Origin of the sequence: Anaeromassilibacillus sp. An172 (assembly GCF_002160515.1) — a bacterium.
GTDB classification, from domain to species: Bacteria; Bacillota; Clostridia; order Oscillospirales; family Acutalibacteraceae; genus Limousia; species Limousia pullorum.
The window spans coordinates 1-44,447 of record NZ_NFKS01000025.1 but is presented as its reverse complement, the minus strand read 5'-3'; the positions used below and the strand labels follow the sequence as shown (position 1 = coordinate 44,447).

The following is a 44,447-nucleotide window of genomic DNA, read 5'->3' as shown; positions in this document are numbered from 1 at the left end:
TCGGCTTTTTATCAAAAAAAGCGATCCGAGGGCAAGCATCATCTTACTGCTGTTGGTGCTGTTGCCAGAAAGCTTTGTAACACCATTTTTGCTGTTTTGAAATACAATATTCGCAGTCTAATATTCTGGCGATCATCGCCTTATTCCAAACCGCATTTTCTCGGTACTTTAAACCAGATTGCTGCATTTGTTTGGCAAGCGTCTGCAGCGATGCGCCGTTTCGATAATTTTCAAAAATTGACTGCACAGCAGAAGATTCCAGTATGTCCGGTATAATATTTCCTTCATTCATCTGATATCCAAAAGGCAAGTATCTTTTTTTCTTCATGATTAACCTCCGCTTATCCTTTCTTCTTCCAACTCCAATCCATTGACAAGCTGAAATCTCAATGTTTCATGTGTCACCGTAATACGGCTCACTATATTTCGGAACACTGATGCGCTAAAAGCCGGCATCGGGGAGTCTAATATCGTTAAAATCAGGCGGGTGTTATCAATAAAATCCGCATACTCGTTTAAATTACGATATTGTTTAAGTTCGGCTTTTAAATTGGATATCTTTTGGCCTAATTCATTGGATTGAGCTATAAAAAAAGCAGAATCAATGCACTCTTTTGCCCGCAAGCGGTGTAGAGTGTGATTCTGCTCTAATAATCCAGCAATCTGTCTATTTAATTCCATGGCATCAGGATGGGCCATAAAATCCTTATCTTTTAGTTCTTCAAGCTGGCGGAGATAGCTTCCAAGGATTTCTTGACGATTTTCAGCCAGCTTTTTATATAAAGTAAGGAAACACCGTTGTATTTCAGTTTCATTTAGGCTCTCCATGCTGCACAGATGTTTCCCTTTAAAATGCTTGCGACAGGTCCACAAAACACGTTGGTTTTTCGCAATTCGTCTACAGAAATTTGTCCCGCACTCATCACAGACGATTAAACTTGTAAAAGGATACTGTCCATTATTTTGATGTCCATGTCGCTCTGATTTTCGCTTTAATAATTCTTGTGCTTTTCGGAATACCTCTCTGCTGATAATTGGATCATGGGTATCTTCGGCGTAATACTGCTTTTTCTGTCCACGATTTATCTTTTTTTGAAAAGGCAGAGTATCTGTTGTGTATCGTTTTTGAAACAGTTCATCTCCTATGTATCGTTCGTTTGTAAGGATATAGAGAATACCTGTATAACTCCAAACGGGTTCTCCATTTAACTTTGGAATATGTTCTTTTTGCAGTTCTGCAGCGATTTCCTGTATTCCCATTCCGGAGAGGAAGTCGCCGAATATTCTTTGAACAATTTTAGCTTCTTCCTGTTGTACAATGAGTGTCCCTTTCTCATCCAGATAGTATCCGTATAAACAGCGCCCATCAGGGAGTAGGAAGTAAAAAGCACCAGAGTGTGGCCATGAGTGGCTTTCACTAAGCGGCAGATCTGCTCTGCCAGACACTTGGCTTCTTTTTCGCTGCCCATTTGCGCCTTTGGCATATCATCGGGAATGTAGAGGAGACAGTTTTCTTTATAATTGAAGGGAGAAACCGCAATATAATCATCCAGCCGCTTGTTTGCGGACAAACCCATGAGCTGGCGGGTTCTGTCAAAACTGCCCCCGGCCATAAGGGTACCGGAGGTCAGAATCGCTGGCGTTTCCTTCAACCACAGTGCGTGGCGCAGCTGTTCCGGCATTTCCCGGCTGGCGGCGCACAGGCTGGGACTTCCGTCCCTGTCATACTGAATATAAAGAATGTATTTACGGTCGCCGGTAAAAAACAGGTTGAGAGTTTGCTCTGTTGTTCCCAGCCGGTAAAGTATCCACCGTGGGAGGTGAGGTGCAAGCTGTTTTTGGAGCTGCCGAAGAAAGGAGAGACAATCCCGAAGGGCAGCTTCCCGATCCGGTGTTAATACGAATGCGGTACGCTGCGCTTCTTCCAGCAGTTCGCCCCGGCACATAGCACCCATAAGGGCAGTAAACTTTTCTTTCAGCCGCTGGGCTGCGAGAACATATTTTTCTTTTGCCAGCAGAGTGCAGAGCTCACTGAAATCCTCTGCTGAAAGGCTTCGCCCATACATTTGCCGAGCTGCGTCCGGTAGCTTGTGAGCTTCATCGATTACCAAAGCCCGATAGTCGTTTAAAAGGGGACGAAGTTCCTGCAAACGGTGTGCGGCGTCTGCCAATAAGTAATTGTGATTGCAGATCTGGACGAAAATCTCCGCACTTCTGGCTTCCTTCAGATATTGATGATACCGGCAGGCGCTTCGCAAAGGGCAAGTTTTCTCGCAAACTTTGGGGACGCACACCTGCCGCCGGTCAAATCCACTGAGGCCAGTTACGGAGTCCAAATCATAATAAGTGCGAAGGGAAAGCAATGCTTTGAGCTGTTCCGCATTCTTATTCTTATCTTTGACCGCTTCCAACCTTTGAGATAGTCGGGCGTCACAGACAAAACGCTCTTTTCCTTTTCGCACGATGGCTCGGATGGGTTTGGAAATAACACGATTTTCCAGAAAAATCCGGGATAAAAAGGGAATGTATTCTCCGATGACAGCGTCCTGTAAGGCAACGCTGGAGGTAGAAATCACCACCGGCTGAGAACCTGCAGGTCCATGCGGGGCAAACTTTTTCAGTAAAATGCAGGCGGTCAGGTAAGCATAGGTTTTACCGATCCCAACGCCTGCGTCACACAGAGCGATATTGTTTTTGAGCAGGGTATCCAGCATGGTGTGACAGAGGGTGATTTGTTCTTCCCGAACCGCCAAACCATTTTGAGGCAAAAGAATTCTGAAAATCTTTTCAATCTCTCCGTGGGCCTGCTCTTTCAAAGTAGGCTTATTCATTTCGGCACATTCTCCTTTGAGCAGTTTGCTCGTATGTGTTGGCGGCAAACTAATGCGGCGCAGCTTTTAAACTGCGCCGCACGGATTCGCCGTCAACGGCAATCTGAAAAAATTAAAAGGTTTGATTTTGATGTGCCGTATTCGCTGCTCGCCCCCCGGCAACCTTGGGAACCATACGGGCAGGCTTGCAGTTTACAAACCGTTCACTGGTTCCCCAAAGGTCTTGCTGATTACAACCCAAGGTCGACCAACCCATCTGACGTGTGGGCAAACGATAATGCGTATCATAATACCTCGCCCAAGGTCGTGGCGAAAAGGGAAACTACTCCCTCTTTCCGGTCAAAATGCATCGTTCAAAACCAACAACACAAACCACCGTCCCACGAATAAATGGGAGGCGGCTTATGTGCAGCTCGTCATGGCGCTTTTTCGTGCGTCGCTCACTCAGACGGGAATGTACCCGCATGGCTGGTATTCTCTTTTCAAGCTACAAGGTGAACGTTTCTTTTTCCCCGTTCGCCCAATAGCCCATGAAAAGAGGCAGAATATAACGCAGGTCATAAATATTTTTTTATTTTTTTCGTAGGCGGTAAATTCGCATATTTACAGCGTACTCATCCATTCCAAAAGCAGACGCTATTTCTTTGCTGCTGTATCCATCCATTTTCATAAAGAGAATTTCGAGGGTAAGCTTGTCCACAGTATGTAACAAAGAAAAAAGTTCCATGTCCTCGATACTATCCAGCAAGGATTCGGTATCCTCAACGGGTAGTTCCAGATCCTGTGCTGAAACCCAATCTGCATAGGGAGACCAATCCACCTGTCGCTGTAGGTATTGGCGTTCCTTATTAAACTGAGCCCAGTCGTATGTATGCAGGCGCTGGATGGTTTCCTCATCCACGCCGAGTTCTCTTAGTTTCTTTTCTTCTGCTTCTTTCCAGCGGAGCCATTCTTTTTCCGCTTTGGCTTTGTTGTAAGCCATAGTTATTTCCTCCGATCAATCTGAAATTTTTTGAAAATTCAGATTGTCGGGGGCGGCGACCGACCGCTATGGGTTATCAGCCAGAACTTACTCGATGGAAAATAAAAAAAGCGTAATTGTCCGTAGACAAAAGCGCTTACTGTACATAAATTATATATACCCGATATCTCTAAATGAAACACGGTAAAACTCCCCTAATTGGAGGAGTTTTATTTTGCTTTCCTTTCTTAACCTCCTTCAGGATAAGTCATTTCATATGTTAGCGATTACCATTGGTTTGTTTAATGGTCTTTACCCGGAAAACAAAGTAAAGGATATGGAATACCCAAACACAAGCCAGAACGATCCTTCCCACCGGAACAGCATGCATCATAATAAAGCCGATCGACATTAGAACCGTCACCGTAATCATGATCCGGATCTTGGTCTTCCACGTCATGCCCTGTCCTTTTACATAGCTTTCCAGATTGTTTTTATACAGCTTTGTTCCCGTAAACCAACGGTGCAGTTTTTCGGAGCTTTTGGCAAAGCAAAACGCCGCCAAAAGCAAAAACGGAAAGGCCGGAAGAAGCGGCAATACAGCCCCCACGGCTCCGAGAGCCAAGCCGATACAGCCTAAAATCACATATAAAAGCTTCTTTATTTTCACCTTGATTCATCCAGTCGTTTTTTCTCTTTTTTCGATTCTATTACATGGGAAATAGCCATCACCGGATGGGAAAACAACATTCTCGGCCCCGAAAAACGCATAACTTCCCGGATTTTCTCCCGCATAACCGGTTTGTAGCAATGCACTTTGCAGTTGGAGCAGAAGGTTTTGGTCTCCATAAACGGGCACTTATCGCTCCTCATCCTGGCATAGGCTTCAAGCTCTGCGCATTCGGGACAAAGGCCGGTTTTAGTATGATGTTTTTTCCGGCAGTACAGGGCAATCATCTCCGACACCATCCGCTTTTCCCGTTCGCGTTTATCGGCTGTGCTTTTCATCAGCTCATCCTCCCGTGTTCCACCGAATAAACGGTATCGGCAATTCGCATGGTGGACTGCCGGTGAGAGACCAGCACCACGGTTTTGCCCGCCCTCTCTTCCCGCAGGGATTTTAAGATCACCGCTTCGTTTAAGCTGTCCAGATTGCTGGTAGGCTCATCCAACAACATAAAGGGCGCGTCGTGCAAAAATGCTCTTGCCAGTCCCAGCCGCTGACGCTCGCCGCCGGAAAGGGTATCGCCCAATTCGCCTACCGGCGTGTCGTAGCCTTTTGGAAGCGTCATAATAAAATCGTGGACGGAAGCCTTTTTACAGGCAGTTTCGATCTCTTCGTCGGTGGCTGTCAGCTTGGCAATCCGCAGGTTGTTTTTGATGCTGTCGTGGAACAGCTGGGTTTCCTGGGTGACAAAGCTTTCCAGTTCCCGCAGGTTTTGGGTATTGATCGCTTCCACCGATCGGCCGGAAAGGGTCACGCTGCCTTTCTGCACCTTCCAGAACCGCATCAGAAGCTTTAACAGAGTGGATTTTCCGCTTCCGCTCCGGCCCACAATCCCTACTACGGCGTTTTCCGGAATCGTCACCGAAACATCCGAAAGAATCGTTTCATTCCCGTAAGAAAAGGAAACCTGCTCCGCTTTTGCGCCGGAGAATGTGATTTTCGGTTTCCCGTTGATTTCCTCTACTACCGGCGTTTCGTCCAGAATGCCCAATACCCGGTTGCCTGCCGCAAATGTGTTTTGCAGGGTACTGCCCAGCGCCGCCAGAGCGATCACAGGGCCAAAGGAGGAAAACAGCGCCAGCGTAGGGATCAAAACGCCGTCAAACTCCGCTGCGCCGCTTTGATACAGCAAGGCCGAGACAAACAGCATGATAAGATCAAACGCCAACACCACCGTATTGGTAACTGCTGTATTTCGCCCGGCGGTGCGTTTCATTTTTTCTTCGTCCCGGGAGAGTTCAGCCGTCTTTTCATTCATCCTAGCAAGGCGTTTTTTCCCCTGCCCATACTGGAGAATTTCGGAAAGCCCCCGCAGGCTGTCCAGCACAAAGCCCGAAAGCTCACCGGATCTGGTGCGGAAACGCAGCCCGTCGTCCCCGCTGTATCTGGATATCCCCATTGGAATGACAATTCCCACGATCAGATAGGCCGCCAGCGCAATCACGCCAAGGATCCAGTGAAACGAGCCGATGAACAGGCACATGACAATGGTAAACAACAGCGCGATGGCAGCCGGTGAGATGGTATGAGCATAAAACACCTCCAGCAGTTCAATATCGGAGGTGATCACCGAGATCAGATCCCCCTTGTCCCGGCCTTCCAGCTTTGCCGGACAGAGCTTTCTCAGCGCGCGGAACAACCGGTCGCGCAGCAGTGCCAGCAATTTAAATGCGATAAAGTGGTTGCACGCCTGCTCCGCATACCGCAGAAATCCACGGAGTACCGCAAAAACAAGAACGGAAACAAAAACTGCCGTCAGGGTAAGCGGAATATCAAAACGCAGGGCCGCCAGCACGCCGTATCCGCCGAAGATGGTGATAAAGGCGGCGCACAAATGTCCGATGAGTCCCATCAAAACAGCCAGCACCATGTAACCGCTCAGGGGTTTTACCAGTCCGATCAGCCGTGCCATAACAGCAAATCCGCTTCGCTTTTTCATACGCCTGCACACTCCTTTCCAAATTGCTCTAATGTCTGCTGGGCGGTCCACAGCCGTTCATACAGACCGTGGTGGGAAAGCAGTTCTTCATGAGAACCGCTTTCTGCAACGGCTCCGTGATCCAGCACATAAATATGGTCGGCGCCCACTACATTGGCAAGCCGGTGGGAAACGAGGATTACCGTTTTGCTTTTTGCCAGCTCATGGATCTGACGCATAATATCATTTTCGCTCTCCACATCAATGTTGGAGGTGGCTTCATCGAAAATATAGACAGGGCTGTCATGCAAAAGTGCCCTTGCAAGGGCCAGCCGCTGGCACTGCCCGCCCGAAAGATTGGACGCTTTTTCCAAAAGCCGGGTATCCAGCCCCTGTTCCGCTTTCAAAAACGCAGCGAGATTTACTCTGGAAAGCACGGCCCACAGTTCTTCATCAGAAACGGCGGGTTTTCCCATAAGCAAATTATCCCGCACCGTACCCTTGAACAGATAACTCTGGTGACTGATATAGGTAATATTCCGCAGAAGGCTTTCTTCCTGAATGGAGGAAAGGGGCACGCCGCCCACCGAAACAGTTCCGGTATATCCTCTGTTTCTTCCCATCAGGATCGATGCCAGTGTGGATTTGCCGCAGCCGCTTTCTCCCACTAATGCCGTAAAGCTGCCCTGAGGGAAAGCGAGGTCAACATTATGTAGGATCTCCCGGTCCGGCTCATAGGAGAAGGAGAGACCGGAACAGCGGATTGTATGCTTCGACGGGAAACTTTCAGTAATCTCAAGCTTTGTTTCTTCCAAATCCAGCAGACGGAAAATCTTGTCGCTGGCCGCCATGCCGTTCATGGCAATATGGAAAAAGGAGCCCAGCTGCCGCATGGGGATAAAGAAATCCGCCGCCAACAGGATAATCAGCAGACATCCCTCAAGGGAAACGCCTCCGCTTTGGTACTGGGTCACCGCCATAATGACGCCCAGCGCTGCGCCGCCGTAAGCGATCAGGTCCATAATGGTGATGGAGTTTAACTGCATGGTCAGCACCTTCATGGTGATTTTGCGGAATTTCTCCGCCTGCTCGTTCATTTCCTGCTGTTTAAACTCATCCGCCTGATAGATTTTAAGGGTGGTGAGCCCCTGTAAGTTCTCAAGAAAAGTGTCGCCCAGTTCCGTGTACTGCCCCCAGTATTTAGAGAGCAGTTTTTTCGCCCAGGTCTGTACCGCCGCAATAGCTACGGGGATCAGCGGCACACAAATGAGCAATACCACCGCCGCCGGGATATTTACAAAGCACAGCACGATAAACAGTGTGAGCGGCGCCAGCATCGCATAAAAAAACTGAGGCAGATATGCGCCGAAATAGGTTTCCAACTGATCCACGCCTTCGACTGCCACCTGCACCACTTCCGAAGTTTTCACCTGCTCGTTGTAGGAGTTTCCCAGCCGCAGAAGCTTTTGATAGATCTTCTCGCGCAAGGTCTTTTTGACTGCTTTGGAGGAGAAATACCCCATTTTGGCGGCCCCGATGGAGCAGAAAAACCGTACTGCCAGAGCCAGAATTACAACGCCTCCCGTCACTGTTAAAAGCTGCGCCGAGGCCGAACCCCTGAAAAGCTCTGCAAGCATCCGGGAAATACTGAGCATCAGGGCGATATTCGCCGCAAGGGAACACCACTGTAAAATTACATTTCCCGCTATGTATTTTTTGCTCTCGGCAACGGTACCGATGAGCCGTTTATTGATCATCATATTTTCGTCCGCCTTTTGTTATTTTTTTCATCACTTTCTTAACGCCTATACACAGAGCGGCAACCACTATCACAAGCAGTACTGATGTAAAACCGTAAAAAAGGGATTGCATGGCATTATTCACAGCCGCTCGCCTTCTTTCTGTTCGTCCACTTTCTCAGCGCTTCATAACTTTTCTGACTCACGGCATGTTCCATTTGGCAGGCATCCTCCGCCGCAGTTTTCCCATCCACGCCCAGATCTTCTAAAAGAAACTGGAATGTCTGGTGGCGCTCATAAGTTTCTCTGGCAACGGCTTGCCCCTTATCCGTGAGATGTACTTCCCGCGTACTGTCTAAGAAAAGATAGCCTTCTTTTTCCAACTCTTTCAGTGAAACGGAAACTGTAGGACGCGACACATGAAGCTCTGCTGCAATATCCGCACCACGTACGGAGCTGTTTTGCTTTTTCAGCAAATATACGGCTTTCAGATAATCCTCCACCGTTTTTCTTTGTTTCATACGGCTTATGCCTCCTTTCCATGTATTCAGGGTTACCCCTTATACCGGGATCACAAAAGGTTTTCCATCTACTGACTGAATGGTCAGATCGACGCCGTATACCTCTTTGACAAGTTCCTTTGAAATGATTTCCTCCGGTAAACCGTGAGCAATAATTCGTCCGTCCTTCATCGCTACGATTTCGTCGCTGTAATACAGCGACTGGTTGATATCGTGGAGAACCATAACGATGGTAATACCGTACTCCCGGTTCAGCTTCTGAATGAGTTTTAAAATCTGCAGCTGATAACGGACATCCAGATAGGTGGTCGGTTCATCGAGAAACAGTACCTTTGTGTCCTGTGCCAGCGCCATGGCAATCCACACACGCTGATTTTGCCCGCCGGAAAGCTCTGTTACCGGTTTATCCTTGTGCTTGCTTGTATGGGTGATTTCCAGCGCCCACTGTATTTTTTCTTCATCTTTTTGCGGATCCGATGAAAGCCCCATTGTGTGATAGGGCGTTCGCCCATAGCTTACAAGCTTTTCGACCGTAAGATCCGGCGGCGCCGTATTGTATTGATGGACAATCGCCGCTTCTCTGGCAAAATCTTTTAAACGCAAATTTGCGATATTTTCTTCTCTCAGAAACACTTCACCCTGATCGGGCTTTAAGTTTTTTGTCATCAAGTTAAACAATGTGGATTTTCCGCATCCGTTTGCACCGATCAGTGTGGTAATTCTCCCCTCGTGAAGAGAAAAGTCCAATCCGTTCAGCACCTGCTGCTTTCCGTAGGAAAAAGAGAGATTTTTTACGGTAAAAATATTACTGGCCATAGTTTTGTCTCGACCTCCTCAGCAGAATAATAAAGAACGGGCCTCCTACCACGGACATAATGACCGAAGCGCTGATTTCATAAGGCGCTGCAATGGTACGCCCAACCGTATCCGCTAAAAGCAGAGTAAAAGCGCCCAGTAGGATTGTATAAGGAACCAATATCTTGTGATTGCTTCCTACCAAAAGCCTTGCAATATGGGGTACGATCAATCCTAAAAAGCTGATGGGACCGATCACCGCCGTAGAAATGCCCGCCAACAGTACTGCAATAACCGAAATCACGATACGGCTTTTATTGACATTGACGCCGAGGCTTCTTGCTGTCTTGTCCTCCAGAGCCAGCAAATTGCACTGACCGAGTACGAAGAATGAAGCGATCAATCCTACTACGCCGTACAATAATAAAGTTTGCAGATCATCCCAGGTCTTCATGGTGATATTTGCATTTACGATGCTGGCAACCCCCGAATAATTGCTTCCTGTTCCGGAGTTAAACGCGCTCATCAGTCCGGTAAACATGGCGTTGACTGCTACGCCCACCAAAATGATGCGCAGGGGGGAAAGCCCACCCTTCCAGGAGAGAGAATAAACCAGTAAAAATGCGATCATACCGCCCAAAAACGCAAACAGGGGCGTAAAGAAGTATAACGCCGGGAAAAATGCGGTAATCAGCACCGCTACAAGGCTGGCTCCTGAGCTGATACCGATAATTCCCGGATCAGCCAGCGGATTTTTCATCACAGCCTGTAAAAGCACGCCGGAAACTGCCATGGCAGCTCCGCCGAACATTGCGATAAAAATACGGGGAAAACGCAGATCGAATATGGGCGCCACATTTTCGTTGTATGCAACAAACAGTCCTTTGAAAAGTTCCAGAGGTGTCACCTTTAAGCTGCCGGTATTGACGGAAAAGAGAAAAAGTCCGACAAGCAGCACCGCTGTAATACCAAAGGAGAAAATCTTTTTTCTTCTGCTTATCATAAAGCAGGCCTCCTTTTCGTGATAAAGCAAACAGCCGGGCGCCGAATTTCGGCAACCCGGCCATTGCTTTTTTACATGCAATATGCAGTCTTTTTTATTTCACTGTCTTACGCTTTCTGCTGATAAACAGAACGCCGATCATGCCGCCAGAAGCCAGCGCGAGGAGTGCAAAAGGAAGTACATTTGTACTGTCTCCCGTCTGCGGAATTGTTGTATCTCCGTTTTGGTTCTGACCGGCATTGCTGCCTCCTGTCACTTCGCCTACCATAGCGAACAGCCCCAGACTGGTGGTGCGGACTACATAGTAGCCGTTTTGCACTTCACCTTTTACCAGAGTCTTGCTTCCGTCCGCATTCACACGGTACAGTGTCAGTCCGTCCTCACCGCACGGGATGTACAGAAGCACAGAGCCAAGCGGCGCCGTTTCCACGCCCTCTACCAGTGTTATGATCTTGTAAAGGCTCCAGCTGCCTTCTACGCCGTTCATCGCTTTCAGAGCAATATCGTAGTCAGCTCCCTGTGTCAGTTTGGATACTGAAAGAACTGCTTTATCGCTAAGGATTCCGGAATTGGTCTCCAGCTTGATCCCAGTAGCTTCGTCCGTCAGGTTCACATCTACGATTTCCTCTCCGGTAATATCGCTGTCGCCTGCCGCCGAAGTATCATCCACCTTCAGGGATGTATCATCGGTTTTCGTTGCCGTACTCCAGGTAAAGCGCAATCTTGCTGTCAGTGTTTCTCCTACCGCCGCATCCATCGGTGTATCGGGCACATAGAAGTTTACAGGCACATAGGTGATAGCGTCGCTGATATCCGGCTGAGCCGAATCAGGAAGGTTGAAGCTTACCAGCTTGATGTAGGTATAATCCTTGTTCGCCGGGAGGGTGGTCAAATCGCCGGTAGCGTCAATGCTCACCTGAGTTCCGTCCGCCAGCTCAAACTTGATGATGGCGCTGTGGTACGGATCAATATCAACAGGATTGGTTCCGATCTGTACTCTTGTAATCTTTCCGTTCTTCACAGTGATCAAAGCTTTGTCGTTGTTCTTAAAAGCTACATTGCCCATAGATGCTTCGTTGGAATCTGATTTCCAAAGGTCAATGTCTACATAGTAGTTGCCGTCCTCCAAGAAGAAGCCGGCGCCTGCTTCTCCGCCGGTTTCATATTCTCTGTCGCTTAATGCCCACAGGGAGAAGTGGGAAACGGTGAAGCTTACCTGATCTCCGCTGGTGGAAACTGCCACGCGCTCTGTACGCTGGCCGTTTGCAATGCAGTAAGCATAGCTGACTGCGTCTTCGGAAATCACCGTTACAGTCGCTTTGCCTTCACCGAATTCCACTGTATCGCCGTTTTTATCCTCAAGGGTCAGTTCATAAGCAGAGGAGAAAGTTCCGAGTCCGACAGGAACCGATGCTTCGGAAATGCTTAATGTTACTCCGCCGTTTACTTTGGAAATCTGAGCAATCATGGCGCTGTCCAGAGTGATGGAGCCGGTGTTGGTTTCCACAACCACGGTTTTACCCAGCAGAGCCTTTGCGGTCTCCTGCGGGATGATGACCTTAGAGGAGGTAATACCGGATGCAGCGGATGCCGCGTCAATCGTAACGGTATTTCCGCTTACTTCAACATTGTCGGATCCTCCGCTGGTGAGGAAATCGCCGGAAACAGTAATTGTTTCAGCACTGCCGTTCACGGTTGTTTCCGCTTTCACTGCTTCGCTGCCTTCAGGGGCAACGGTTACAGTGATTGTCTTGGTTAAACTGGTCTCACCATCCTTACTTGCAGTAACAGTAATGTTGGTTGTACCAGCAGATAATGCCTTAATTGTAATCTTGCCCTCTGCACACGAAGCAGCAACAATATCAGAATTTTCGCTTTCTGCCGTGATTACCCAACCGTCTGTGCCAAGCACTTTGGCGTTAACATTATGTGTTTCACCAGTCAGCAATGCCACTTTATCGATGTCCAGTGAGAGGGTGTCCTCAACTTCAATAGCCTTCAGAGTATGGTATTGTAGCAGCATAATTACGTTTTGATCACTAGCCATTGCGTCAACACTTACTCTGCCATAAATCTTGTTGTATCCATCAGTTGACCCGAAATAGGGCAATTCAAATGTTATTGTTCCGGGATACATTCCATCAGCATCGTATATGGGATCGTTCGTTCCGTCTTGATTGTAATAGTTGCTGTGTACAACATAGTTATCTTGAATGTAACTTTGATTGAAGCTCCTTGCCTCATCCGGAGTAGGTGCGTTATATACCCAGAATTTCAGCAAATGGCCATTGATTGGGCCAAGTTCCATCGGTTTGAAATTAACAGACAGTGTCTGTTTACCATCCTCAATGGTTAGTGTGGCAGTTCTTTCCACCGCACCGTTTGCCATAGAAAAGCTTCCGTCATCTCTACTATGCATCATCTGTATTTCGATGGAATAGGTTCCATTGGCCAGATTGCTCAGATCCACAGTATCCACGCTCTCTTGCAGCGCCAAGGCGGCTGCACTAAGCTGTTGTTCCCTGTAATCAATTTCGTTTTGATTTGCATTCAAGTTCGCTGCAGTATCATCTGTGCCGATCAAAGCGATTGCTGCCTCGTAGGCCTCGGTGAATGCGTTCCAGAGAACCGTGTCATAAGTGTCGTCCGCATTTCCAGCAGCATAGAGATTCCGGGTTCCCTCGATTGTAGCATTCAAGGTTGCTAGATACTGGTATCCAAATGTTATGTTATCAATAATTTGATCCATTTCAGCGGTGTTCTTCAGTGTATAATACTCCTCAAATCCTGTTTGATTAGACTTATCAACATCCAGTACCATGCCGGTAGGATAAGTCATTACAGAACTGTTGGGCAAAACCGGCACATTGTCATACCCCAAGAATGCGCCATCATCCATTTTGATCTTTATCACCTTAGTAACATCACTTAGTTTGTAGTTCTTTGTATCTACAACTTCTATTGCAGAAGTACCAGAAACAACCGAGCCGGCATAAAGATGAATTGCTGCATGAGGGGCGGGATTTTCTTCGTCATACCAAGACGGATCTACCATTTGAGAATCGACATAAATACCAATTCCACTGTCAGAAAGTATATGTGCGCCTTCATTTAATTCCACAGTGTACTTTAGCTTTTGATTCATTCCCAGATTTAAGGCTGTACCGCTTCCTGCGGAAATTGTACTGTTAGTTAGACTGAGTATTGTTCCAGCTTCTACAATATCATTTGCACCCCTGTAATACGAAACAGTACAACTCTCCGCAGAACCGTCATAGGTGTTGGCTATCACGCTTTCATTCATGATAAGCTCACCTCTAAAGGTGAGCGTCCTCTGTCCTTCTGTATTCGACTCTATTCTCGAATGAGTCAGGGTCAGCGAGGCGCAGCTTGCAGTCACATCACCATATACAACAGAATCATTGAGTTCAGCCGATGTGCAGGAATTGCCCAAGTACAAACAGGACTTAACAGCCTTCGGCTGGTCATAATTGATATCTTTTACCACAGCGGAATCCATTTCAAAAGTGATTTCACCTGGTAATTTTTCATACACGTCACTGTCAAATCGGGACCCGATTTCCAGTCCTGAAATCATAGCGGCAGAACCCGATTTCGAAAGTATCATACCACTGCGATCTTCCGAAGAATCGGTAAGTACAAAGTGAACCTCGCCTTCCACCAAAAGGCCGCCAGTCATTGACCCTACAATATCAGAATACGCCGTCAATACTTTACCATTTAAATCCAACGTGCAGCTTTTTTGTATGACTGCCGCGTAACCATAGGCTTTTGTCGGTTGAATGGTTGTATCTTTTAGAAGTGTGAGCTTGATGTCGCTGCAATCGCTAAGCCCATTTAAGGCAGTGGTCGCATCTTCAAATTTCTCGTATAAAACTTTTGTTATTTCTTCTTTGCCGCTTTCTTGATAGGATAGCTCAACAACTACATTCTCTTGATCTGGCGGTGTAGGTGTTTCGCCTTCACCACTTGTCTTCGTAGTAAACTCCACCGCTGCAAAGCTACAATCGGAATAATCATTGGAAGCAGCCATAGCGTAATAATCGCCGATCGCCGCATACACAACATACTCAGTCCCGGCCTCCAGATCGCTCACCGTCTTCGTCGCTTCCGTCTGTGCGGTAAAAGTTGGCGGTCCAGCCAAAAACTCCGGAATACACGCTGCCATCATAGTAGTGCTGTCAGTGATATCTCCAAAGGAAGTAATAAGCGCCTGTGCATTCTCAAAGCCCTGGTCACTTTTCTTCAGCACCTTATAAAAACCAATTTGGTTCGTGCCGTAATCTTTATTGTTTTTAATATTGATCGTCGCACCAGTCTCGGTCGTTTCCGTCACCGTCACTTCAATTAGGTTTGACTGCTTGGTGGAAAACTCCACCGCTGCAAAGCTGCAACCGGAATAATCATTGGAAGCCGCCATAGCATGATAGTCGCCGATTGCTGCATACACAACATACTCGGTCCCCGCTTCCAAATCACTTACCGTTTTTGTTGCTTCCGTCTGTGCGGTAAAGGTTGGCGGTCCAGCCAAAAACTCCGGAATACACGCTGCCATCATAGTAGTGCTGTCATTGATATCTCCAAATGAAGTAATAAGCGCCTGTGCATTCTCAAAACCCTGTTCACTCTTCTTCAGCACCTTATAAAAACCAATCTGGTTCGTTCCGTAATCCTTATTGTTTTTAATATGGATCGTTGCACCGACCTCGGTCGTTTCCTTTACCGTTATTTCAATCAGGCTTGAAGTCTTAGTGGAAAAGTCCGCCGCAAACACATTGGTCACGCCCATACTCATGACCATCATCACGGCTAATAGCACAGCCAAACTCCGCTTGAACCACGACTGTTTTGTTGTTGTCATTACAAACATTCCTCCTTTTATAATTCTGAATTATTCCTCGCCGTAGAGCAGCGGTTGCAGTACTTCCAGCGCATCGGGATAATTAAACTTTGCGCTCATACCGAACAATTCATAGGGCAAATCATAAACACGCCCTTCCTGAACGGCTTCGAAATGTTTCCAGATATCGTTGGTTTCAAATTCATCCTTAAACATTTCCACCACATCGTCAGGCAAGGCATGAGCAGCCCTGAGAATGATATCCGGTTCTTTCGTTTTCATATCCTCGGTATTGGCTGTGAGAAACTCCTGACCGTCACCGTCACCGTACACATTGATACCGCCTGCCAGCTTCACAAGGTTGCCCACATAACTGCTTTCCGTCGCCACAATATAAGAGCCGGGAAGCCCCATAAGCACCAGTACGGTAGGGGATTCTTTCCCCTCGTTTTGGCTGCGGTATTCTTCCATGAACTGCTCGTATTCATCAACCAGAGCCTGCGCCTGTTCTTCGCGTCCGAACTTTTCGCCCAGACCTTCAATCGAGGCGTACATACCTTCCACACTACGCAGATTCAGGAACAGGGAATTGACGCCAATAGAAGCATATTTAGGCTGTAAATCGCTTTGCAGGCTGTTGGGGGAAAGAACATAGTCCGGATTCAGCGATTTAAGGATTTCCAGATCCGGGCTCATGGCGGTTCCGACAGTGGTCACATTCTGATACCGTTCGGGAATCGTGCTGAGGGTTGACGAGCAAACACCCACCAGGTCAAGTTCCAGCCGGTCGCAGATATCCACCGCGGCGGGCGAGGTTGCAACGATACGCACCTCATCCGAAACATCATCTGTGTTCTGTTCCGGATGTTGGTTCACACACCCGCTGGCCGACAGCATCAGTGCCCCAGCAAGGCAAAGAGAAAAGATTTTTTTAAGTTTCATGATCTGTGCCTCCCTTTATTTTTTCTTAAAGGGATTTTTGCCCTTTCTCACAAAGCAGAAATACCATACGCTGCCTCCTGCTGCGGCGATCACAACAATTCCGCCGATTACCCACCAAAGAACCGCACTTCCGAAACCATTGCTTTCAGACTCTGATTCTACGGAAGTCACGCTTACTTCATTGCCGGATTCATCGAACTCAACAAGCCCGCTGGGTTCAGAAGATTCTTCCGATTCTGAAGACTCAGGATCTTCAGAAGACTCCGCGCTGCTGTCCGGGGTTTCTGAGGAGTTCTGCGCTGAGTTTTCAGATTCCGTGCTTTGAGATGATGAAGAGGGAGTCTGTGTAGGTTCAGGAGTTGGCTCAGGTGTCGGTTCTGGCGTCGGCTCCGGAGTAGGTTCCGGCGTGAGTTCCGGTTCCTCAACGGTAATACTGGTTATAAAGTCACCGGAACCGGATTTCAGATTTCCTACGGTAATATAGAAGATAACCTCACGCCCCATAGGGACAACATACATATTGCAGCGGATAATTGAATTTTCACTGTTGACCTTCATACGATAATCCGCTGTATTGTTGCTGTAATCTTCCTGCATCAAGGTTGCTGACACGGAACTGCCATCCACCTGAAACTTTGGAGACTGGATGTTATCCATCAAATTCAAACGAATCGTAACCCAAGTATTTCCGTTAGCATCCACCTCTACCAATGCGCTTTTGTTAAGGGCGCTGTCTGTCATGGACTGACCCAGTACGGCAGAACCTTCGCCGCCGGAGTCTTCAATCACACCGGTAGTAGGATGGCGGTAATGAGAGGTAGCAGTTGCGGTGTAAATGCCGTTAGAGGCGGCTAACACAGATACAGAAGTAATGCCCGCCATTAGGGCGAGCATTACAACCATACCGCAAAGTGCCCTTAAAGCTTTTGTTGCGGTGTTTTTCATGTTTTATTCTCCTTCTGTAAATTTACGCTTTCTGCTGATACACAGAACGCCGATCATGCCGCCAGAAGCCAGTGCGAGGAGCGCAAAGGGAAGTACATTTGTACTGTCTCCTGTCTGCGGGATATCGCTACCGACGTTTGCACTGTTTTCAGCATCGGTGATTGTGCTGCCCTGTTCCACCAGCGCATAGGTACTGAAGCTCTTTGTCATGACTTTGTAGAAACCGTTTTCGACCGTGCCCTTGACCAGGGTTTTTGTTCCATCTTCATTGATTCGATACAAAACCACTTTGTCGGCATCGTATCCTTCGGGAATGGGGTAATACACGGTGACAATACCGTTGGGCTGTACGTCAGCGCCATCCAGCTCAAAGTGAATTTCAAACAGGCGGAATTTCTTGCCTACATCGCTCAAAATAGAAGCAGCTCTGTCATAATCAGCGCCGGAGGTGATTGGGGTAACTACAAGTTTCACGCCTTCGGGGAAAACACCCTCATCAGCCTGGATCTTTATACCGGTTGTAGAATCGGTGACGTTGACTGCCGGGGATTGTTCTACAGGTTCTTCCGGCTTGATTTCTCCGTCATCGAGCTTGAGCAAAGACCAGTCAAGTTTCATCAGGACATCCTGGCTCCCAGTTCCATCGGAAATCGCTTCCATAATCGGGACGAACACATGAAGAGGTACATATTCGCCGGCGGCCTTATCCACCAGCTTCAGCCGGATCATTTCCGGATACAGATGGTCGGCATCGTTGTAAATGTCGATCACATCGGTTCCGTCTGCATTCTTCTGGGTAGACAGCACTTCGGCCGGAACCAGTGTGCCCTGCGGAATACCAAAATTGTTGTATGTATAGCCCGCATCATAGTAGGAAAGATTCATCAGATAACCAAATTTGTTCTCGATGGTCAAGCCTTTGAACTGCATGGTCAGATAATATTCCCCGTCAATGACCTCCAGCCAAACATTGTGGTTAATGGCGTTGTTCGACATAGAGAAGTTTTCCCGGTCAGTTTTTATCATCTGGGCGTAGAGGGTGTACTTTCCATCCGGCAAATTGTTAATGTCCCAATCTCCGGTGTCTTTCAAAGTCAACCCTTCAATAGCTTCTCGAAGTTTTTCAACTTCTGCATCTACCTCTTCCTGGCCGGAACGGTCATTGACCGCAACCATTTCCGCACTGTTTACGGCGTTTTGCAGTGTAAGGACAGAGGAATCGGTATAAAGCTCAGCCTGCTCCAGTTTGGCGTTTGCTTCTTCGAGCATTTGATTGAGTTCTGTTTTATCAGCTGTTTCCCGGTCGATCACTTCTTCCGGATCAGCATCCGGAGTCTCATCTGATACTTTAACCGCATCATCATAGTAAATGGTAAAGATGGCGTCTCGGGTCGCATCACCGCCGGCCATGATGGCGTCCATAGCGGATACACGGAATTTCGTCATAAATTGAGCGTCGTCAGTCGGCAGAATCATATATCCCTCACTTGGGTAATAATCCGTAGTTCCTTCGTTGAATGAATCGGTATAATAGCTGCCGTCCGAGTTCTTGTAGTAGGAGGTATAGGTGAGTTCTTCCAATTCACCCTCCTGGTTGTAGTACCACATCTGGATCATATAGCCCTTATCGGAGCCAATATTAACGGGATCGAAATTCAGTTCTAAACGCTTCACCCCATCTTTAACGACCAGGGTAGCCTCACCGCCCAGGCAGCTTGCAGACATGGATGTTTCATCCGGCTTGGATTCGTTAAATGTGGTGATCGGCACAGTATAGGTTCCGTCTTTCAAATCAGAGCCATCGGTATCCGCCAGCTTTTCATCATAGACAGCAAGGTTTCCAGACATATAATCTGCATCCACTATCAGGGAATAGATATCCCCCAATACTATGCCGTTTTTGTTGAACCATCCATATCGGAAACCGTTTTGCCCGCCTTCCTGAAAATATTCATTATAGAAAGTCCGCATATTATTTTTGTTCATGCCTTCTTGAATCGGAATTTCAAGGATAGGCGAACTGCCGAAATCAGAAACGGTTTCTTCCCCGTCCGTAACCTGGAAGTTAAAGAAAGTCATCAGGTTATAGCTCTGCACATGGCTTTCCATGTTCGCCCAGGGATTTTTGTCTACATTTGAACTTCCAGTGTCTGTAACAAGATTGATATGAAGCTGTGCGTTCTCCGAAACATATTTGGAACTGGTATGAAGCTTGATTCCGGTAGTATCATCAGTCAGTGTAACAGGCGTTACAGCCGTATAAGGGATAAGTGTTGCTTCGGCGTACCGGTAAACTAAGCCTCTGTAATCATCAATGGCCAATGTTTTTGCCCGGATGGTTTTTCCAGCAACCAATTCATCCAAACTGCTGTATTCCAGCGTCAGGGTTTCGTTTTGCAAAGTGATGGGCTGGTAATTCTCATCCAGAATTTCTGTGCTTTGTCCACCGTCAACCCAGGAAACAATTCCGTTGGGCGTGATGTCATAGGTGACGTACAGTTTCCCATCTTTGAACGCCGTTTTTGCGGACGTAGTACGGAAAGCAGCCGCCATCGTCGTGTTCATCGTGTCGTAATTGAATGAAACCGTCTGCTCTACTTCATCTAAAGCATCCGGCAGCTTCTGTGCTCCGGAAAAATCAATGGAAATCGTGCCCCAGGAAGAATAGTATCCTGTGTCAAATTCGTCAGACTCATAAGCGTGTTCATCCCGCTCATAGAGAAGATTGACAAACAATTCTTCACTCAGGCTGTCTACCGTAACGGAAAAAGCTATTTTTCCATTTTCAAGCTTCTGATAAGTTGTGTCATAAAAAAGCTCATTATTGTCCGCAGAAACCTTTTCTTTTTTGGCATCAGTAAAGCCGCTGCCCGCCAGATCATAGCCGTCAACTAAATTTTTCTGTGCATAACCGATCTCGGATAATTGTTCTGTTTCAGACGCTCCCGGCTTCATCGCTTCAAAAAGGATGGCGCGATAATCCTGCCAGCCGTACTGCATATATTGCTTGTTGCTATACATATCTCCTTCGAAGAGCCATGTGTCCCCTGGCGATAAGTAGAAAGTAAGGGTGTATTCTCCGTCATCAGCAAGAATTTTTATATTTTCAGAAAGACGGGTGTAGATATAACCGTCCATTCCTGAAAAATGCGCCATATAGGTTCCGTCTTCCAAAACGATTTCTTTTTTAGAAAATTCAGCGGTAATAAAAACATTGGAAGCAGGCATTTTAAACTTATTGTCATTCACTTCTACTGCTTTGCTTGATTCATCCATAACTGTAATGGATTTCAACTCAAAACCCGGCTCGGGGGTAACCGTTATTGTAACAATGGCTCCCTCTGCAGCTTTGTCTACATCAGTAGAAACGACGCCGTTTTGCATTTCACTGACGGTTATATCAAATTGAGTTGTCTGACCTTCTTTCAAAACCAATCCATCCACAAGAGACTGCAGCATACTAATGGTATTAGCCAGAAATCTATCAGGAATTTGAGTTGGATCCACAATTTGTTTTCTGGCGTCCATCAATTTGTTCCAACTTTCTTCTGTGTAAAGTGATGAATCCATAGAATCAATCTTTTGCAAAAGAGATTGTAGTTTCTCCAAATCAGTTTGTTCCACAGGAACAAGTTGATCAATCGCACCCTGCAGTTTTTCCAGAGCCATTTGTTGAAATCGTTCTGGAATCTGTGTCGGATCTATGATCGTGTCTCGGGCTTCCTTAAATGTCTTCCAGCTTTCCGGCGTATAATTTGACTCTTCAAGAGTGTCTGCGTAAGCAATCAAATCTTGTAGCTGTTCTAAAGTCGTTTTTTCCGCCGCAAAGACGTTGGCAATTCCTGCGCTCATGACCATCATCACAGCCAATAGCACAGCCAAACTTCGTTTAAGCCATGACTGTTTCGTTGTTGTCATTGTGTCTACCTCCATTCATTTATAAAAACAATGTTTCGGTTAGCATAATCTAACCGCTTGGTGAAAAATAATGCCGTTCCTACGGCATCATAAAAGATATCGCGCACCACTCCTCCTTTTGCGATGTTCTGGTCAAGAGAACAAGTTAACACGCTTGTTTCCCTGATATAAACGGGCAGAGGCAAAAGGTTATTCGCCTGAGTTAGGTTATGCTAACCAACCTCCTAAAAAATTGCTCCTTTCGGAGTTTTTAGGAGGGGATCGTTGTTGTCATATTGCTTTTGGCTCTGCTCTGCTGTTACTTTTCTGTCCGGCCTCAAAGACCAAAACAGGGCTGCGAATGATAAAACACACTGCTTTTATAATCCGCGTTTTCCTTAAAGCAAATTCAGTATAGCCAGTTACTATTTTGTTGTCAATGGATTTTCTGTTGCAAAACTGCTCCAAACAGCCCATAGGAGGGCTAAAAAAGCTCCTAAACCCCGATTATGACTGATAAATCAGTGTTGTTGCAAAACTGCTCCAAAAAATTTTTCGTTTCTTCTGAATCAGCCGCTTTTAATGGATGAACATGGTGAAAACAGCCGTACTCTCCGGCATATGCATATCCCCAACACTGCATTGCATTTTCAGGCATACGCTTCCGTGCAGCAGGGTATCCCGGCCTTTTCCCATAGAGATAAACCGCAGCGCCGTTACCGGAAAAAACACATAACGCCCGTCAATGCCGCCGTCACGGAATTCTCCGTCATATAAGTATTGCAGCTTCTGGATGCGTCCTTCCATTTTATTTTTGTTGGACATGGACTGGGCGGATACGGTTTTGACCGCCAAATACACAAGTCCTTCATGATCCTTTACGATGACTTCACACGGGTTTTCAAAACCACGGTTTGCCATGGAAAGGTTATTGTGATTTTTGATTTGTTCCCGGTAAATAATGAACGGAAAATAGTAACTGCCGTCACTGAGGTAATTACAAATATCCCCGCCATGGAAGTCCCGGCGTCCGGCAAATATTTCTTTGATATGCATTCGGCTTTCCTGTTCAGCCAGCCGCTCCATAAATTCATCAGAAAAACCGGCTGCCAATGCCCGAAGGGCATTCTCCTTAATCTGTGCAGGAGGGATATCCTGATACTGCATATATTTTTCTAATACCTTTCTCTGTTTCTGATACTTTTCTGCCAGTTTAACTCCCGGAACTGTCAAAACCGTTTTGCGATTCTCCAGACGTTCTACAATATTCAGCTTTTCCAGCGTATCCAGCGTACGAGTGACCACCCATTTACTCACATTCAGGCTTCTGGCTGAATCCGTTACCGTACGCTTTGACGGTTCCGCCGTCAGGTAATAAAGCAGCAGCTGAATTTGAAACGGCGTTAAGTTTTCTTTTTCCAACATTAAAATCCCCTCCGCTATTGTATTCGTATAAAGTGAAAACACTATAAATTCAAACAAATCATCTTCACCATACAGAACCGGTCAGAAACAGCCATACTAACCTTGGTGGATAGTTTTAAGCCGTTTTTGGGAATATAACGGTAGTAAGGCTCTTCCATAATCTCTGTAAACCCACCGCCGATCTTTCCGGCCAGTTCCGCTGCCGACTCCACATAAAAGAACATCTGCGCATCGGCGTGGCCTACCTGTTTCATGTATTTCTTTTGCATCATAGCCATACCTTTTTTATTCACAGTATCAAAGACGACTTCTATTTCTCCGAATTGTCTGAGCATACGAAGCAGAGAAATAACCTTATCTTCCTCAAAATAGTGAAACAGTCCGCCTGCGGTAACAAGGATAGGGGCGTCGGGCAAATCCGTGCGAACTTGCCTGATCCAGTCTTCGGAAAAGGCATCTCCGGCAAGATAGGTCTCCCGTTCCGATTCCGGGAGCAGTTCCCGCCGGTAGTCAATGACGTGTGGCAAATCAACGGCATACCAGCGCGTCTTTCCGTTATCACAGCGGTAATAAGTTGTTTCAAGTCCGCAGCCCAGCTGGACGATCACGCCGTCCGGTTTGCGCATTAAAAACTCCTGAATAAACCGATCCATATTGGCAGAGCGAGCCGCTGAAGCCAGCAGGGTATACTGGCTTTGACTGCCGTTTCCCAACAGGTCAGATGGCAGCTTTTCTTTTAATTCCAGAGCCTTTTTATCATATATGATCTGCGGACAGTGCTCACTGGCATAAATTCTTCCTAGCATAGGGATAAACAGGGTATCTTCTACAACGCCTAATTTCTGCATAACCAGTCCTCCTTTATAGTGAGATTATTTCCGGCCTACCAGGAGTCTGGAAGATCCTAGCATCATCATAGCTGCTCGGCGGTGTGAGCCGAACGCCTCTTGTGCAGTATCAATGAGACGAACATCCTGATACCCCATATCCCGCAGTTTCTGCGCAAAACCTTCCATGTCACCGTACATTTTTGGCTTCATATCATCGTTCAGAGCGAAGACGCCTCCTTTTTTTAACACCCGCAGGCTCTCCAGCAGCAGCTTGTGCATATCGGCTCCCATGACATTGTGGTAGACATAGTTGCTGATGACCGCATCAAAACTCTCATCGGGGAAATCCAGATGATTGGCGTCGCCATGCTGGAACACACAGCGGGAAGCCACGCCCTCGCTGGCAGCATTTTTCTCGCAGAGCACCTTGCTGTAATTGTACACAGCACCCCAGTAATCAACGCCAATCACTTTTGCTTTCGGCCATGTCAGAGCCGCACGGATTGCCAGTGCTCCGGAGCCACATCCAACTTCGAGAATCTTTCCATCGCCATCATAGTCCAGATGGGAGAGGACAACCCGGTGAACCTGTTCCATGATCCCGCCGCCAAAGGCATACTGGCACCTGATCCATGTGATCCAGACCAGCAGGGCCACCAGCGCCGCCGCAACAACAGAGAACAGAACACCGAGAACCGTGATGTGGAACACCGAAAAAGAAAGTACGGCCAAAACCACGGCCAGAGCCGTGATGCCGCCGATAATATAGAACACGGGATTGGACATCCAGCTTCCGTAGTCTTCCCCGTGAGTTCCAAGTCGAATATTCTCCTGTTTTAATTCTTTCTTGTTCATTGCATTATCTCCTCGTATATTTATAATCTCATCAACAATACTCCTACCCCTGCCTGCACCGCCGCCATCAGGGGACACAGGAGCAATGGCCATTGCAACAGATGCTCCGGCAGAGCGTAGTCTTTCATCCAGGCTTTAAACGCATAACCGGGGTGTCCCTCCGTTCCCGGGATGATAAACCGGCTTTTCGCCTTCCTCTGAATCAGCCAGAAATCCAGAAAAAACAGGTCACAGAAATTGACCATCATCCACTGGATATACCCGGTCAGGGCCAGACGCCAGAATCCTGTTGTCCCGCCCTCCATGGTACTGACCGCGCCATAAAGCAGGAGAGGCAGCAGCTCCCCAAAACAGATCCAAAGCCGGTAAAAACGATTCTCTGTTTTTGAGGGTGGTTCCGGCGCGTTCTTGATAATAGCAGGCGGGTAGCTGGGAAACATCAGTCGGGGATTGTATAGTGCCACGGCAGCATCAAATAAATTAAAATAGGCTGCCATAGCAAATCCGTCTAATATCGTTCGCATCCAGTTCATACACATCCCCCATCACTATCATTTACTCGTCTTCCAAGCGGGAAAAATTCGGTTAGGTATCATCGCACTCAAGCACCCAGCGCCACATCCAGCGTCATCATAAGGGTGAAACCAACTGCAAACAGAATGGTTCCCACATTGGAGTGCCTTCCGGCTGACATCTCCGGGATCAATTCTTCCACTACCACATAGATCATCGCTCCGGCGGCAAAGCTCAGGGCATAAGGCAGCACCGGGACTAAAATATCAGCCAGCAGGATGGTCAGAATGGCGCCTACCGGCTCCACTGCACCGGACAGCGTCCCATACAGGAAGGAGCGGGGTTTGGAGAGCCCCTCAGCTTTCAGGGGCATGGATATAATCGCGCCTTCAGGGAAGTTCTGAATGGCAATCCCCAGAGAAAGAGCCAATGCCCCCGCCAGCGTGATCCCACTGTCCCCGTAGAGCCACCCGGCATAGACCGCGCCCACTGCCATCCCTTCCGGAATATTATGCAACGCCACCGCCAGAGTCAGCATAGTTGTTTTTCCAAGACTGCTTTTGACGCCCTCGGCCTCTGTACTGCCGCGATGCAGATGCGGGATCAGCCGATCCAATCCCAGTAAGAATAAAATACCAAGCCAGAACCCAGCTACAGCAGGGAAGAAAGACCATTGCCCCATGTCTGATGCCTGTTCCATGGCAGGGAGCAGCAGACTCCATATGGAAGCCGCCACCATAACCCCTGCCGCAAAACCGGTAAGCGCACGCTGAACCAGTTCACTCAAATTGTTCCGCATAAAAAAGACGCAGGCTACGCCGAGCGTCGTCCCGGCAAAGGGGATCAGCAGCCCTTGCCATAATTCAAAAGGCATATCTTCTCACCCTCATCTATTTTCTTTTAAACAGGGAAAAACCTTGTTTTTCGTAAGGTTCACAACGAATATCCAACACCTTGTACCCGCATTCTTCCACAGCATGTTTCAGCAGCTGCGTGTCAACGGGGTCTTGTATAAGCAGTTCCGTAATCCCTTTTCTATGAGAAGAAGCCACTTTCTTAACAGAAAATACTTTTCTGATCGCATCGTTTATATGGGCCTCACACATTCCGCAGGACATTCCATCGATTTTCATTGTTATTTTTATCATCATTCGATCCTCACATAGTTAGCGCAGGCTAACCACGACAAATAAAAAATAGTTAGTTAATTCTAACTAATTGATTTTACCATACCATGTTTCATTTTGTCAAGATACTGTGCTAAAGTGTTTTCGGATAAAGACAAAGCCACACTCAAAAAACAGCCGTGTTTTGCGTGCGGCATTTGCCTGTCATCCGGTTTGTTTCCGCATTAGAAAATCACACTATGCCAGCGTCCAGTTCTGGCTTTCTGTCTGTAATTTTACCATGCGGGTATAGATACCGTCTTGCCGTAGCAGGGTATCCGGATCGCCCTCTTCCGCCACCATACCATCGGAAAGCACGACGATTTTATCCGCACCGGCTACCGTGCGCATCCGGTGTGCGATCACCAGAACAGTTTTGTCTTTGATCAGCCGTGACAGAGCTGTCTGTATCAGCGTTTCATTCTCCACATCCAGAGAGGCTGTAGCTTCGTCAAGAAGGATGATCGGCGCGTTCTTTAAGAAGGCACGGGCAATAGAGATACGCTGGCGTTCTCCGCCGGAGAGCTCACAACCGTTTTCGCCTATGTTAGTATTCCATTTATCAGGAAGCTTCTCGGCAAATTCATCCACATTGGCAAGCCGTGCCGCAGCCAGAACCTCCTCATCTGCGGCGTCTTTGTTGCCAATACGGATATTTTCCAGTATGGTGTTGTCAAACAGGGTAACATCCTGAAACACAATGGAATAAAGAGAAAGCAGGGTTTCCGGATCCACTTTCGAGACATCCATACCGCCTACCGTAATTTTTCCCCGGCTCACATCCCAAAACCGGGCTGCCAGACGGGAGACCGTTGTTTTGCCGCCGCCGGAGGGGCCCACCAGCGCGGTTACTTCTCCCTGCTTGGCAGTAAAGCTTACATCCTTTAAAACCGTTTCTCCGGTGTTGTAGGCAAACCCAACATGGTCAAAGGTAATATCGTATCCTTTATTGGAAAGGCTGTTTTTGCCCTGCTGAATGGGATGGTCAAGGATTTCATTCATACGGGCGATATTTGTCCGGGTGGAAATTACCGCCGCCAGATTCTGCAGCGCACCCTGCAAGGGATCATAGAGCCGGGAAACCACCAGCAGGAACAGAAAGAAGGTCAAAATATCCAAACTGCCCTGCATCAACAAAACAGAGCCTGCAAGCGCGACCGTGGCAATCCCGAGCTTTAACACAAGGGAGGCGGATACAACAAAGGCCGCCAAACCGAACTCATTGAGAATGGAGCGGTGTTCCACTGCGCGGATCTTCTTTTCCAACCCTTTAAGGTATTCTTTTTCAGCGTTGTTGGCTTTCAGATCCTGTACCGTTTCGATGCACTCCTGAATCCCGTCCGCGCAGGCCATTTTCGCATCCATGGACTTCTGATTGAAACCTTCCTGTACCTTTGCGGAAAAACCTACAATGGCAAACGCCACCGGCATTACCCATAGAGCCGCCAGCGCCATACGCCAGTCATAGAAGAACAGGCTGACGGCAATCAAAACCGTAGAGATGATGGATCCGGCAAGCTCCGGGATAAAGTGGGAAAAGCTCTGCTCTAAAAAGGTGCAGTCCGCCATAATGGTGCTGGTAAGATCCGCAAGGTCTTTCTTTCCGAAGAAGGAGAGGGGGATTTTCCGCAGCCGTTCCGCCAATGTAATACGGCGCACGCCGCTTTCCGTATAGGTGGCAAAATAAGTGGCGTTATACTGGAAGTAGGTTGTCAGCAGGATCAATCCCACACAGAGAATACAGCCTACAATATAGAAGGGCAACCGGCTTTCCGGAACACCGCCGTTCATCAGATCGCTCACCATGCAGTACAGCAGCCCAACAGGGAACATAAAAGAGATATTTTGCAGAACGCAGGCGAAGCAACCCTTGATTAAATCCTTTGCGCCCTGTTCGGACAAGGCATATCTTTTTTGCAGACGTCTGATCATCTTACTGTACCTCCTTTTGGACTTTCCACTGAACGGAAGTCTGATAGTTCTTCCACATCCTAGCGAAGAGACCGCCTCTTTCCATCAGTTCACGGCTGGAACCGCTCTCTGCGATTTGCCCGTCTTTTACAACGTAAATCTGATCTGCACCGGCCACCGTGGAAAGCCTGTGGGCAATCATAATGACCGTTTTGCCCTGAGACAGCTTGGAAAAAGCCGCCTGTACTCTGGTTTCATTGTCGGGATCCGCAAAAGCTGTGGCTTCATCCAGAATAATGATGGGGGTATTTTTCAGCATCACGCGGGCAATGGCAATCCGCTGCTGCTCGCCGCCGGAAAGATAGACACCCTTGGTGCCGATCACCGTATCCATACCATCCGGCAGTTTTTCAAGGATATCGTCGCACTGGGCATTTTTTAAGGCAGCCATGACTTCCTCCCGGGTGGCTTTCGGTTTGCCCAGACGCACATTCTCAAAGATGGAAGCTTTGATCAGTCGGCTGTTCTGGAACACAAAGGAAACCGTGTTCATCAGTTCTTCCTTCGGAATATTACGGACGTCCACGCCGCCTACCCTTACAGTACCGCTTTGAGGATCGAAGAAGCGGGAGATCAGATTTGCCAGCGTGGTTTTTCCACCGCCGGACGGTCCCACAAAAGCGACTGTCTGCCCGGCACGAATTGAAAGAGACACGCCCTTTAAAACCTCCTTTTCTCCGTCATAGCTGAAATGCACCTGTTCAAGCTCTACAGAGCCGTCTTTCGGATGTTTGGGATGAGCTGTTTCTTTCAGCGGCTCCAAATTCAGAACGCTGTCAATCCGCTGTAAAGCATCGTCCACGATCATAGCGTTTTCGCTCTGGAACATAATTCGTGTGAGCGTCACGGAAATGATCGGCGTAATGATGATATAGAATACCAGATTGAGTAAAAATTCTGTCGTGACCTGATCCTGCGTAAACAACAAGGCTCCTGCGATCAAGAAGACAAATACGCCGTTGATAGCTGCGGTATAGAACATCATCGGCGTGCGCAGCTGCTTGGTATAGGCGATCACCCATACTTTATAACGGTCAATGGAGTCTTTGAATTTCTTAAAGGAAAAGATGGTTTGGCCAAAGGTTTTTACCACCGGAATACCTCGGACATACTCTACAGCTTCATTGGACATATCATCCAGCGCATTCTGGTATTCCTTCATCTTCTGCTGCATTTCCTTTCCTGTCATTGCCATCATAATGAGAAAGCCCAGAAGTACCGGCGCCAGGCTCAAAAGACCCAGTCTCCAGTCAAACACAAACAGCAGAACCAGAAGACCGCAGGGGGTTGCGAGGGCGTTCGCACGGTCCGGGAGCTGGTGCGCCAGATAGGTTTCCGTAGCGGCGCTGGATTCATTGACGATTTTGCGCAGCTTACCGCTGCCAAAATGTTCCGCAAATCCCAGGGGGAGTTTTACGATATGGTTCATGGACTGCAAACGCAAATTGGTGGCAATGCGAAATGCGCCCAGATGGGAGCACATCAGCCCGGCGATGTACACCAGTACCGCAATGACCGCAAACATCACTGCCATCCAGCCGTTGTAGGTCAGATTCTGCGCACGGCTGAAATCCGGAGCGACTTCCAGCACTTCACGCATGACCTGCCAGATAAAATAATAAGGCACGAGTGCAATCAATGCGCTGATTGCGGAGAGGATCCAGGACGTATAAGTCAGATATCGGTAACTTCCCGCAATCGTGAGCAGACGCGATAAATTAGATTGTTTTTTCAAGAGAATTCCTCCTTTACCTTTCATTTATGATACAGAGGACAATGATGCGTCCTTCTTATATCCAATTCAGTTAGCTTAAACTAACTACAAGTCAAAAATTATAGGGCGCTATTGCCCCATAATTTTCATCCATCCTGCGGTGTAAAAGGCCCGCATTTCCTTTACATAGTTTTCCGCATCGGGAAGCGGCATTTCATGGATAATGAGTTCAAAAAAGGTATGAAACATCCCGGTGATCAAAATATGCTCCAGAGTTGGGTCAAGCGGCGGGGAGGGTCTGCCTAATTCCGCCAGCACTCTTTGATAAGCGTGTGTCCCCTCCACTTCAATTTCCACCATCTCATCAATCAGCCCGGAAAAGCGGGTTCCTTCGGAACAACAAAGAATGAGCTTACACTCCTCTAAATGCTGATAGGCATAATGCAGCATATCAAACATGCATACCCCTGATATATCGCCCATCACTTCCGGCTGCTGTTCATGGGGCAGGTCGGCAAATTGCTTCTGAGCGTCCTTAAAACGATCAATCAAGTACTGATAATGCTCGCCAACCAGTGCCTCAAAGAGTTCTTCTTTGCTTTTATAATAACCGTAAAAGGCTCCCAGCGTCTTGCCCAAAGATTTGACGATATTCCGCAGGGAAGCGTCCTTGTAGCCTTTTTGCAAAAACTCCGCCTTTGCCGCCTCATGGATTTGATCCAAGGTTGTCAGATTCTCATCTATGGTACACACCTCCCTAAAAAATATAGCGGTGCTATATATCACTGCTATATTATAGCTGCCCGTAAGCTGAATGTCAAGTGCTTCTGCATTTTTTATGGATGAATAAAAAGAGAGAAACCACACAAAGATTTCTCTCTTTTGGTTGTCCGGCTATATACAGCAGTCATTATCCTGTTTCGGTTTCGGCAGAGCACTCATACTACGCAGGCTGACGCCAAGCGTAGAAAGATTGTGCAGTGCGGCCGATGCTGCAGGAGGCAAAATTCCTGCCAATCCCAAGCCTATCAGCGTCCCGTTAAATCCGATGACAAACCGATAATTTGAGTGAATTCTCGCCATCAAAGCCATTGCAATGCGACGCAGCTTAACAAGCTCCCAAAGACTGTCCGCCGCAATGGTAATATCAGCAATTTCTCTGGCAATTGCTGCGCCGTCACTGATGGCAATTCCCGCATCCGCTTCTGAAAGGGCGGGAGAGTCGTTGATACCATCTCCGACCATTAAAACAATATGTCCTTTTTGGCGCAAATCGGCTACAAATTTTGCTTTATCCGCAGGAAGAACCTCAGCGCAGAATGCGTCAACCCCTAAGCGGTTTGCAACCGCAGATGCCGTCCGATAGCTGTCGCCTGTCAGCATAACTGTTTTTTGAATTCCCAAAGCACGCAGCGCAGACAATACTTCTTTAGCTTCCCTGCGCAGCGGATCGGAAATACAAATCACCGCCGTAAGTTCCCCGCCAATCGCCAAATACAAATGAGAATATTCTTTAGGAAGATGATCAAAACGCTCCTGTTCATTTAGCGGAACAGTTATTCCCTCATCTTCAAAAATGAAGTGCGCACTTCCAATCAACACCTTCTCTTCATTCACCGTACTGGCAATTCCGTGAGCCACTATGTATTCTACCTTGGAATGAAATTCTTCATGGGATAACCCTCTGCACTGCGCTTCTTGTACTACGGCGTTTGCAATAGAATGGGGGAAATGTTCCTCTAAACAGGCTGCAAGACGCAGCATATCCGACTCGTCTCGCCCTCCGAAAGTGATGATCTGCGCAACCTTCGGACAAGCATATGTCAATGTGCCTGTTTTATCAAATATAATGGTATCCGCAGCTGCCACCGCTTCTAAGAACTTGCCGCCTTTTACAGTGATATGTTCTTTTCCGGCTTCCCGCATGGCAGAAAGCACCGCCAGCGGCATGGAAAATTTTAACGCACAGGAGAAATCCACCATAAGTACCGACAAGGCCCGCAGGATATTTCGTGTCAGCAGAAAGCTCAAGATACTGCCGGCAAAGGTATACGGAACCAATTTATCTGCAAGGTTAGCCGCTTTGCTTTCAGCTGCCGATTTCATCTGTTCGGATTTTTCAATCATGGTTACAATTTGATCATATCGACTGGAACCCATAGCTTGTTTTACTTCCAGTATGCACTCGCCTTCTTCTATGACAGTACCGGCATACACGGTGTTTCCCGGGTGTTTTACGACCGGTACAGACTCTCCAGTCAAAGAAGCCTGATTGACTGTGACTTCCCCCTCGGCTAAGATACCGTCCATAGGAATCATACTCCCGGTACGAATCACGATTTTGTCACCTGGGCGGATATCTGATACCGCTGTCAGAATTTCTGATTCCGGTGTCTTCAGCCATACCCGATCCACATTCAGGGCCATACAGCGAGCAAGGTCTTCCATTGATTTTTTTCTGGTCCATTCTTCTAACAGTTCGCCCAGTTCCAACAGAAACATGACAGTTCCTGCTGTTCCGAAATCTTTGCGGAATACAGAAATTCCGATGGACAGTGCATCCAGCACATCTACCTTCAGTTTTCCTCTCCAAAGACAGTGGATACCTCTCTTCAAAAAAGGGAGCATATGCCATACAATTCGTGCGATCTGCAATGGTTTCGGCAAAAAGAGCATAGACGCTGCTTTCAGTACCACTTTTCCGACCAGCTTTTCCTGAAATTTACGGTTTAATTCACGGCTGCTGTGCAGTGGCAAAGTGATTTGTGATTGCGCTTCCTGCAAGTTAAACTCACGGATAGCCGCCAGCACTTCCTTACGTGACCCGGAGTATTGCAGAATCACACACCCGGTGCGTTCATGGACAGTTACTTGTGTGATCCATGATTTCTTTTGAAACCAATTTTCTAGCACATCTGCTTCCTGCAAAGTCATTTTTTTCTGACTGATTCGAAAACGGATACGCCCTTTGCTTTCGTGTAAAATAATTGCCTTCATTTGTCGCTTCTCCTTCATAAAAAAAGAGCCGTATCAACGGCTCTTTTCTGTTACTCTTCCTCAGAACTTTCAAGTTGTGCGGCTGCCGCTTCTTCCGCTTCTTTTGCAGCTCTTTCTTCATTCAGATCCTTGGCAGAAGCTAAAATGTCCGATGCGTTTTCCTGCACGGTCGTTACCGTTTCCATGACATAATCTTTCATACGCAGCCCTGCGGCTGTTGCGTGAACATATGCTTTTTTAGCGTCTTTGCTGGACAGCAGTTTAATTCCAACCGATCCAAAAAGCGCGCCCCCCACAAAAAGAGCCAATTTATTGTATAAACTCATATAGAATCTTCCTTTCCGTTATTTTCTTTTGTATCCCGTAATCATTACCATAAGCAGGCAAATTACGGCTCCCCATGCCCAAAAACGGTGCTGTTTCAACCAGATACCTCCTTCATAGATTTTGTCTAATTATTATAACAACTTTAGCTAAATCATTCTTTTGGAAACAGACAAAAATCAACGGAATCAGACCTATTTCGATATTGTCTCGGTGTACAGGTATAACATTTTTTAAAAACCACATTGAATTGACTCAAACTGGAGTACCCGACAGCCTGTGCAATTTCAAGAACTGTCATAGAGGTATAACAAAGAAGCTCAGCCGCTTTTTCCATACGTTTATGTGATAGCCAAGTGTATACTGGCTGACCATAAATATTGCGAAAATATTTTTTTAATGTAGTAGGGGATATATAAAACTTGTGGCACAAATAATCAATTGTTATTTTTTCGTCCAGATGCATCTCCATATAATTGCAAATCTCATTTATCTCTTCTCTTATTACCTTGCTTATTTTCAGATTATCCTTATCTTTTGGATACAATGTTCCTGTACTCAGCAGAAACAGTAATTCTACCGACTTCCAAACGCAGTATCTGCTTTTTTGTAAGTCTTCCATTTTCACGATTTCAGAAAATGCAGAAAAAACCCAAGATGAGCCATGAATAACAGCACATCCATCTTGCTCATCCATATATTTTTTTACCTCAAGAGTATTCAATTTTAAATCTCCCATCATGCGGCATAGGGAATATAAACTTTCTTTTGCCATAGCCGCATCTACGGATACCAATACTCCTGCCAAATCCGCTGTACATGCGACAGAATACAATGAAGATATCCCAGATAGTAAAAGAATTTCCTGCTTTCTTACAACAACCACACGATTCCATTGTTGTTTGAGTACAACATGACCTGCAAAACAAAAGAAGACTTCAAAGTGAAGTGGTTGCAAGGATATCGGGATAAATGGATCATTTGTATTGCCTTGAAGACGAAAATTGCAAACATCCACACCTGTTATTATTGTTTCCCATAAGGCTTTTTCACCTCGGCTACTTTTCAAAAATTCTGTTAACACATAGTTTCTTCTCCCTTCTAATAGAAATTATGTCCTGTGATAGAATGTAGTTAGCAAAAGCTAACCACATTCTATCACAATTTCTGTATGAAATCAAGAACTACACAATCGATGTCATAAATAGAATAGCATTTTTATTCTTTCGTTTTAAAATATCCAAGCGCATCAGTGCGCTCTCCATTCTGCCATACTTCAAAGTGCAAGTGGTTTCCGGTAGAATTGCCGGTGGTACCGACATAGCCAATCACTTCTCCCTGTTTCACTTCCTGACCTACGGTCACGCAGATAGAGGAACAGTGGGCATACAAGGTGTCAAAAGTATCATTGTGGCTTATCTTGATATGATATCCATATCCACCGCCCCAAGAGTCGATGGCATTTGCAATGGTAACTGTGCCATCTGCTGCTGCCAAAATCGGTGTACCACCCGGAGCGCCGATATCGGTTCCGCTATGATAGGCAATTTCTCCAGTAAAGGGGTCCTCACGGTATCCAAACCATGAGGTAATGGTATAACTTTGCGGAAGAGGCCATTGGAAAATCCCGGTCCCTTCCCAATCAGTATTTGGATTCATGATCTGACCACCGCCGCTGCTAAAACCACCCAGCAGTTCTGCCCACAAATTCTGATTTTCCGGCTCCGACATTAAGGCAAGGTATTCGTTCTGCCTTGCATTGAAATTGTACTGCTGCGCCATTTCCTCCGCTGTTTTATGTGTTAGAGAGATTTCCAGAATGGTTTCCGTTACCGTTTCGGTGCGGGTAGTTTCTTTTCCGTCCTCGTCTACTTCAGTAACTTCTACTTCATGGCTCTCGGTACGGGTACTGGAAGACACTGCATTCATCTCCCACATAATATCCCGCATCTGCTGAACTTGAGTGTCATCCAAAGAAGCACCTGAGCGCCATCTTCCGCACCGGTCACCTTGGCTGAAAAAACAGCGAGAACATCTTCCCAGTTGATAGAAAGCACTCCGTCATTTGAAGTAAACTCTACCCGATCATGGCTATTGCTATCTTCAATTTCTTGAATGTGTGCCTGAAATTCCCCGTTTAAAGTTGTCACAGCCTGCGTAACGCTGGTGCCGGTTCCCGTAGAATCCGAACCGAAAAATAAGCCGAAACAGGAACCGACAATCAGGGCAATCAAACAGATTAACAAGATTATCACTACAGCTACCCAACCTCCGGCAGCAATGGCGGCAATCAACCCCTTTACAGCCGCAATGGTTGCTTTAACTGCTGCTATAGTTACACGGACCGCCGCTTTAACTCCTGCAATTGTTGCTTTCGCAGTAGCCTTGGCGGCCTGTGCGGCTTTTTGTGCCGCTTTTGCAGTGGCCTGCGCTGTTTTCTGCGCAGTCTTGGCTGCTTGCTGTGCAGTCTTTGCCGAGCGCTGGGCAGTCTTGATACCTTTAGCGCTATTCTTCACACCTTTCATAGAACGGCTGGCGGTTTTTACTGCTTTTTGAGGTTTTCCTTTGACCGCCTTGGCAGCGGTATTTTTGGTTCGTATTTTAGAAGCGGTATCCTTCGTGATCTCCGTTGCTTTGCTGCCAGTGTTTTTCGCTTCTGACAGTGTACGGGAAATTTCTCTTTTTTCTTTGACTTTCCGAGCGGTGGTCTGCGCCAGTTTTTTCCCGCCCCGATAGGTAAGGTCGGCGCCCTTTTTTGCGGTGGTTTCGATACCGGACAGCATCTGATCCCCGGCGCTGTTGGCGGGGGCGTTGGAGGTTTCTCCCTGCTGGCTGGCAAAAGGCGTCCCCTTCAATTCCGATACGGCTTTCTCCTTGGATTTCAGCCATGCATCCTTCATTGCGGTTTTTGGGGCTTTGGCGGCACTATCCAAAAGCCTTGGTTTCCCATTTTCCGGTTTGGTCTTAATTTCTTTCAATGGCATACCTCCTAAAAAAGATACAGGGAGCCAAAGGAGGCTCCCTGCTGCGGTGTTGTTTCATGTATAGGTTTACACCCCCCTCAATGCTTCGTCCGGCTTGGTGGTCATCAGCTGGTACAGACGGGTATTGCGGGGGAAGCTGTTTTCAAACGGTACAATATTGCCAGCACAGCGGATGAGACCGCAGCCAGCCGCTACATTGGTGATGTAGCCAAGCTGGGTGTCCGAGATATGGAGCAGATTCGCCAGTTCATCCCAGTCGGTGGAAGACTGGTTCAGAAGGAGCAAAAACTCCGAGTTTGCCAGCATCAGGCGGGCAGTATCGGAACGGAGCAGCTCCTCCACATTCTGCGTGAGCCCTGTCACAAGGCCGTTATATTTTCGGATACGCTTCCACAGCTTGTAGAAAAAATCGGCGCTGTACTGGTAGCGGAACAGCAGATAAAACTCATCGGCAAATACCCATGTGGTTTTTCCTTTCTTCCAGTTTTGGATCACACGGTTGAAGATCGCATCGAGGGTGACCAACATCCCGATGGGCATGAGCTGTTCGCCCAATTCACGGATATCATAGGCGATGATGCGGGCTTTGGTGTCTACATTGGTGTGCTGGGCAAAGGTATTGAGACTGCCGGTGATAAACAGCTCGGAGGAAAGCGCCAGCCCTCTGGCTTCCGGCTCCGGCTGCTTTAAGAGGGAATGGTACAGATCTTTCAGCGTGGGCGCTTCACCCTCATAGTTGTTTGCCATGTACTCCCGGTACACATCATAGGTGCAGCGGTCCAGAATAGATTTCTCTTTGGCAGACACACCGCCTGCCCCTACTAACTGCTCGAACAGAGAGAGAATGAATTCTGATTTTTCAATCAGCGGGTTGCGTTCGTCACCGTAGGCTTTGTCCATATCAAGGGCGTTCAGGTGGGTGTTGGAGGCTGCGGAAATCCGAATAATTTCCCCGCCAAGCGCTTCTACCAAGAACCCAAATTCCGACTCCGGGTCCAGAATCAGGATATCATCATTGGTGGACAGCGCAATGCTCACGATTTCTTCTTTGGCGCTGAAGGATTTACCAGAGCCGCTGACACCGAGACGGAAACTGTTCCCGTTTAAGAGCTTGCGGCGGTCGGCTACAATCATGTTTTTGGAAACAGCGTTCTGCCCATAGTAGATGCCCCCGGTCTGCATGATTTCCTGCGCTCGGAAAGGAATCAGCACAGCGGTGCTTTCGGTGGTCAGGGTACGGATGGCTTGGATTCTGCGCAAACCATAAGGAAGCACAGTATCCAGCCCATCCTTCTGCTGCCAGCGCAGAACACTCATCTGGCACAGATGTTTTCTGGCTGTTGTGAGGATCGTTTCTGTGTCACTGTCCAATTGTTCCTTGGTGTCAGCCAGATGGACCATGGTCACGAGACCGAACATCATTCTTTGATCCCTGTTGGTCAGATCGTCCAGCATTTCCTTGGTTTCTTTTCGCTGCTGTTCCATGTCGTAAGGAAGGACAGCGGAAAAGTTGTTGGCTGCGTTCTGCTTTCGCTGCCAGTTTGCCGCATTCGTTTCCACACCCAAGAGCTTGTTCTGGATTTCCCTTACTGCTTCATCGGTGGGAACAGGTAAAATATCAATGAAGAACATGAGGCTGCGGTCCATATCGCAGAGTTCAGCAATCATGGAATCTTTGATATAGCTGGCATACCCTTGTAAATACAAAACCCTGCCCCAGCGGTCGTTCAGGCGGAAGTGGTCTTTCTGGAATTCCATGCTGTCCGGGCAAAGCCAATCTTTAAAGCTGTGTCCCTTTTTCATCTGTTCCTTGAGATCAAAGGCAAAAGCGGCCGGCTCATTGCCCTTAAAGAAATCTCGGAACACCTGCAGGCGGGTTCCGGCGTCCAGTTCCCGTCCAATGGAGGAAAGCTGGGACAAATGGGTGATCAGATCCGTACCCACACGGGAGAAATAGGTGCGGGCTTCATCGATGTTCCGTTTCGCTACCGTGATGGTGATGTAACGGTCCTGCACCACACTGTTGTTGGTGCCGGTTACCTTGGAAAGCAGCATTTCATTGTATTCTTTGCGGAAATGGTCCAGCCCGTCCTCTTTCATGGGAAGCAGCAGGGATTTCTCAAATTCCGCTTTATTGATTTTCCGGTTGTTGATGGTGATCTTGGCGCTGGCTCCGGAATCCAGCGCATTGAGGAGCTCTGAGTAATCGAGAAACATCGCTGTCTTATCCTCTTTTCCGGCGATTTGATAGTTAATATCGGTAAAGGAAAAGGTTTTGGAAAACCTGCTTCCTACCTGAAAAATCCCATCCGGCCAGATGCGCTGGATGGGGATGGCGTCCTGTACGGACTTCGGGATTTTGAATTTCTCTTTCTCTAATTTCGTTGCTTTGAGAAGCGTTTTGATAATAGGCATCCTTCCTTTCAGTGCGAAAAATGAAAAAGGTTACTGTTCTTTCCCAGCAGGTGGCTGAGACTTACGCTTTTTCCTTTTGCGTGGCGGCTTTTCGCCCTCTGCAATGGCATCTTTCAAGGCTTCGTAGTAGAGATTCTCAGACTTGAACACAAGCTTTTTCGGATACAGAAATTCTGATTTAAACCAAGCCCATGCCACTTGTTCGGCGGTCATCCCATGGTACTTAAAGAAGCCGCAGGCAGCGAATGGAGCTGCTCCAAGAATGCACATCCAGCCAACTTCTTCGCTGCCAATCAGCGGGCGCAAACCAAAATACAGACCGACTGCTACCCCTACTGCAAGCAAGGAACAGATAAACTGTCGGGTGGAAAGTCCAAAAAAGATGGACTCCTGATAATCCCGGATTTCCTTTGGTACTTTTACTTCTATATTGCTTCACTCCTTTCACGGCCTTACAGACCTAACAATTCCTTGACGATCCGGTCGCTCATCCGCACAGTTCCTACTAAAACCAAAAGGTTAAAAATGAGCTCGCCTACATAACTCCATACGGCGGTAACGGCTGAGACGTTAGGATCAACCGCTGGCGGAGAAGCCGCCATAACGGAAAAGATAATACAGGCAAGGGCAATAATAGCACCTTCCAAACATACCCCGGCATAGGAACGCAGGAAGTTCTTGCCCACATTGCTGGTTGGTTCTCCCGCAAAGCTGGAGAGAGGGATAGGCGCAAGCGCTGTGTACATATAGAGTTTAAACATACGGGAATAAACCGTTAAAATCATGATAAAGGACAGCACTGTAATAAACAGACCGCCTAAAAGGGTTACCGCCCACAAAGGGATACTGTCCCAAAATCCTACGTTATTGATTTTATCGATGATTTCCTGCGGGAGCGTGGTGCCGCTGCTTCCTGACAAACCCGATTGGGTAATAATGGTGGAAATGATTCCTTGTACGATTTTAAATACAGCAAGCATCAAATCAAGTCCGTATGTTACAGCAGCCTTCGCCAAAGCAAAGCGAATGAACAATTTTAAAGCGTGTTCCGGGCGCTTTACATCGGTAAAAGAACCACAGGTTTTAACGACACCAACCGCAAAAAACAGTACCAACAGACCATATCCGATGGCTTTCAGTGCGCCATTGATGTCCAGCATGACCTGCCAGATTCCGCCGCCCTTGAAAGTGGCGGGGTCCTGTGTGAGCAGTGTCCAGATTTCAGCCAGTTTGTCATTCCATGTACCCAGCGCTGAATTTAAGTTATCTATGATCCAGTTTCCGGCTGGTCACCTCCTTAGTTATTTAATTTTTTTCTGAAATATGCTACACTTAATAAAAATGGTCTGAGGCAGGGAAACCTGGGTTTGGGAGCAAAATTGAAAAAAAGGGGTGGTCAAATGATGAACTTTTTTAAGAATGGCTGGCACTTTATCAATAATCATTTCACCGGGGTCACTCTTAACATTGGCTTCATTGGACTTAACTTCAACAGGCTCCCTGCCTGAGACCATTTGAACAACTGTCAGCAGACAGTTGTTTTTTTATGCGGTAATTAAATCAAGGATTTCCTTGGCGAAGGTGATTACCAGCCCACCGGCCAAGGTCAGGAACCCCTGCGAACGCTGGGAGGGATCATGGCTCTGGAAGGACAGGCCGACCTGTACGACACCCCAGCCCAGCAGGATCATACCAATGGCACGAATCAGAGAAAAGATAAACGTGGAAAGGTTGTTCACCACTCCGAGAGGATCGCCGCCAGCTGCAAAGGCTGTGGTGGAAAGGCAGCAGGCGCACAATACTACAGCGGCATAGCTGGAAAATCCAAGGCGTCCCTTTTTACCAAGCGGCAGAGCATTGGTGGGTTTGTTGTCCTTTTTGCGGTTCGTCAGAGAACCATTTTTTTTCAGAAACTTATTCAGAAGCATTCCTCCAATTTCATGTGAATTATTATGGTTTGAGAAAATCCTCCGGTTCCAGCAGTTCGAAATCCTCATACTGGTCCGGGGAATAATCGAGATCGTCTGAGGCGTCCTTCGCCTGTGTGTAGTCGTAGGGCGCAGCGCCGCCATCCTCTGTTAGGTGGATGTTTGGGTGATGCATCAGGTCGTATTTGTCATCCAGCATGGGCCTTTCACCCCTTACAAAAAGAATGGCTTTGCGGTTATCCAGCATTCGGACTTCATCGGGCGTTAAGAGTTCCCGGCCTGTCTGCTGGTCGTTGACACTAAAGCTGCCGCTTCTTCCACGGCTATGACCATAGGTGTTGGTATCCAATGTTTCCTTGCCCATGAGTTCGGAAACATATTTGTGAGTTTCCTTCTCGTTGCCGCCGAGGTAGAGAAACTCATCGCACAAGCCCACCAGCGATTCCCACTGTTCCTTGAACAGCGCTTTAATCTGCGCCATGTTCTGAGCGATATAGCTGCAGAAAATGTTGCGGCTTCGCATGGTGGAAAGCCAAGGCAGGAAGTTATCCGTGGGCAGGGCGATATTCGGCGCTTCGTCAATCAGCAGATGGACCGGCACCGGAAGCCTGCCTTTGTATTTCCGGTCGGCTACAAAATAGAGGGTTTGGATGAGCTGCCCGTAAATCATCCCCACAAGGTAGTTGAGGGATTTATCACTGTCCGGGATACAGCAGAACAGGGCGATCTTCTTTTCGCCCATTTCTTCCAGATGGAGGTCGTCGGTATAGGTCAGCCTTGCGATCTGCGGCAGATTAAAAGCAGAGAGGCGGACGCCGACACTGATTAAAATAGATTTCAGAGTTTTTCCGGCTCCCATCTTAAAGACATGGTATTGCTTCACGGCAATGCTCTCCGGGTCCCGCATTTCAAGCCTTGCGAACAGGATATCCAAAGGAGACTCGTATTCCTCATCTTCCTCCCGGACTTCCGCTGCCGCCAGCATTTCCATTACCATGGCAAAGTTCTGTTCTTCCGGCGGCGCTTCATGCATCAGGTACAGCACCAGCGCCTGCAAAAGCGCTGTTTCGGATTTCGTCCAGAAAGGGTCCGTGCTCTGTGCTCCGGGCGGAGTGGTGGATTGGATGAGGGTTTCAATGAGGCGAAGAACATCCTTGTCATCCCGCACATAAGCAAGGGGGTTATAGCAAAAGGAGGCGTCGGGGTTCAGCAGATCAAACACCCGCACCTCATATCCGTTCGCTTTGAGCGCACCGCCTGTTTTTCGCAGGATTTCACTCTTTGGATCGCAGATTACCAGAGAACAGTTGCCGCAGTTTAAGGCATTCGGGATAGCATAGGATCGGCTTTTACCTGCACCGGAGCCGCCGATCACCAGCACGTTGGTATTGCGCTTGTGCTTATGACCATCCATCCCCATTTGGAAATGCTGGGTTAAGATAAGGTTTTGTTTGGGGTTCTTTTTATCCCGGTATTTCTTGGCGATCTGAAACACATCGCCCCACTTGGCAGAACCGTGTTCTTCGCCACGGCGGCGGTTTTTCTGGTTGGAGGTCACCACAAGGGCGATCACCCCGTACCCAAGGGAAAAGAAAAACAGGCACCGAAGAGAATAATCTGTCCAATGAATGGAAAGGGGACTGTTAATCGCTGCCGAAAGCTTTCCCAGCAGATCCACAAGACTCATTCCATCCGCCCAGCTTCCAGCCATCAAAAGCGCTGCCCACCAGACGATGGGCAATGGCAGAAGCCATACCCACCATGGATTTTTTCGTTTTACAATTGAGTCAAAAAATATCCTTCCTTTCTTCAGATCAAAATAAAAAAGAAACCCCGGAGCCTATGGAAAAGCATTCCCACAGGTTCCGGGGTAACGGGCAACCTTAAATCTTATCGAACCGGCACGTTCCGATATTTACTGATCATGAGCTTTGCGAGGACACGGTCAATACCGCCGCTGCTCCTGCCAGCAGACAGATAAGCGTTGCGCATCCCATTTAAAGACTGCGCCGCATACTGGAATTCCGTGTCGCTCAGGTACAGCTTTCCCTTTGGCGCATTGACGGTTTTATTAATAAGACCCTGCACCTCGCCGGAGGTTTCCGGTCCGGATGATTTTTGTGCGTCGCAGAGTGCCTTGACCAGAAAATTCTTTTCCAGCATTCCCATCTTAAAGAGACGTTGCTTTTCCAAGGGTATCCCTGCCTTTCTCTGTATTTTCTTTAGCTTCACCATACCACAGCGGCGGACAGAAAGCTACCGCACAAAAGAAAACAAACGGAAAACTTCCGGCGGTTCGCTTTCTCATCGTTCTGCTTCCTTCTCCGGTTTGGATTTGGGAGCTTTGGCAGGCTTCTGCGTTTCTACCGAAAACTCGTCTGGCTGGACTGTCTGCTCCAAATCCCGAAAGCTGCGCTGTATATCCCTGCCTATGGAATAAGCCGCCCGTTTCACATCGCTTATGAAACCACGTTTTTCTTCCGGAGTCATTTGAGCACAGCTTTCGCATACCTTGTCAAACCGGAAGGCCGAAGTATCCAGCCCGCACCGCTGTGCGACCACATAAGCGGCACAGTAGCTCTGTGCCGCATACGCCTGACGGTAGTAACCGCTGCCGACAGTATCGAAGCTGGCATGGGCCTGTTCACGGGCAATGGCGCAAATGGTGGTGGTTTCATCCATCCCGTTGCGGACAAAAATCGTATGCTGTTTGGGAACATACTGTGCCTGTACCCCTTGGGGAAGCTGATCCGAGATGGCAAGCTGAACCGGACTCTGTTCTACCATAGCGGCAATGATTTCTTCCGGCAGATGTTTCTGCGGCGGCAGAGGCTGTGGTCCTCTGGTTTGGGAGATATCATAGGCTTTGGTAATGGTATAACCATTCGCCATGGTGCCGTCCTCTTTGGTATATTCCTGATCCGCAAAGAAGGTGTATCCCTTTTCACCGGAACGGATGGAGCGCCCGGCTTCCTTCCATTTATCAAAGGTGCGGGGATGGGTGATCTCCTTGTTCTGGTTATATAGGATGAGAAGGTTGCGGGTGCTTTGCGGGGTACACTGAGCCATAAAACCTAAGAAGCCCTTCATGGAAGCGTCATCTTTGAACACTTCCTGTGCCTGCGCATCCACTTTTGCCCATGCGTCCTCACGTTCAGCCTGCTTCATGGAGGCATATTCTTCCTTGGTGTACTGCTGTTCCGGCTGAAGCTGAGTTTCCTGTTTTCTGCCGATCAAATTTGATAAATCGATACTGCATTACCTGCCTTTCTGTTTTTTCTTCTTTTTACGGGAATGGCCCGGAGTAGGATGCTGACGATCCTGCTGTTTGGCCTTTTCCTCTTTTTTCTTCACTTGCTCCTGCTTGATCTCCTGCAGCTCCTTTTTCACCGAAGGTTTTTGCTCCGGCTGCTCACGGTTTGTTAAGCCGGGCGAAGAGTTTTTGCTGGGCAAGGAAGGCTCGGACGGACTCTTTTCCGCTGTCGGGGATTCTGATTCCTTCTCCCGGCCAGTGGTAAAATTTCCGGCTTCACCCTGCCCGTCAGGACTGATATTGAAGTCATCTTCAAAGCCGCCCACCTCGAATTCCACAGCGCCCTGCTCGGTTTGGACAGTTTCCGTTTTGCCGGGTTGGGAGGCGGCAGGGGCCTGCTTCTCCTGTTCCACCGCTTTCTCCACAGTGGCTTCTCCGGCTTCTGCTTTCACATAATCCAAGCCGAGATTGTCATAGATACGCTGAATCTTAGCAGCGTCATCCGCAAATACCACCAATTCGATGTAATCGCCTTTTTGTTTGTTACGGATGGGCACATACAAAAGACCGTGCCCTTTGGCTTCCCGCACAAATTCTTTCATGTGCGTTGCAGGCAGATTGAAAAACTTAAACGGACGCTGCTCCCGAAGCATTCGGACAAGCCTTGTCTTGCCATGGGTTTTCTTTTGGTCTTTCAGCACTGCATAAACAAACAGCGCAAAATTCTTCGCCGCCAGTCCCGACAGCTTGAGAGCTACTTCGGTCCCTTCAAGGGTAAATCGGACGATCTGGTCGGCAGGATCGCTTCCGTAGTTCAGTCAGCATTCTCCTTGTATAATAAATTTAGGTTGATAAGGGAGCCTATCTCCCAAAATCAACTGTATAATTATTCAACATAATGTTGTATAATTGTAGTTATTAGATAGAGGATG

General features: G+C 47.7%; 37 protein-coding genes and 1 pseudogene. All 38 read right to left on the bottom strand.

Annotation, left to right across the window (positions count from 1 at the left end; genetic code table 11):
* Positions 1-127: 127 nt before the first annotated feature.
* Positions 128-292 (bottom strand): annotated as a pseudogene (locus B5F08_RS13560) (recombinase family protein); the annotation flags it as partial.
* Positions 293-330: 38 nt separating this feature from the next.
* The gene (locus B5F08_RS10850) at positions 331-1,260 is read right to left on the bottom strand and encodes a recombinase family protein (RefSeq protein WP_242968435.1); all 930 of its coding nucleotides are present in this window, start codon (positions 1,258-1,260) and stop codon (positions 331-333) included.
* Positions 1,206-2,831 (bottom strand): ATP-dependent DNA helicase, encoded by a 1,626-nt coding sequence (locus B5F08_RS10845; RefSeq protein ID WP_242968433.1) that lies wholly within the window; start codon positions 2,829-2,831, stop codon positions 1,206-1,208. Before B5F08_RS10845 ends, B5F08_RS10850 begins: the two co-directional genes overlap by 55 nt.
* 571 nt (positions 2,832-3,402) lie before the next feature.
* Positions 3,403-3,813, bottom strand: a complete 411-nt coding sequence (locus B5F08_RS10835; RefSeq protein WP_087379194.1) for a sigma factor-like helix-turn-helix DNA-binding protein — start codon at positions 3,811-3,813, stop codon at positions 3,403-3,405.
* A 259-nt stretch (positions 3,814-4,072) separates the two neighbouring features.
* A complete protein-coding gene (locus B5F08_RS10830) occupies positions 4,073-4,462 on the bottom strand; it encodes a YbaN family protein (RefSeq protein ID WP_055141775.1) in 390 nt (129 codons plus the stop codon).
* The gene (locus tag B5F08_RS10825; RefSeq protein ID WP_087379191.1) at positions 4,459-4,800 is read right to left on the bottom strand and encodes a nitrous oxide-stimulated promoter family protein; all 342 of its coding nucleotides are present in this window, start codon (positions 4,798-4,800) and stop codon (positions 4,459-4,461) included. The genes B5F08_RS10830 and B5F08_RS10825 overlap by 4 nt, the downstream gene beginning before the upstream one ends.
* Positions 4,800-6,458, bottom strand: a complete 1,659-nt coding sequence (cydC, locus tag B5F08_RS10820; RefSeq protein WP_087379188.1) for a thiol reductant ABC exporter subunit CydC — start codon at positions 6,456-6,458, stop codon at positions 4,800-4,802. Before cydC ends, B5F08_RS10825 begins: the two co-directional genes overlap by 1 nt.
* Positions 6,455-8,194 (bottom strand): ABC transporter ATP-binding protein/permease, encoded by a 1,740-nt coding sequence (locus B5F08_RS10815; RefSeq protein ID WP_087379209.1) that lies wholly within the window; start codon positions 8,192-8,194, stop codon positions 6,455-6,457. The genes cydC and B5F08_RS10815 overlap by 4 nt, the downstream gene beginning before the upstream one ends.
* A 119-nt stretch (positions 8,195-8,313) precedes the next feature.
* A complete protein-coding gene (locus tag B5F08_RS10810; RefSeq protein ID WP_087379185.1) occupies positions 8,314-8,697 on the bottom strand; it encodes a metal-dependent transcriptional regulator in 384 nt (127 codons plus the stop codon).
* 39 nt (positions 8,698-8,736) lie between these two features.
* On the bottom strand, positions 8,737-9,513 hold the full coding sequence (locus B5F08_RS10805; RefSeq protein ID WP_087379182.1) for an ABC transporter ATP-binding protein: 777 nt from the start codon (positions 9,511-9,513) through the stop codon (positions 8,737-8,739).
* Positions 9,503-10,495, bottom strand: a complete 993-nt coding sequence (locus B5F08_RS10800; RefSeq protein WP_087379179.1) for a FecCD family ABC transporter permease — start codon at positions 10,493-10,495, stop codon at positions 9,503-9,505. Before B5F08_RS10800 ends, B5F08_RS10805 begins: the two co-directional genes overlap by 11 nt.
* 94 nt (positions 10,496-10,589) lie before the next feature.
* Entirely contained in the window at positions 10,590-14,177 is a 3,588-nt protein-coding gene (locus B5F08_RS10795) for an NEAT domain-containing protein (protein WP_158096289.1), read from the bottom strand.
* Positions 14,178-15,407: 1,230 nt separating this feature from the next.
* A complete protein-coding gene (isdE, locus tag B5F08_RS10790) occupies positions 15,408-16,298 on the bottom strand; it encodes a heme ABC transporter substrate-binding protein IsdE (RefSeq protein ID WP_087379173.1) in 891 nt (296 codons plus the stop codon).
* Positions 16,299-16,313: 15 nt separating this feature from the next.
* Complete coding sequence (locus B5F08_RS10785; protein WP_087379170.1) at positions 16,314-17,243, bottom strand: heme-binding Shp domain-containing protein; 930 nt, start codon at positions 17,241-17,243, stop codon at positions 16,314-16,316.
* Positions 17,244-17,246: 3 nt separating this feature from the next.
* On the bottom strand, positions 17,247-21,161 hold the full coding sequence (locus tag B5F08_RS10780) for an NEAT domain-containing protein (RefSeq protein ID WP_158096288.1): 3,915 nt from the start codon (positions 21,159-21,161) through the stop codon (positions 17,247-17,249).
* A 558-nt stretch (positions 21,162-21,719) separates the two neighbouring features.
* A complete protein-coding gene (locus tag B5F08_RS10770) occupies positions 21,720-22,565 on the bottom strand; it encodes a hypothetical protein (protein ID WP_087379161.1) in 846 nt (281 codons plus the stop codon).
* Between the two features lie 41 nt (positions 22,566-22,606).
* Positions 22,607-23,413: a class I SAM-dependent methyltransferase gene (locus tag B5F08_RS10765; protein WP_087379158.1), complete on the bottom strand. Its 807-nt coding sequence runs from the start codon at positions 23,411-23,413 to the stop codon at positions 22,607-22,609.
* Positions 23,414-23,437: 24 nt separating this feature from the next.
* Positions 23,438-24,250: a class I SAM-dependent methyltransferase gene (locus B5F08_RS10760; RefSeq protein WP_087379155.1), complete on the bottom strand. Its 813-nt coding sequence runs from the start codon at positions 24,248-24,250 to the stop codon at positions 23,438-23,440.
* A gap of 20 nt (positions 24,251-24,270) precedes the next feature.
* Entirely contained in the window at positions 24,271-24,783 is a 513-nt protein-coding gene (locus B5F08_RS10755; RefSeq protein ID WP_087379152.1) for a hypothetical protein, read from the bottom strand.
* A gap of 68 nt (positions 24,784-24,851) precedes the next feature.
* Positions 24,852-25,637, bottom strand: a complete 786-nt coding sequence (locus B5F08_RS10750) for a ZIP family metal transporter (RefSeq protein WP_087379149.1) — start codon at positions 25,635-25,637, stop codon at positions 24,852-24,854.
* 16 nt (positions 25,638-25,653) lie between these two features.
* Positions 25,654-25,911 carry a heavy-metal-associated domain-containing protein gene (locus tag B5F08_RS10745; RefSeq protein WP_087379146.1) on the bottom strand — a complete coding sequence of 86 codons (258 nt, stop codon included), beginning with the start codon at positions 25,909-25,911 and terminating at the stop codon, positions 25,654-25,656.
* A 216-nt stretch (positions 25,912-26,127) separates the two neighbouring features.
* Positions 26,128-27,861 (bottom strand): ABC transporter ATP-binding protein, encoded by a 1,734-nt coding sequence (locus tag B5F08_RS10740; protein ID WP_087379143.1) that lies wholly within the window; start codon positions 27,859-27,861, stop codon positions 26,128-26,130.
* 1 nt (position 27,862) lies between these two features.
* The gene (locus B5F08_RS10735; protein WP_087379140.1) at positions 27,863-29,635 is read right to left on the bottom strand and encodes an ABC transporter ATP-binding protein; all 1,773 of its coding nucleotides are present in this window, start codon (positions 29,633-29,635) and stop codon (positions 27,863-27,865) included.
* A 108-nt stretch (positions 29,636-29,743) separates the two neighbouring features.
* Positions 29,744-30,367 (bottom strand): TetR/AcrR family transcriptional regulator, encoded by a 624-nt coding sequence (locus B5F08_RS10730; protein WP_087379206.1) that lies wholly within the window; start codon positions 30,365-30,367, stop codon positions 29,744-29,746.
* A 141-nt stretch (positions 30,368-30,508) separates the two neighbouring features.
* A complete protein-coding gene (locus B5F08_RS10725) occupies positions 30,509-32,611 on the bottom strand; it encodes a heavy metal translocating P-type ATPase (protein WP_087379137.1) in 2,103 nt (700 codons plus the stop codon).
* Positions 32,612-32,661: 50 nt separating this feature from the next.
* The gene (locus B5F08_RS10720) at positions 32,662-32,937 is read right to left on the bottom strand and encodes a DUF6110 family protein (protein ID WP_087379134.1); all 276 of its coding nucleotides are present in this window, start codon (positions 32,935-32,937) and stop codon (positions 32,662-32,664) included.
* 152 nt (positions 32,938-33,089) lie between these two features.
* Entirely contained in the window at positions 33,090-34,019 is a 930-nt protein-coding gene (locus B5F08_RS10715; RefSeq protein ID WP_087379131.1) for a helix-turn-helix domain-containing protein, read from the bottom strand.
* Between the two features lie 134 nt (positions 34,020-34,153).
* Positions 34,154-34,909: a M23 family metallopeptidase gene (locus B5F08_RS13640; RefSeq protein WP_275532173.1), complete on the bottom strand. Its 756-nt coding sequence runs from the start codon at positions 34,907-34,909 to the stop codon at positions 34,154-34,156.
* On the bottom strand, positions 34,861-35,913 hold the full coding sequence (locus B5F08_RS10705; protein ID WP_087379128.1) for a hypothetical protein: 1,053 nt from the start codon (positions 35,911-35,913) through the stop codon (positions 34,861-34,863). The genes B5F08_RS13640 and B5F08_RS10705 overlap by 49 nt, the downstream gene beginning before the upstream one ends.
* 72 nt (positions 35,914-35,985) lie before the next feature.
* Positions 35,986-38,334: a VirB4-like conjugal transfer ATPase, CD1110 family gene (locus tag B5F08_RS10700; protein WP_087379125.1), complete on the bottom strand. Its 2,349-nt coding sequence runs from the start codon at positions 38,332-38,334 to the stop codon at positions 35,986-35,988.
* Between the two features lie 30 nt (positions 38,335-38,364).
* Positions 38,365-38,763, bottom strand: coding sequence for a PrgI family protein (locus B5F08_RS10695; protein WP_087379123.1), 399 nt, complete (start codon positions 38,761-38,763; stop codon positions 38,365-38,367).
* Between the two features lie 23 nt (positions 38,764-38,786).
* Entirely contained in the window at positions 38,787-39,608 is an 822-nt protein-coding gene (locus B5F08_RS10690; protein ID WP_442856073.1) for a hypothetical protein, read from the bottom strand.
* Between the two features lie 270 nt (positions 39,609-39,878).
* The gene (locus B5F08_RS10680; RefSeq protein ID WP_087379117.1) at positions 39,879-40,262 is read right to left on the bottom strand and encodes a glutamyl-tRNA amidotransferase; all 384 of its coding nucleotides are present in this window, start codon (positions 40,260-40,262) and stop codon (positions 39,879-39,881) included.
* A gap of 22 nt (positions 40,263-40,284) precedes the next feature.
* A complete protein-coding gene (locus tag B5F08_RS10675; RefSeq protein WP_087379115.1) occupies positions 40,285-41,973 on the bottom strand; it encodes a VirD4-like conjugal transfer protein, CD1115 family in 1,689 nt (562 codons plus the stop codon).
* Between the two features lie 179 nt (positions 41,974-42,152).
* A complete protein-coding gene (locus B5F08_RS10670; RefSeq protein WP_143256397.1) occupies positions 42,153-42,455 on the bottom strand; it encodes a hypothetical protein in 303 nt (100 codons plus the stop codon).
* Positions 42,433-42,570, bottom strand: a complete 138-nt coding sequence (locus tag B5F08_RS13290) for a hypothetical protein (protein ID WP_158096287.1) — start codon at positions 42,568-42,570, stop codon at positions 42,433-42,435. The genes B5F08_RS10670 and B5F08_RS13290 overlap by 23 nt, the downstream gene beginning before the upstream one ends.
* Positions 42,567-43,499, bottom strand: a complete 933-nt coding sequence (locus B5F08_RS10665) for an ArdC family protein (protein WP_242968431.1) — start codon at positions 43,497-43,499, stop codon at positions 42,567-42,569. The genes B5F08_RS13290 and B5F08_RS10665 overlap by 4 nt, the downstream gene beginning before the upstream one ends.
* Before the next feature lie 21 nt (positions 43,500-43,520).
* Entirely contained in the window at positions 43,521-44,252 is a 732-nt protein-coding gene (locus tag B5F08_RS10660; RefSeq protein ID WP_275532174.1) for a PcfB family protein, read from the bottom strand.
* Positions 44,253-44,447 lie beyond the last annotated feature (195 nt).

Coding starts and splice junctions, on each gene's coding strand:
- B5F08_RS10850 (WP_242968435.1), bottom strand. CDS start 1,260: ATGGGAATACAGGAAATCGCTGCAGAACTGCAAAAAGAACATATTCCA.
- B5F08_RS10845 (WP_242968433.1), bottom strand. CDS start 2,831: ATGAATAAGCCTACTTTGAAAGAGCAGGCCCACGGAGAGATTGAAAAG.
- B5F08_RS10835 (WP_087379194.1), bottom strand. CDS start 3,813: ATGGCTTACAACAAAGCCAAAGCGGAAAAAGAATGGCTCCGCTGGAAA.
- B5F08_RS10825 (WP_087379191.1), bottom strand. CDS start 4,800: ATGAAAAGCACAGCCGATAAACGCGAACGGGAAAAGCGGATGGTGTCG.
- cydC (WP_087379188.1), bottom strand. CDS start 6,458: ATGAAAAAGCGAAGCGGATTTGCTGTTATGGCACGGCTGATCGGACTG.
- B5F08_RS10815 (WP_087379209.1), bottom strand. CDS start 8,194: ATGATCAATAAACGGCTCATCGGTACCGTTGCCGAGAGCAAAAAATAC.
- B5F08_RS10810 (WP_087379185.1), bottom strand. CDS start 8,697: ATGAAACAAAGAAAAACGGTGGAGGATTATCTGAAAGCCGTATATTTG.
- B5F08_RS10805 (WP_087379182.1), bottom strand. CDS start 9,513: ATGGCCAGTAATATTTTTACCGTAAAAAATCTCTCTTTTTCCTACGGA.
- B5F08_RS10800 (WP_087379179.1), bottom strand. CDS start 10,495: ATGATAAGCAGAAGAAAAAAGATTTTCTCCTTTGGTATTACAGCGGTG.
- isdE (WP_087379173.1), bottom strand. CDS start 16,298: ATGAAACTTAAAAAAATCTTTTCTCTTTGCCTTGCTGGGGCACTGATG.
- B5F08_RS10785 (WP_087379170.1), bottom strand. CDS start 17,243: ATGAAAAACACCGCAACAAAAGCTTTAAGGGCACTTTGCGGTATGGTT.
- B5F08_RS10780 (WP_158096288.1), bottom strand. CDS start 21,161: ATGACAACAACGAAACAGTCATGGCTTAAACGAAGTTTGGCTGTGCTA.
- B5F08_RS10770 (WP_087379161.1), bottom strand. CDS start 22,565: ATGTTGGAAAAAGAAAACTTAACGCCGTTTCAAATTCAGCTGCTGCTT.
- B5F08_RS10765 (WP_087379158.1), bottom strand. CDS start 23,413: ATGCAGAAATTAGGCGTTGTAGAAGATACCCTGTTTATCCCTATGCTA.
- B5F08_RS10760 (WP_087379155.1), bottom strand. CDS start 24,250: ATGAACAAGAAAGAATTAAAACAGGAGAATATTCGACTTGGAACTCAC.
- B5F08_RS10755 (WP_087379152.1), bottom strand. CDS start 24,783: ATGAACTGGATGCGAACGATATTAGACGGATTTGCTATGGCAGCCTAT.
- B5F08_RS10750 (WP_087379149.1), bottom strand. CDS start 25,637: ATGCCTTTTGAATTATGGCAAGGGCTGCTGATCCCCTTTGCCGGGACG.
- B5F08_RS10745 (WP_087379146.1), bottom strand. CDS start 25,911: ATGATAAAAATAACAATGAAAATCGATGGAATGTCCTGCGGAATGTGT.
- B5F08_RS10740 (WP_087379143.1), bottom strand. CDS start 27,861: ATGATCAGACGTCTGCAAAAAAGATATGCCTTGTCCGAACAGGGCGCA.
- B5F08_RS10725 (WP_087379137.1), bottom strand. CDS start 32,611: ATGAAGGCAATTATTTTACACGAAAGCAAAGGGCGTATCCGTTTTCGA.
- B5F08_RS10720 (WP_087379134.1), bottom strand. CDS start 32,937: ATGAGTTTATACAATAAATTGGCTCTTTTTGTGGGGGGCGCGCTTTTT.
- B5F08_RS10700 (WP_087379125.1), bottom strand. CDS start 38,334: ATGCCTATTATCAAAACGCTTCTCAAAGCAACGAAATTAGAGAAAGAG.
- B5F08_RS10680 (WP_087379117.1), bottom strand. CDS start 40,262: ATGCTTCTGAATAAGTTTCTGAAAAAAAATGGTTCTCTGACGAACCGC.
- B5F08_RS10675 (WP_087379115.1), bottom strand. CDS start 41,973: ATGGCTGGAAGCTGGGCGGATGGAATGAGTCTTGTGGATCTGCTGGGA.
- B5F08_RS13290 (WP_158096287.1), bottom strand. CDS start 42,570: ATGAGAAAGCGAACCGCCGGAAGTTTTCCGTTTGTTTTCTTTTGTGCG.